The 57,671-nt window shown below is 52.4% G+C and carries 31 protein-coding genes (1 of these 31 running past the window's edge); 13 read left to right on the forward strand and 18 right to left on the reverse strand.

The window, feature by feature from the left end:
* Positions 1-411 (reverse strand): glycosyltransferase family 2 protein (locus KK062_RS16490; protein WP_254085427.1); only part of this gene is annotated, 411 nt, incomplete at its 3' end.
* A gap of 159 nt (positions 412-570) precedes the next feature.
* Here KK062_RS16490 and KK062_RS16495 point away from each other — a divergent pair.
* Positions 571-4,377, forward strand: a complete 3,807-nt coding sequence (locus KK062_RS16495; RefSeq protein ID WP_254085428.1) for a PKD domain-containing protein — start codon at positions 571-573, stop codon at positions 4,375-4,377.
* A gap of 575 nt (positions 4,378-4,952) precedes the next feature.
* On the opposite strand, the gene KK062_RS16500 is transcribed toward KK062_RS16495, so the two are convergent.
* The 3 genes from KK062_RS16500 to KK062_RS16510 all read right to left on the reverse strand — a co-directional run bounded on the left by KK062_RS16500 (position 4,953) and on the right by KK062_RS16510 (position 21,190).
* Positions 4,953-14,210 carry an RHS repeat domain-containing protein gene (locus KK062_RS16500; RefSeq protein WP_254085429.1) on the reverse strand — a complete coding sequence of 3,086 codons (9,258 nt, stop codon included), beginning with the start codon at positions 14,208-14,210 and terminating at the stop codon, positions 4,953-4,955.
* A 55-nt stretch (positions 14,211-14,265) separates the two neighbouring features.
* A complete protein-coding gene (locus tag KK062_RS16505) occupies positions 14,266-15,837 on the reverse strand; it encodes a hypothetical protein (RefSeq protein ID WP_254085430.1) in 1,572 nt (523 codons plus the stop codon).
* 475 nt (positions 15,838-16,312) lie between these two features.
* The gene (locus KK062_RS16510) at positions 16,313-21,190 is read right to left on the reverse strand and encodes a hypothetical protein (RefSeq protein ID WP_254085431.1); all 4,878 of its coding nucleotides are present in this window, start codon (positions 21,188-21,190) and stop codon (positions 16,313-16,315) included.
* Positions 21,191-21,978: 788 nt separating this feature from the next.
* On the opposite strand from KK062_RS16510, the gene KK062_RS16515 reads away from it, so the two are divergent.
* Both KK062_RS16515 and KK062_RS16520 read left to right on the forward strand, forming a co-directional pair.
* Complete coding sequence (locus KK062_RS16515; protein WP_254085432.1) at positions 21,979-24,393, forward strand: TonB-dependent receptor; 2,415 nt, start codon at positions 21,979-21,981, stop codon at positions 24,391-24,393.
* Positions 24,394-24,403: 10 nt separating this feature from the next.
* On the forward strand, positions 24,404-25,648 hold the full coding sequence (locus KK062_RS16520; RefSeq protein ID WP_254085433.1) for a PepSY-associated TM helix domain-containing protein: 1,245 nt from the start codon (positions 24,404-24,406) through the stop codon (positions 25,646-25,648).
* Between the two features lie 82 nt (positions 25,649-25,730).
* On the opposite strand, the gene KK062_RS16525 is transcribed toward KK062_RS16520, so the two are convergent.
* The 6 genes from KK062_RS16525 to KK062_RS16550 form a co-directional block, all read right to left on the reverse strand.
* Positions 25,731-28,067 (reverse strand): TonB-dependent receptor, encoded by a 2,337-nt coding sequence (locus KK062_RS16525; RefSeq protein ID WP_254085434.1) that lies wholly within the window; start codon positions 28,065-28,067, stop codon positions 25,731-25,733.
* Between the two features lie 1,421 nt (positions 28,068-29,488).
* The gene (locus KK062_RS31065; protein ID WP_369075174.1) at positions 29,489-29,872 is read right to left on the reverse strand and encodes a nuclear transport factor 2 family protein; all 384 of its coding nucleotides are present in this window, start codon (positions 29,870-29,872) and stop codon (positions 29,489-29,491) included.
* Between the two features lie 3 nt (positions 29,873-29,875).
* A complete protein-coding gene (locus KK062_RS16535; protein ID WP_254085436.1) occupies positions 29,876-30,466 on the reverse strand; it encodes an FMN-dependent NADH-azoreductase in 591 nt (196 codons plus the stop codon).
* A gap of 58 nt (positions 30,467-30,524) precedes the next feature.
* On the reverse strand, positions 30,525-31,346 hold the full coding sequence (locus tag KK062_RS16540) for a sigma-70 family RNA polymerase sigma factor (protein WP_254085437.1): 822 nt from the start codon (positions 31,344-31,346) through the stop codon (positions 30,525-30,527).
* 138 nt (positions 31,347-31,484) lie between these two features.
* The gene (locus tag KK062_RS16545) at positions 31,485-33,095 is read right to left on the reverse strand and encodes a SusD/RagB family nutrient-binding outer membrane lipoprotein (RefSeq protein ID WP_254085438.1); all 1,611 of its coding nucleotides are present in this window, start codon (positions 33,093-33,095) and stop codon (positions 31,485-31,487) included.
* 33 nt (positions 33,096-33,128) lie between these two features.
* The gene (locus KK062_RS16550; protein ID WP_254085439.1) at positions 33,129-36,182 is read right to left on the reverse strand and encodes a SusC/RagA family TonB-linked outer membrane protein; all 3,054 of its coding nucleotides are present in this window, start codon (positions 36,180-36,182) and stop codon (positions 33,129-33,131) included.
* A 216-nt stretch (positions 36,183-36,398) separates the two neighbouring features.
* Between KK062_RS16550 and KK062_RS16555 the strand changes: the two genes are divergently transcribed.
* The 6 genes from KK062_RS16555 to KK062_RS16580 all read left to right on the forward strand — a co-directional run bounded on the left by KK062_RS16555 (position 36,399) and on the right by KK062_RS16580 (position 43,176).
* Positions 36,399-37,463, forward strand: coding sequence for a LacI family DNA-binding transcriptional regulator (locus KK062_RS16555; protein ID WP_254085440.1), 1,065 nt, complete (start codon positions 36,399-36,401; stop codon positions 37,461-37,463).
* Between the two features lie 64 nt (positions 37,464-37,527).
* Entirely contained in the window at positions 37,528-38,658 is a 1,131-nt protein-coding gene (gene tgt / locus KK062_RS16560; protein WP_254085441.1) for a tRNA guanosine(34) transglycosylase Tgt, read from the forward strand.
* A gap of 4 nt (positions 38,659-38,662) precedes the next feature.
* Complete coding sequence (locus KK062_RS16565) at positions 38,663-39,775, forward strand: LptF/LptG family permease (RefSeq protein ID WP_254085442.1); 1,113 nt, start codon at positions 38,663-38,665, stop codon at positions 39,773-39,775.
* Positions 39,776-39,781: 6 nt separating this feature from the next.
* Positions 39,782-40,690 carry a DMT family transporter gene (locus tag KK062_RS16570; RefSeq protein WP_254085443.1) on the forward strand — a complete coding sequence of 303 codons (909 nt, stop codon included), beginning with the start codon at positions 39,782-39,784 and terminating at the stop codon, positions 40,688-40,690.
* Positions 40,691-40,811: 121 nt separating this feature from the next.
* Positions 40,812-41,201 carry a BlaI/MecI/CopY family transcriptional regulator gene (locus KK062_RS16575; protein ID WP_254085444.1) on the forward strand — a complete coding sequence of 130 codons (390 nt, stop codon included), beginning with the start codon at positions 40,812-40,814 and terminating at the stop codon, positions 41,199-41,201.
* Complete coding sequence (locus KK062_RS16580) at positions 41,194-43,176, forward strand: M56 family metallopeptidase (protein WP_254085445.1); 1,983 nt, start codon at positions 41,194-41,196, stop codon at positions 43,174-43,176. The genes KK062_RS16575 and KK062_RS16580 overlap by 8 nt, the downstream gene beginning before the upstream one ends.
* Before the next feature lie 67 nt (positions 43,177-43,243).
* Here KK062_RS16580 and KK062_RS16585 read toward each other — a convergent pair whose 3' ends face one another.
* From KK062_RS16585 to KK062_RS16600, 4 genes are all read right to left on the reverse strand, one after another.
* Entirely contained in the window at positions 43,244-44,020 is a 777-nt protein-coding gene (locus tag KK062_RS16585) for a DUF2490 domain-containing protein (RefSeq protein WP_254085446.1), read from the reverse strand.
* Positions 44,021-44,141: 121 nt separating this feature from the next.
* Positions 44,142-45,269: an efflux RND transporter periplasmic adaptor subunit gene (locus KK062_RS16590; RefSeq protein ID WP_254085447.1), complete on the reverse strand. Its 1,128-nt coding sequence runs from the start codon at positions 45,267-45,269 to the stop codon at positions 44,142-44,144.
* A gap of 7 nt (positions 45,270-45,276) precedes the next feature.
* Positions 45,277-48,492, reverse strand: coding sequence for an efflux RND transporter permease subunit (locus KK062_RS16595; protein WP_254085448.1), 3,216 nt, complete (start codon positions 48,490-48,492; stop codon positions 45,277-45,279).
* A 14-nt stretch (positions 48,493-48,506) separates the two neighbouring features.
* Entirely contained in the window at positions 48,507-49,907 is a 1,401-nt protein-coding gene (locus tag KK062_RS16600; protein WP_254085449.1) for a TolC family protein, read from the reverse strand.
* A gap of 113 nt (positions 49,908-50,020) precedes the next feature.
* Here KK062_RS16600 and KK062_RS16605 point away from each other — a divergent pair, with 113 nt between their 5' ends.
* Together KK062_RS16605 and KK062_RS16610 are read left to right on the forward strand one after the other, a co-directional pair.
* Positions 50,021-50,698 carry a response regulator transcription factor gene (locus KK062_RS16605; RefSeq protein ID WP_254085450.1) on the forward strand — a complete coding sequence of 226 codons (678 nt, stop codon included), beginning with the start codon at positions 50,021-50,023 and terminating at the stop codon, positions 50,696-50,698.
* Entirely contained in the window at positions 50,695-51,960 is a 1,266-nt protein-coding gene (locus tag KK062_RS16610; RefSeq protein ID WP_254085451.1) for a sensor histidine kinase, read from the forward strand. Before KK062_RS16605 ends, KK062_RS16610 begins: the two co-directional genes overlap by 4 nt.
* 69 nt (positions 51,961-52,029) lie before the next feature.
* On the opposite strand, the gene KK062_RS16615 is transcribed toward KK062_RS16610, so the two are convergent.
* From KK062_RS16615 to KK062_RS16625, 3 genes are all read right to left on the reverse strand, one after another.
* Positions 52,030-53,100 carry a mandelate racemase/muconate lactonizing enzyme family protein gene (locus KK062_RS16615; RefSeq protein WP_254085452.1) on the reverse strand — a complete coding sequence of 357 codons (1,071 nt, stop codon included), beginning with the start codon at positions 53,098-53,100 and terminating at the stop codon, positions 52,030-52,032.
* A gap of 42 nt (positions 53,101-53,142) precedes the next feature.
* Positions 53,143-54,219: an N-acetyltransferase DgcN family protein gene (locus KK062_RS16620; protein WP_254085453.1), complete on the reverse strand. Its 1,077-nt coding sequence runs from the start codon at positions 54,217-54,219 to the stop codon at positions 53,143-53,145.
* A 75-nt stretch (positions 54,220-54,294) separates the two neighbouring features.
* Positions 54,295-55,557: a serine hydrolase gene (locus tag KK062_RS16625; RefSeq protein ID WP_254085454.1), complete on the reverse strand. Its 1,263-nt coding sequence runs from the start codon at positions 55,555-55,557 to the stop codon at positions 54,295-54,297.
* A gap of 182 nt (positions 55,558-55,739) precedes the next feature.
* Here KK062_RS16625 and KK062_RS16630 point away from each other — a divergent pair, with 182 nt between their 5' ends.
* Together KK062_RS16630 and rlmN are read left to right on the forward strand one after the other, a co-directional pair.
* Positions 55,740-56,186 (forward strand): hypothetical protein, encoded by a 447-nt coding sequence (locus KK062_RS16630; RefSeq protein ID WP_254085455.1) that lies wholly within the window; start codon positions 55,740-55,742, stop codon positions 56,184-56,186.
* Between the two features lie 245 nt (positions 56,187-56,431).
* The gene (rlmN, locus tag KK062_RS16635; protein WP_254085456.1) at positions 56,432-57,478 is read left to right on the forward strand and encodes a dual-specificity RNA methyltransferase RlmN; all 1,047 of its coding nucleotides are present in this window, start codon (positions 56,432-56,434) and stop codon (positions 57,476-57,478) included.
* Positions 57,479-57,487: 9 nt separating this feature from the next.
* On the opposite strand, the gene KK062_RS16640 is transcribed toward rlmN, so the two are convergent.
* Positions 57,488-57,671, reverse strand: the 3' portion of a protein-coding gene (locus tag KK062_RS16640) for a rhomboid family protein (protein WP_254085457.1). The gene runs 710 nt beyond the window's last position; 184 of the gene's 894 nt are visible here — the last part of the coding sequence; its start codon lies off the right edge, out of view; the stop codon is at positions 57,488-57,490.

Here is a 57,671-nt window from a genome sequence, read left to right on the forward strand (position 1 = left end):
ACCCCCCCTTCCTCTACGTGTCGGGGGCGCGGTGATGGGTATAAGAGACAGTACGTGCACCATGCGCAGGCGGTGGTCTTTGCGTGTTTCTTCCAGCAGCCAGTCAAAGGTGGCGTCGTTGGAGCGATCGTCGACCACGACGATCTCAAACTCGGGATAGTCCTGCGCCATCAGGGCCGGAACGAGCTCTTTGAGGTTAGCCTCTTCGTCGTGTGCACAGATCACAACGGACACGGGGAGCTGGCGGCCGGTAGCCGGCGCGGGCTGCTTTTTCGAAAAGGCTGCCAGAAAAACGATCCAATAGATGATCTGTACGGCAGCGAGCGCGAAAAAAATGGCGAGTAGAATTTGCAAGGTGTCTTTTCGATTAGCGCTACAAAGATAAACGGCCGTCTGTAGGATAAAAGCCATGCCAAAGAGGTTTTTTACCGTCTACCGGAATACTGCAATTATGATCAAAAACTAACGTCGCGCGCGCAGATTGCTAAAATGTAACTATACTCGTGGTATAGATTGCCACGGAGACACTAATCATCAGTTTACCGACATCCTCTAATCCGACATTCCTACATGATACCCCCCCTTGTGCCCTTCATGGGCGCGCAAAAGCGAATACTCTTTACCCTGGCGGCTGTGTGGCTGACCGGTCATTGCTTCGCCCAAACCGCGGCTTTTACGTCGGATAAGACTTCGGGCTGTCTCCCGGTAACGATAAATTTCAAGGATCTGTCCACCGGATCGCCCACGACGTGGGATTGGGATCTGGGCAATGGCAACACTTCCAAGCTGCAAAATCCCAGCGCGGTCTATGCTATCGCGGGAACGTACACGATCACGCTACGGGTATCCGGCGGGTCAATTGCTGAACGTAAGGCGTATATACACGTGTACGATTTTCCCAAGCCCAGCTTTACCAGCGTAGCACCACCGACAGGCTGCACTCCGTTGAAGGTGGAGTTCCGCGACACCAGCACACCGGGCTCGGGCGCGAATACCAATTGGCTGTGGGCGTTTGGCGATGGCGGTTCCAGCACCGAACGCAACCCTACCTATACCTACACGACACCCGGCACGCGCCCCGTGTCGGTGCGCGTGACGAACCAATACGGTTGTTCGAAGACCAGCCTGCAGAGTTTCTTCGCCGAGGCGCAAGGGCCGAATGTAGTGTTCGAGCAAGATGGTGACGTTTTTTGCCAGGCACCTGCTACCGTAAAATTCACCAACAAAACGACCGGGGCCGCGCCCTTCGCCTACTCGTGGGATTTTAACGATGGCACGAGCAGTACCGATCCCGGCCCGTCACACCCTTTTACCAAGGAAGGTACCTACACTGTTACATTACGCGCCGTTGACGCCAAGGGCTGCCAGGGCTCCTCGACCGCTGGCATCAACGTCGGTAGTGAAGGAGGCCTGAGCGTTACGCCTTCGGCTACAAAAGTATGTGTGGGCCAGCCGGTGACCTTTGATGCGAACGTTACGTCACCGGCCATCTCATGGGTTTGGCGCTTTGGCAACGGCGCCGTCTCCCACGAGCAAGACCCCGGCACAATAGTCTATAAGACGGCAGATACCTATACCGTGCGCCTGGAAGCGCTGCTGGTGGGCAAGTCGTGTGCTTCCGTCGTGACGAAAACCATCGAAGTGGTTCCCGACCCGGTTCCGAATTTTACTACTTCCGCCGACTGTAATTATAAAGTGACCTTTACGAACAGATCTACCAAGGCTACGCGCGTGGAGTGGTTCCTGGATGGTGTGTTGTACTCAACGGCTTCGTCGTTTGTATATCCCTATGCCGGGCCTGGAAATTATACGGTGAAGCTGGTGGCTTACAACAGTCTTAACTGCAGCAAGGAGCTGGAAATGCCGGTGACGGTGCCCGCTAAGCCCCAGGCGTACTTCGAGCCTAATAAGACGCAATCGTGTACCGAGCCGTCGCTGGCCGGGTGTGCACCTTTTACTGTGGACTTTGTCAACAAATCAACGGCTGCGTCTTCGTTTACCTCGCGGTGGTCTTTTGGTGATAATACTATTTCCACGAGCAAAAATCCGACGCACACCTATGGTAAAGGCTCGTATGCCGTGACGCTTACGATTCGTACGCCCGAAGGTTGTACGAGCACGATGAGTGCTGCTGTGACGGTGTCGGATGTGACGCCGGAGGCTGCGTTTACATTTGACAAAAATAAGGTCTGTCCGCACGAGGATGTAAATTTTACCAGTACATCCAAGAATGCCGTCTTTATATGCTGGAATTTTGGCGATGGCAATACGGGCAATGGCACGAACGTGAGCCATTACTATGAGAAGCCGGGTACCTATACCATTACGATGATCGCCAAGAATGCCGGCTGCTCCGACACGGAGACCAAAGTAGACGTGATTACGGTGGGCGATCCGTTTGTGGATTTTAAAATTACAAAGGATTGCCAGGATCCTTATAAGGTTACGATAGAGGATCTTACCAGTAAATGTGATACCAAGACGTGGGATTTTGGCGACGGCACCATCAAAACGGGCAACGTGTCAAGTTACCGGTATGCTGCTACCGGCGAGTATACCATCAAGCTTACCGGTACGAACAACACATCGCACTGTACGGTGGAAAAGCCCGTGCCGGTGGCTATCCACGATGTTAAAGCGAGCTTTACAATTGATAATCCCAAGCCATGTAAAAATGCGCCGGTACAATTTGAAAGTACGTCCGAAGGTGCCGCGAGCCTGACCTGGGATTTTGGCAATGGCGCTCCTGCACAGTCGGGCATTCAGGCCTCCACCAGTTATGATCATTCCCGCGAGTTCAACGTGACACTGACGGCCAAAGACCCCGACGGCTGCCCCGATGTAGCGACGCTAAAAGTGAATGTTCTCAGCCTGGAAGGCAATTTTAATTTTATTGCCAATGGCATATCGTGTGACGCGCTGGACGTACAATTTTATGACACGTCTGTTGCCAATCCGGAAGTAACAGCATGGCTGTGGGAGTTTGGCGACGGCAATACATCGATAGAACAGCACCCTGCGTACACATACACCCAGGAGAAGCACTATCCGGTTAAGCTCACGATAACGAACAACGAAGGAGAATGCTCGTATATACGTTACGATGCCGTAGTCTTTATGAATCCCGTTGCGGACTTTACGACCGTTACCGAAGAGTTTGCTTTCTGCATGAACGAAGATATCCAGCTTCGCAACGACTCGAGGAATGCCACATCGCAACGCTGGGAATTTTCTAATGGTACTTCTTCAACCACCATGCACCCCGTTGTTTCCTATCCCAACACGGGCTCCTACACGGTCACGCTGGACGTCGAGAACAGCTATGGCTGTAAGAAGTCCTTTAGCCGAGAGATCACGATCACCAAGCCTGTCGCGAGCTTCACAGCGGTCAACACCGAAATCGACTGCCCGCCGTTGGACACGACGTTCAAAGGCAACAAAGACGGCATTGTACTGTGGGAGTGGGATTTTGGCGACCAGAACAGGATCGAACCCCGTACCGATTCCATCTCCCTCTATCGCTACACGCGCCCTGGCATCTATGACGTTACGCTCTATGCCACCGATGCTAATGGCTGCCGCGACACGGTCACCCAAATGTCCAAAATACGCGTAGGCGGTCCGGATGCGACATTTGTGGATGATAGCTTCGGGCGTACCTGTGTGAACGACTCGATCGGCTTTACCGCCACGCCGCTGAATAACAACGTAAAAACCTACCACTGGGACCTGGCCGACGGCACCGTAGTGGACCGCGAGGTACCCACCATCGGCCATCGGTATGCCGGCACAGGCGAACGTTTCGTGTCGCTGACGGTGTTCGATGAAAAGGGTTGTCCGGTGGTTTCCGCCAGCTCCGTCACGGTGACGGTAAGCGATTCTTCGCTTATCAAATTTGACTACGGTCCCCGGTGTATTTTTGAAGGTGAGAGCTTTACGGTGCGGGCCGGGTCGGACGAGCAGGACCTGACGTGGTCGTGGGATGTAGGCGATAGCCCTGTCGGTACGGATGCCGTGGCCACCATCACCACCGAAAAGCACGGCAACTATCCGGTGAAACTACACGCGTTGAACGCGGCCGGCTGTTACTCTACCGTTACGCAGGAGGTGCCCGTACGGGCCAGGCTGACCATGATCCCTAACATCTTTACACCCAACGGCGACGGCACCAACGAAACGTTCGAACTGCAGGGGCTGGAGCTCAGCGCCTGGGACTTGCTGGTGTATAATCGCTGGGGTGGTACGGTTTATAAAAAGAATAACTATCAGAATAACTGGACGGGTGGCGGTCTGTCCAGCGGAGTTTATTTCTATACGGTGACGAATTCGTTCTGTCCTGATCGGAATTATAAGGGGACGGTTACTATATCGAAGTAGGGCGAAGTAGGGTGCATCTCGGGCGGTCACAGACCGCCACTATACGCGGCACAGGTGCGCACCGGCGCTTCGCTGGGCGCTAACACCTTCGGCAGATTTCAAGAGTAAATGAATTCTCATTCAGTTCTTTCTCCATACAACAGAATCGGGAAGCCCCATTTTCTTGGCTCTTTTCAAAACATCCCCTATTACTGCTAATTCAAATCTACGCTCGAGACTATCCAATTGAACCGCCGTAAGCCCGGATTCTCGTGTGAGCCACCGTTCAGCCCTTACATCGTAGATCATACGAATTGTCAATACGTCATCAAACGTCACCATGTATACGTAGGGTGGATCTTCTAGATAATAATTTCTATAATCCAAAAAATCGTAGTCCTGGATATCGAGCGATTTCCTTAACTCCGTCGGGACCAAAAACCGGCCTTCATCAAACAAAGTATCAGAAATCTGCTTGATCGTTCTCAACCTCACGTTGGTCTCTAAGTCGGCAAGAGCGCCAACATTCCCCGCGCCGTATCGCGACGTACAGGACGCACACAACCCAACAATACAGATAAAAATCCAAGACTTACTCATTTTACAATTGGCACATAAATATCGCGATCTTTTTTCCACATACCCTCCTTTCTTATCATCCCTTCATCAGTCTTCTCCATGTACATCTTGATAAATTGCTGATAATTATACTCCCGACTCTTCCAATTCGTTCCAAATGGGAGAGCAGCCTGCGCCTCCCAAAAATCATTAACCGCATGTGGATTTCGTGATACCTTGGGATAATGTTTATACATCCACTCAGATATCGCACTTTTTTTGCCGGTTACGGAAATACCGAACACATAAATGCCTCCAGAAGCTGCATCCACCTCATCCTTCGTAATAGGTTGTTTCGTAACCGGATCAATACCACCAACACCTAGCTCCACGACTTTACTCCAAGTCTCCATAGCTGTAATATCAGCAGGTATAGTACCCCAGTCCGCCTTAAACGACGCCGGCCCAACCGCCTTAATCAAATCATACTGTTGATCATGCGTCCTCGCGCCATAGTCAACCGCATCTACCGCTGGTATCGAATAATCATACACGGACGTAAATTTACCGTCCTTATTTAACTTAAAGAAACCGGTCTCCCCATAATAATTCCCATACTCCGTCGGAAATGTACCCACCAACGTCTTATTTCGTGGATACCACGTTTCTTTACCATTAATATTATATACGATCCCTCTGCCCTTTGGCCCGTGAGCGTTCAGTTGCTGCGCGTTATAGGGGATATATTCACTTTCCACGATTATATTCATCTCGCGGTTTAGAACAATCCTGTATGTACCATATTCCAATCCATCAATATCTATTCCATCGATCGGTCTATTGCTCGCAAATTGATAAGGCGTCAATTCAGCATAGGCACCCGTCAAAGGATCCACGGAAAGGAACCTTCCCAGACCAGGATTGTAGATTCTGAATCCATAGTCGTAATGTGTATTCCCGAATTCGCCATCACTGTCTTTCTCTTTGCCATTAAACCCATAACGATATTTCGTACCTGCGTTCCAGCTTCTTCCGGGGACCTCCATCCCGAAGGGATAGTAGTTCTGGACAGATACAACCTCGGGCGTAAAATTGTCGGCTACCGTCGCCGTAATAGTACTTAGTTTGGTATCGGTCACCAGCGCTCGGATATTTCCTAAATGATCGGTCAACTCATACTTTCTACTGGAGAGCCTGCGCGTGTAGACATTGCTTTCTGCCGCCACGGCCTCGCCACCAGCTCCTGTTCTGACTCCAAATTTCACATCTTCCCCGGTAGATGCATATGCAAAACCGGGACCTAGCGTGAGCTCTACTTCCGGGTTAAGCAGGTAAGAAAGGGATTCATACCGATCCTTTGTAGTACTCTCCAAAATCCTCAACTCATTGAGTTCTGTTGGCGTACCCGCGCCTCCAGATGCTCCCAGCGAAACAGGGCGAATGTAACTTCCCAGCTTCCCGGCACCATATAGCGGAACCTCGCTTCTCAGGATATCTCCGGTAGTTCCCAATTCCTCCGTTTTTTCATATATCGTCAAGACGTTTCCTTGACCATCCCGCACATAATAGTTGGTAGCGCTCAACCCTTCTTTATTGACGCGTTGCTTGAGCACCCGGTTACCACTGGCATCATACGAAAATCGTGTGACCCCGCGGACTGTTTCTACCCGATCTACCTTACTTTGAATGTTCCAATAGGTTTTAACATCTTGTTGCACGTCGCGCACCAGATTTCCGTCGGCGTCGTATTGATAGTTGCTTGTTCCCTGTCCTTTTTCGATATCGCCGTCAAAACTGGTGGGCTGCTCTGCTCCTTCCGTCACACGGTCCAGACGGTTTGTACCTGGAACGTAGCTGTACGCCAACCGGTCAAGAATGGGATTGGTCGTGTTGCCGCTATTATGGTTAGCCGTCGTCAAATTGCCATTCCCGTCGTACCCGTACGCCGTTACAAAGTATGAGCTCGGCATATCGGTAAAGACCCCGGAATTATAATACTGATCTCGACTTCCGATTAAACGGTTCAGTACGTCATACGAATAGTAACTTCCGGTCAATCCGCCATACTGTACACCCGAGGCCGAGGGGTAAAGCATATTCATACTCCAGCTGGAGATATTACCATTGTATAGATTCTTTCCGGCAAGCGGCACCTGGTTACCGGAACCTGAAGCGGTACCTACAAAGGGTGACCCCTGATAGAAATAATCATCGGCATGAAAGCCCAGCGCCATGCCAAAAGCATCTCGTGCGACATTCGAAGCGCCACCGGTCGCACCGTCTTTGCCCGGATCGCTCGAAATGTTCAATAGACCATGATTGATACCCTTCAGCCAGCCGGCGATGGTGTACGTGTAATCAACACCCTGCACCAAATCCTCTCCGAGGGCCATTCGTTTCACAGGGCCGTGCAGGTAGTAGGTGTACCAGGCATCTGTTTCCCACAACTGACCATCACGGGAGGTTAGCACTTTTTCCAGGCGATCGTTGGCATCGTATGCATACCGGTGAAAAAACTGATCACGTTTACCCGGGTTATACTGCATCTCCGTAACCTTGTTGCTTAACAAATCATATGTATAGCGTACGCCCACAGCGGGGAGACCAGGAATAATTTGAACAAACCAGTCAACATTTCCGTGGGCATCATAGTTGTACACGGTATATACCCGGTCTATCGGTTGTCCATCTTCGCTCGTACGCTCCTGATATGTATAGCTCACCCGGTTCCGGAGGTTATTTTCCACCTGGACATATCCGCACGGAAGCACGTTATCCGGATATGAGGTTGTGCCACAGGGTAAGGCCTTTAACGGGAACGGTTCGTTATACACGGTGCGATTGGCTGATTTTCCTCCCGTATACGGAAACGACGTTTCCAATCCCGTCTCATTGCGTGTTGCGTGAGCTTTCTTATCGTCGAAGTTTTCTCCCTCTCCTACCTCGAGAACCCGTCCCAGGGCATCGTACTTTGTATACGAATATTTACCTTCTACCTTTTGCTGCGCACTTTGCGAAAAGCGAATCTGACCTTTATCCGTGTAAATGGAGCTGCTGTAATAACGCGATGCGTTCAGCGACTGCTCGTCCTGTGCTACCGGTTTGGTAAAGCCAGGCAGCATTGTTCCGGCGGCGTAGTCGTATCCATAGTGACCATCGGGCGTATGCTCGCGGATAGGCTGGCCCAGTGAATTATACTGATATTCCGTTACCATCTCATGCTCCGTATCTTTCAACCGGGCCGCGTCCAGCAGCGGTATGGTTGAAACATCCAACAACCTAACCCCTTCCGGCGGCACTGTTTTAATCAGGTTGCCGGCACGGTCATAGTAGTACAGGGTAAAATGATATAATCCTTCTGTTTTGGTAATGGTCAGATTGTCATTGATCAATGCGGGATTACCGCACGTATTGTAATACTGCTCCCGGAAGAACTCACGCCTGACGGCAATGCTTTGTTCCACCTGACGGCCAACGGCTTCGCGGATGTTCGCCATGGTTGCCTTCTCGCACGATAATATTTCGGGATTGTATATAATGGACTTGTCGGGGTCAAATCCATCCATGCCACGGTTTGTAAACGCGAAACAAATCGTCCTTGGCGTAACACAGGTTGTACCCGGCAACTGCCTGGACACCCCAAGAGATGAGCTTATAGAACCGGTCTTAGAAGCAACAGCTCCGATCCTCTGTCCAGGCGCAACATTCTGACTTGAAAACGTCCATGCGCCATTTGAGGTCACCGAAACCGTGCCCAGATACTTCAACACATTTGGATCCGAAAAGCCTCCCGTCGACTCGACCAGGAACAATTCCAAAGTACTTCCTGGAACCGCGGTACCACTTGCTACGGCGGACCCCGCCATGCTACCGAAGCTTGTCACTTGTGGCTTTGCCAACAACGTTTGTCCCCCTGGCGTTACTACAATATGACGTACCAACTCGACCGGTCCTGCCGAATACTGGTAGTTTGTTAGATTTTTCGAAACGAGTACATCTGCCGACACGCTACCAAGTGTACCAACAATAACAGGCTGATTCGCTGCAAAAAAATTATTAGACACGATCGCAGTAGGCGTTGAAGTATCGGCCTGATCAAATGTTATCGACACTCCTATCGAGGCTGTAAAGGCATTTCCGTCGCCCTGATTCGGACCTCCTACGATTACTCCGCCAGAAACGCTCAACGCCGCCCCATCCAGGTATGTTACCGGTCTCAGACTGATATCAGTTCCGAAGATATTGCCGCGCACGACTGCCATCTCCGATTTACGGTTTACATATACAAGGTCATCTCCAAACTGAGTATCAACTTTTGTAAAGATGTTACCGATTAGCTTGCCTCCCGAGCATTCCACTCTAAAGGACGACGGATCTTGTGCATGAAAGTGAATTCCCCGAACTTCGTTATAATTTCCGGCTACTCTAATTGCATCAGTCCCGGGACTGCTATACTTCGGATATATTTTTATAGCGGGGCCATTTGCGGCATCAAACCCGGACTGCGTCGTACCATCTATTGTTATCCGCGATCCCTGTACCCACAAATACGACTTCAGCTCAATCCGAATCGGCAGTGGCTGACCCGAAATTGAAAATTTGATCAAACTATAATGCGTGGGATTTTGTGCACTATAGGTTGTGGCCATCGTGATCGCTTCTCGAAGAGACCCTGCTCCGGAGTCTTTATTGGTCGTAACGACAAAGACCTTATCGTATGTTGATCGAGCGGGGTTACCGGCAAACACATCACCATAATGAAATGAGCTAAACGAATTCGTACTGACACCGGCAGGTTTACTGGGATCAATTCTATCCCACCCGGCGTTGCACGATTGACCGGTCGCGTTGATTTTCAGATCAAAATTATACAGCAAGGCCTTCTCGATTTTCGCGTAGTCAGCTGCGGTTCCATATACTAAAAGATCGTCCGTAGTGTTAGGGTTCTGTACAGTGCGGGGCTTCAAGACAGGACAATAGTTATTCTTGCAGTTGTCGACCAGTGCCTTTGTCATGGCGTCCAGGTCGCAAATGCTAACGTTATAGTCAGTGGCATTAACGCTAATGTCAAATATCCCCATATACGTGCGCATCTTCTGTGGGTTGAAGAATGGGGCCTGGTAGACGCGATAGTGCTCAATGCGGGTATTTGCATCGTTACTAAGCAATGCGTTTATAACGGCTTGCCGGAATTCTTCCGATCGTTTTTCACAATTATGCTCGCAAATGTCACGGATCTCAGAAACATTGCCGTTAATCACCTCGCCGTCGGTAGGTATGTCAAAAACTTCTTCTCCTGCACTGGTCACCCGGCTGAAATAATAGCGATCACAATCTCCCATCGCATTACTGAGGAAATGCGTTACCAGGGGTTGAACCGCTTTGTCGCGAATGCCTGCGTAGAACTGGAACACCGTTTTCATCTTTTCCACGTCACTGTTGTAATACACCAGCCGGTATGCGATTGTCATATTCGGATTCAGGGCATTGGTAGTGGAACGATCGGAAGCCTCTGTCGTTTCGACGCCAGCTACTTTACCATACAATGTCTCGCGCCGGATGAATAGCGGCCGTCCGACACCCGTACACAAGTCTGCACTGCCTTGTTCTTCTACCAATACCGATTGCATTTGTGCTTCCACGTTCGTCAGGAAACTCTGTAGAATATTTACGCGGCTATCAAATGCAGGATATACAGACCCGACTGGTGCAACGGGGCGAGGAGCCTTGAGTTTTGCTTCATACGCCGCGGTCTCCATCTTCCAGGCTTCCCATACGATCTCACACGCGCGATTGCCCAACTGGGGGTTGTCGGCAATCATATTGGCAACCATTGTATTAAACTCGCCTGGTAAAAAATACTTCTCCTTTACAGTCGCTAACGGATACTGATTGGCAAACCATAGGTAGCGCAGGGAATCGCCTGAATTTGTACGCAGACGGATGTCTGTTCGACCCGCGTAGTAGTCTTCAAAATACCGTTCAAAGCTTTTGGCCACGCCGTTTTGCTCAAGTTTGCAAGTACTGCTGTTGACCGTCCCTTCGTCCGGGCACGGCTCCCGCCACGGAATCATAATCAGCTGCTGGCAGCCGTTCACGCTTTCGGCCTGGAGTGACACGATATACTGTTTGGCCTCTTCATCCAGCGTACCGATCGTTGCCAGGTAAGCGTACAACTCCTGTACATTGCCGGCATCCATTAGCCGGTTAATTTCCGTTAGCCGCGCATCCATACGTGCGCGGTAGTTTTGCTCAATCACCGCCAGGGCCGAGTCCAGGTACGTCTGTGTGGGGGTAAACTTTGTCTTGTTATCCAGCGCCAGGTATTTTTCCAGTACGTAATTTTTGCCCCCTTCCAATGACAAATTGAACTCGGCCGGGTCATAGACACGGTTCGCCAACTCCGAGCATAAACCTGCCCTGATCTTCACCGGCGCCAACGGCTCGGTTGATGTGTTTGTACCGGTCTCTACCAGGCGAAACTTTACGGTATAATCACACGTCATACAAAACGTCCCGAGCTGCTGAATCTCTTGGCAAAGTTCCTGCACCATACCCGGGGCGAGCTTGTAATCGACCTTTACTGTACTGTTTCCGGGAACAAACATGAGCGTGCTGCTGACGAGCGTAGATTTGTCGAGCCGCTTATTGTTCTGCACGTTCTCCACAAACGTGATGTTTTTCGGTGCGGGGTTCAGCTGCGCAAACGGGCCCGTGGTACCAGTCAGGGTCAGGGCCGTGGCAACCACCTTGCCATCTTTGGTTTGAAAGGTTACGTTAGCAATATCGTTATTGTCATATGTAATGACCTTTACGACGCCGGAAACTTCCGGCGCCTCAATGCCAAACATGGCTACCAACTCCGCCTCAGTCGGTCGGTCATAGTTAATACGCCTTGTCTTTTTACCGGCTTTCGAGTTCGCGGCACCCACACCTGCTTCTTCGGCCACTCGCCCCGTGCCATCCGGCACATATACTACTTGCGAAAAAGGATAGCCGCCCGCCGACGCCACACGGTCATTGTCAACCGCAGCAGCAGGTTCACCACTGTAGTAACCGCTAACATCCTTCGCCGGCGCGGGGGTAGCAAGTCCATCAAAATCAGACGCCTGATAAAGGGCGCCACCCGTATTTTTTTGCAACAGCTTCGGCACATATCCCAGTTGCCCCTCGCCCGCCAACGGCACCGGTAGGGTGGTGATGACGGTTCGGCCACTGTAGTCAGCGATCGTCTGTAAGGCGACAACTTTGTTGATGCCCTGGATCCTTGTTTGCTGCTGTGCCCCCTGGTTCAGTCCGTTCGCATAGGCAATCTGCTCGGTCACCTTATTGCCTTCGGTGAACGTACGGCTGTAGATCCAGTTTTTCTGTTCCTCGGGGTGATGATAATCCAGGGTGGCGGTGGCGTACGGCGGCGCCGGCCAGTTCGCCGGATTTGCAATTCCTCCCGGCTTATTGCCCAGGGGAATTACCCGCCAGTGATACAGGCCTGTGCCCTCTGCCATCGATAACGTCAGCGACGGATCGGAATCTTCCGTCTCGATCTGCAATGCGTCCGTCCAGGTGTCCTCCAGGTCCAAGTTCGGAGTTTCTCCATATTGCTTAAACATCTGGAAGACATAGTTCAACACGTCTGTGCAGGGTGTTTCCCAGGTGAATGTTTGCTCCCACCGACGTATACCAGCTTCCTGCGCCGCCTGCAGATTTAGCAGCTTGATGTTCTGCACATCGACAATATCCTGTTCTTCGTAGAATGCCCGGAGCCTGATCTGACTGGCTGCTACAACCCCGGGATCAGTATATCCCGTAACCTCAATCTTAATGTAACGCACAAGACCACTGTTGACGCTGATCTTCCTTTTAAAGAGCTGCTCGGGCGCTTCCTGTGTGACCTTCAACGGGAACTCCCAGGTTTCGTGCTCGCCGGGAATGTCCGCATATGCCGTTATCCGCAATTTAACCTCGCCGGTAAAAACATGTTTGCCCAGGTTATAATACCTGCCCAGGTCGAGGTTGACGTACACTGTTACCGGACCATATTCCGACAGACATCCATTATGGTCCGGGGAGTGTTTCGGCAGATAAAGATATCCCGTGGACCTGGCGACGAGATCGGAATGACGCATGAACACCGTGTCCTGCTTCATCACTGCCTGGCTAAGGGCCGTAAAACTAAATGGTTCTGGCGTTCCTTCGCAGGTATTTATTACTGGCGTGACGTTAAGCTCGTAAGCACCTGCAGTGGGAGGCGTAAATAAAACATTCCGAAAGGCACCGCCTGCATCTCTAAAATCCTCAGTCACATTCGGCGTTACTATCTTCCAGGTAAATGCAGTGGCATCTTCAGCACCGACAACTTTAAGTCGGGTAGGCCCGCCGCTGAAATTGGCATCCAGCCCATGAACGGCCGTGATCGGAGACGCCGGCGCTGCGCTGGCAACAATTGTCTTTGATGCTCTGGCGACGCACACGCTGCTGAATCTAGCCGTGACGGCATATATACCTGGTAACGTGACCTTAAGTTGCTGCGTGGTGACATTGTCGATCGGCATACCATCCTTTGTCCAACTGTAGGATTGGGCAGGTCCACTGCTCTGTGCCGTTAACATGATCTCCTCGCCGGGGCAGATATACATCGGGGCGTCTATTTTCACCGACGTGCAGACGTCAACAACACGGTCGAATGTCCTGGACGACTGGCCGCACATATTCAATGGAGCGCAGGTCAGCGTGTGAGAACCGGGTGTGAGAAAGGTGATGGCAACCGATCTGGATGTCGTCTCGGTTACAGAAATCCCATCCACAAGCCATCGGTAAGAAGCAATACTTCCCGACTGGTTTATATCTGCCATGTACGGCGTGGGAACACCCGTTCCTACCCACGACGGCCCTGTTATGGAACTGTTAAAATTTACGAATGGTGGGGGAACAATGGGAATACTAAAATCATAGGAGTTACTTACCCAGTAAGCATTTACTCTCCGTTCGTAATTCACCCGAACCTTTAATTGCGCAGGTGGATTTGCTTGCGTAACGCTAACGCGCGCGCGGTATCGGCCTAGCGATTCATCAATGGTGATCGTGCCAATGGCAGTATTCGAGCTCACGGGTTCCCAAGTAACGTTTTGCGTTAAACCACCGCCCCCTGCAAAGAGCTCCAGATAAAAATCAGGATCGTTTGTACACATTTGCGGTGTGCTGCTGCTAAAATTCTGTGCTTGAGCGTTGTCCCAGAGCAGCATGCTGCTAAACGATGTCAATATGATTGTGCACCAGAAGATAAACCTACTTTTCATATGACGATGTAATCTCTTACTGCTGAAGTTTGTTTCTTTCATCAACCATCCGACATTAGTTGGGCTGAACTGATTTCGTGGGCAGATTATACTGCGTCTCCTGCACGGTTTTCTTACCGCGTTCTGTCTCGATACTCTTCCGGACAAGCTTACCTTCTGCATTATACTGATAGTACAGGCCGAAGTGCTGATCGTCCAGCGAGGTCATGAGCCGCATGGTGCTGACATCATACACGTAGCAGGTCATTTCCGCACCGCGTGGCTGTATACGCACGTCATCTATCCAGAGCGCAGCGCCTCCGGCATTCTCGAAACCGACGCGGAAGGTCTGCGTTCCATCGGCCGGAAGCTTCTGAGGCGGTATAACAGCCTCCAGCAATGCCCATTCGCCAGAACGCGCTACCTGAACGACGGTGGCATCATACGCGGCTGCCAGGCCGGTAACATGCACACGTACATTGTCGGCCGGCGATTCTCCCCGGGCCCACCACCGTATCAACAGTCCCTCCCGCGCCAGTTGGGCGCCGGGATTAAAATCGCGTGTTGTAAACGTACTCTGAAGCTTCAGCGATTGTTTGCCCGCATGCCGCACGCTTTCGTCGCGTGTGCCACCGGTCAGTAGTACGCGGTCTTCCAGATAATTTCCCGTGTATAGATTTTCGAAGCTTTCGAACAGCACGGAATTGTAGTCGCCGTTCTGCACTATGAGATAGGGCAATGCCTGACCGTAGCCGAACTTTGTCGCACTGGGGATATTCAACGCATTCCTTTCTTCCAGTGCTTCGCCATGCGGCGAATATTTTGTTACCTCCGACACACGCATCCAGCCTACCCGTGTGTTTTGCTCGGGAAACTGCCAGTTAAAGTGTGACATGGTGTATCGACCGGCCTGATAATTTCGGCCGGTTTCGACACTGCTCTTGCTATACATGTAGGATGCTTTCTCCCGCCACTTTCCGACGTTCGCACGTTCCACGGCGTCGTTACCGGCCAGCGTCGGATCGTTCAGGTAAGCATAGTCCCAGTTGTCGGAATAGACGACCGCGGCCGCCTTCACCACGTTTGTCAACTGCGGATGTACCACGGCGCCTTGTAAACATCCCAAGGGAAGGTCGGGTGCGCAGTCTTTATCGCGTTGAACAACGTAGTTACCAGAATACTTATCCAGTGTAATCGCGCCGGTAATTCCCGCGGGAATAAATATTTCACACAGGGGTGGCGTGGAACCGATGTTTATAGTCAATATTTTAGTATAACATAAATACTTTTGGTACGCAGCAACTCCTGGTTGTTTGGTTAAGATGTTATACATTCCCGCCGGCAGGTTTTCACGAACGGCACCCGTGGGAGTATTGGGACCGCTCCACTGGAATTCGTACGGCATTCCAGGGAAACCGCCGGTGGCTGTCAATGTCACGTCATTTATGTCCGTGACAGTAGCAACCGTTATTATTTCCGGTGACGTATCCTCTAATATCTCGATCTGGTCAATATAGAAGGTGGCTGCCGGTAACGGTGGTCCTGATCCTGATGGCGAGAAATACGCCATGTAAAAATAGAAGTTGGAACCTCCATAGGGTGGAGAATAACCACGATATAACTCCACCCACTTACCTTTTTCTTCCATCCCTACGTTAAACCGGATCAAAGGGGTACACGGTATGCCCTCTTTTCCAACGCCTGGGGTTTGCGAGGATAGCCCTAACATAAACGTGGAGCCATCAGGAACGTTCGAATTAAGGGGAAGGAAAAAGCGAACCTTCACAGTATACTTAGCTTGCGGATTGAACCCCGGAATCGCCGTCGAAAGGAATGCGGTCCCTCCAGTCCCTCCTACCTGTTCGCTTGGTGAGGTACATTTTAAAGACCATTGCCCGGCATAAGCAGGGATATCCTGAGATCGTTCAACCTTCCAACTCGAGCTATTCACGTTACCGGTAAAGTCACCGGCACTTCCCTCGGTCTCAAATCCACCATTTCCGCCCGGTGCAATTATATTTTGTGGCTGCGTGTACGCATTGCCCAACGACAGCACGAAACCAATGATGATCAGAATATAGCGACACATAAAAATTCTGGATATTATTCTCTCGTAAATCATTTTATTCCCAGCCTGGCGCTGTTATTGTCTCCGATTCTCCCGTTGCCTGGTTACACAACACCGTAAAAGATATCAGCTTGAGCGAAACTCCCGTTCCGGTGACTGTATAGGCAAACTTTAATTGACTGGCCCGCACATCTTGCAGGTCTACCGTACACATAGTCAACATGCTTTGAAAGGAAGACAAGTCCATATGCTCATACGGCCCGGCCAACACAAACCGCCCCTGACCGCTCAGGCCTTTTACCCGTTGGCTCAGGTCCGCGCCATAGCGATTCTGTCCGTGTTCCACATACCTATCCGCATTGCTTACGGTCGGCGGCACGGCTTGCGCCGGCTCTTCATAGTGAAATACGATGGACCCCGCCTGCTTCTGCAGCTCGTTGGTGCGACCCGTATGCAGAATGGTAAAGGATGTTATCGAACCGGAGACAGCCGACGCACCCCGCGCCAATGCAACCTTCAGGCGATTACCCTGATAGTCACGATCGACTACATTGTAGACGGCGCTTGACGCGTCACCAAGCTGGATCTGGTCGCCGCGGGTAAAAAGTTCCATCAAACAATAATTGCTACCCAGCGACAAATACTCGCCTGTGAGCGTAAAATTACCCGGGAACTTGTATCCTTCACGTTGCCACTTGCCGGCCATGCCGGGATATTCCCAGTTAGCGGGAATACCCTGTGCCAAATACGCGCCGCCGAACTCGTCCGAGGTGCGCACGGACACGGGCTGTCCGGTGCTCTCGTCAAATGCTATGTATTCTTCTGAATGTTCAATGCCTTCGGCCAGGGACGTTATTTTTCGCAGAATGGCCGGGTAGCGTACTACCTTCGTGGTCATGTGCGTATTCAGCTCGCCGTCAATGTTACTAAAGGCTGGGATCCCTGTAAAAAACGGAATGACACCAAAGATCCACGGCGTGATATCAAAATCCAGCTCCGTGTTTACGTCGTTTGATTCTTCTTTTACATGCCGCTGGGCAAATGTCAAATCTACTTCCCGCCCGGGGTGTTTGTATTTCAGTTCCTCGGTGAGCGATGACATCATAGGCACGGCTTCGCCTGGTTCAAAATAGGTATAGTCCCGCCGGCTGACCTTCACGGCGCTGGCCAGGGTGGCAATATTGGTATACGGGCCGCGGTATTGCTCCTCGTATTGGGGTGTGCCGTGCATGTCGTTCAATAAAAACGCAAATCCCTGCGTAGCGTCCGTACGCGTTTTTATTCTGGTATAAAAAGGCGCGACGATTTGTTTGGGTGAATCATCCATCCGATAGATTGGTGTCATCGTTTTGTCATCCATCGGGTTGCCCAGTTTGATGGGATATTTCCGGGCCGTATTGTATCCACTCACGGAGAAGCCGTCGGCCGAGGCGCCACCGTTGATTGGCCTGGTAATAACCTGTGCATAGCCTATTGAAGGCGACGGCAAAATACTCTCTCCCAACGGCCCCTCTGACTGCTTCAGATCTTCTCCTGCCACCAGCTTGCTGGTCTTACCCTGATCCCCGCGGGCAATATAGTCTACGAGTATATTTTCTTCCCGCATCGCCCGGGGTTCGTTCGTTGCCACGCCGCTGCTGATCTCCCTTCCGTTTTCAAGCATGCGGTAGAGATATTCATTTCCATATAGCACAGCATTTTCTTCCAGCCCTTTGTCGAACATCATGAGCCGCCGCACGCGCACTCCGCCACCCTTCTTCGCCAGCGGCGTGGGAATACGGAAATACGAATGCGCGTAGTTCATGCCATTGCATAGGTCCCCGGGCACAAAAATGCCTTCCATCATACCTTTGAGCTGGTTCACGATCTCTTCGGCGTCGTCCGGCGGGTTAATCCCCGTGGGATTACAGGATCCATCGGTATCCAGTTTTCCGAGACGATATGCTTTTACAAAGTCACGGCACACCTCCACGGGCGGACGCTGTCCACCGTCTATATCGATATATAAAAGACCTCCTTCCACGCCGCTATCCTTGACAGCGACGTACCCGGAAATATATTCTGCATTGCAACTCTCCAGCGAGGGTGCGCCTTCCCCGAGTAGCTTATACAAGAAACGGAAGTGAATTTTTTTCTTGCCTGTAACGTACCGATCCCGAATCATCCGGGCGGCCTCGGTGAGGTTGTCGCCGGGAGATAAGCCCACGGAAGCAGCATCGATAAAATACCGACCACCCGGTGACCCCGCCTGCGGTTCCAGCAAGGTGGCCATTACGTGCGCCTCCTGATCCTGTACAAAATTATAGTCGTCCTGTTCATACTGAACATGAATCTGCCCGCCGGAGGGTAATGTAATCACCTTCAAATGCCACGCCGCGGGATCGAAACCGGGCGAGCTCTTCTGGTTTAACCAGGGACGCATGGCCTCGAATTGTGCTTCACCATTTGCCTGACACATGCCCCAGGCGTCGTTCAGAAAAGGCGAGTACTCTGGGTTTTCCGCATTGGTAGCGAATGTGCGGTAGTCGCGCGTAACGTCATAGTCACCATTGGTTGTATAAATAGCCGGAAATGCATCGTATTCCGTAGCTGACGGATAACTATACTGAAACTCATACGGACTAATGCTCACGCGCTTGATACCCTGATATTCGGTGTATACACGTTTTAGCTTGAGCTTCCCCTGACCGGTGTCACCGTTAGGAACGCCTGTTGAGAGGGAATAGTCGTATTCCAAAAACACTGTCTGGATAACCTTTGCGTTTTCGAGAAGTTTAGGCGATCCGTTGGCTGTCCGCACCAGTTTTCGGTTCGCATCGCGCTCACAGTCCGAAAGCTGATACAGGCGAATCTGCTTCAGTCGCTTCAGTCGCCCCGAACCTGGGAGTCCACCCTTTTTAAAAGCATCCTCTCCGGCACCTTTACCATCCACACGGTCTTCCGTATCGAAGAAAGCGACGTGGGTTTTCGTTTCGATGGTATGGAGATAGCGCAGTTCCTTTTCTCCCTCGGCATAGCTCACCATGTCGTCGAGCGGATCGGAATGCGAGTTTTTGTTATAGATCATCCCTTCGAAGGGTGCACGCCATCGGTATGTGCCAAAGACCTGTTGATAGTTGAACCGCGTGTAGCCGCCCAGATCGTCCGGCGATGGTCCGCGTTCGCCCTCTGTAACCGCGCCACGATCGACATAATCCGGCAGGGTGATTTCGGTGAGCAAAAATGCTGTCGCATACGGAGACTGTTGTATGGTTCCTACCTGGATCTCTCGATCGGGCGCGTTGGCATATGCCCGGTAATTCTTCTCGATGCTGGTCAGGTTCCGGACGCCATGGCTCAGCTCTACCTGGCTGCGGTTATATACGGGAAGTGCATAGATATAGCGCACACCGGCTGGATTAAACACCGCCAACTCTCCGATCTGATCCGGTAGAGCTTCGCGGCGATTTAAGGCCGTATTGATGTACTCGTTTTTCGAGTATGCTGAGAAAGTAGGCACTCCGTTGCCGTCGACCATCTCGCTATTGGTATGGTAGCCGATGTAGGAAGAGCGCCCGGTGCGGCCCGATTCCTTATTGTATCTTGAAAAATCACTTCGCGGCGTACGAGGGCCTAACGTCACCGTGCCCGCTTTCAGCTGGGCGCTTAAGGGTAGGTCCGTATGATTGGTACCCCACTCACCCGCCAGGTCCGTGTTGAACCGAAAGAAAACCGGCTCGCCTGAACGATCACCGGCCGCGGGTTGAAACTCCGACATATCGCGCTTCCATTCGCCGACCTCCAGGGTATGCTCGCCCGTGCCCACGTCGACGCCGGGGCCAAAATTCCAGCCTGCCGAAACTTCTCCGCCGGCATTCCTGATTACTGTTCGGTTAGCGGTATAACTCGGCGCAAACTGGCCTGCTGTTTGGTTATATAATCGGAATCCGCCACCAATACCCTCTCCGGTAACAATAAAATTATCTGCATCGTTAAATGGAACGCCCAGAAAAACGTCTCGCTTGTTGAAGTCGCCTTCCTGCTCTACGTGGTAATCCATTTGATCGACGGTGCTGGCCTCCCGGGAATAAAGGAATCCGTACGTGTCTACTGAATACGACGGTACATTTTCCTGAAAAGAATAGCTCCCCAGAATGTTACCATTGCCGCCGACCGGTATCGGGCCGGGATTGATCCGAAAAGCAATGGAAACATTATACGACATGCCCAGGTACGGGGTTACTGCGTTGGGATGGGTGGTTTCCGTATAGGTGTAAACACCGTAGGACTTACCGAACAGATTCCATCCTTTTCCGGTACTCGTCCTGGCCCGCTCGATTGTTTTGGCCGCATACTGCGAAATTTCCCGTCCCATGGGCTGGCCGTTCTGATCGGTCTTTCCTTTCACCCAATTTAAAGTGGCATAGGGGTTCAAATCCAGCGACCAGGAGCCGCTGCCGTCCGAAACGCCATAGCCAAGCGACACGATTCCACGCCCCAACGATAGGCCTACGCCTGCGTTGTAACCAAAGCCGCGGTAATTATTATAGCGAAGTGTCGCACTTCCGGAAAGCTCTACCCCCAGCGTCTTATAGAAATCAAAGCCAAACGCTTCGCCAAATCCGGCGGTTAACCCTACAGTAGCCGTCCAGTTGCGTGGCATTTTGTTATGATATTCGATTTCGTCACCGCGGTAATCATCCGGCAGGCCCCGCACGCTTCGATTGATAGCGCCCGGATTCAGCGTCCAGCCATACCCTACCCATGAAGCTTCCTCTTCCGGCCCAACACCGCTATGGTACGATAGTGACACCGGATAACCGCTGCCCTGCGGGCCGGGCACTTCCAGCAACGGCAGATTATAGGTAAAGTCGCCTGTGAACTCGTCCACCATATTGGTAGTCGCCACCGGCTCAAAACTCGAAAACTCCGGTTGCGAGGGCCCTGACGTCAAAGCATAAGTTACCGACGGACACACGATCGAGCATGTGAATTGAAGGAGACAGTACAGGGAAATTGCCCGTACAATCCGAGGATTACGTATCATAAGAAAATGTAACTACACGACAAACGGAAGAGACTTCCGTAAAGGGGTTCTATTAAACGCTCAATACAACAATACTATACTAACTATACTTTCAATAGCTACAGCATTATTACATACACACCAGCTATCGATCTTATTGACCATTGAACGCTCAAAAGTATCAGTAGATTTTAAGTTCCCCAACGGTTTGTAAGGTTTTATTATTTTATAGACAATTCTTTACGGAAGTCTATTCAAAAAACATAGCCGGTGCGTTAGCAATCGTTGGCACCCCCCAACGGCACCAGTATCTGCCACGCCTGGAAAGGCAGGCACCGATGCCATCACGCAGACGGCAAAGAATACCTGCTCAGGCTTCGAGAAGAACGTGACGGCGGCTGCCAAATAAGACGCTGCCTGCGAACGTGCTCAACCCGGTCGTGAAAAGAAAAACTACCAGAATAACTGGACCGGCGGCGGTCTGTCCAGCAGAGTTTATTTCTATACAGTGACCAACGCTTTCTGTCCTGACAGAAATTACAAAGGCACTGTTACCATATCCAAGTAGCTTCACCTACCCTTCATAGGGTAGGTGAATTCCCGGATGGTCCCTTCCAAAAGGTGTTTATCAGCAACTGCGTCACTTATAGTGCGAGTGCCTTGCTATCGATAATGAGTCTAAATTAGTTTTGCGGCTCATTCGTATACGATCATCTATGCACCATCTTTCCACGAACCTTTTTAGAATCATCTTATTTGTTTTGCTGCTGGGCGCCACGACGGCATTTGCCCAGTCGGGCAAAGTAGCCGGCACCATTAAAAATGCTGCAGGCGAGTCACTTCCCGGAGCGTCGGTCATGGCCGAAGGCACTACCGGCGGAACCGTGTCGGACGCCGACGGCCACTATGAGCTGAGCCTGGCACCAGGCCAGTACCGGCTTTCTACCTCTATGGTGGGCTATACGCCGCAGGTAAAAAATGTTACTGTCACCGACGGCTCGTCGCAGACCTTTGACTTCGAGCTGGCGGAAAACGACAACGTTTTACAGCAGGTCGAGATTATCGGCCGTAAGGAACAGTCGTATAAAAACTCCCAGACCTTTATTGGTTCGAAGACCGAGCTGGCCGCGAAAGATCTGCCGCAGTCGGCCGCCTTCGTTACAAAGGAGCTGATTGCCGACCAGGGCCTGATGCGTGTAGGCGAGACGGTAAAGAACATGAGCGGTGTGAGCCAGTTTACGACATACGACGATATTACGATCCGTGGCTACCGCATCAATGGCCAGAGCAATACACAACTTCTCAACGGCATGCGCACCTCTTCGGGGTTCTGGAAACAGCCGCTGGCCAACTACCTGGAACGGGTTGAAGTACTGAAAGGTCCTTCTTCCGCGCTGTTTGGCAACGCTACACCTGGCGGCGTAGTAAACCGGGTGACGAAGAAGCCGTTGGATTATCAACGCAATTCCCTGGACTTCTCGTTCGGCAGCTTCAATACTTTCCGGGCGCTGGGCGACTTCACCGGCCCGGTGAACGACGGCGGTAAGCTGCTTTACCGCATCAACCTGGGTTATGAGGACGCCAATTCATTCCGCGACCTGCAATTCGACAAAAACATTGTCATTGCGCCCTCGCTTTCATTTTTGGCCTCGGAGAAGACCCGGCTGAACCTGGATATTATTTACAACCAATCGGACAGCCGGCTGGACCGCGGACAGGCCACCATGCAAAACGACCTGTACTCGACGCCCACGTCCCTGGCACTGAGCTCGGCCAACGACTTCCTGAAAGAAAACACCTATAACATTTCGGTATCGCTCAATCATCAGTTTACGGAGCGGCTATCATTCAATGTAGCGTATCTGAAGACGGGCTACAACGAAGACCTGCTCGAGCACCGGAGTGCCAATGCCTATGCGCGCGACGAGCAAGGCCAGGCGATGACCGACCATATCGCGATGCAGGTGTTCCAGCGCAAGCGCAGACGCTACAGCGACAACCTGTCGGCCTTCCTAAACTATACGGCGCACACAGGCGCCATCGAGCACAAAATCCTGCTGGGCCATGACTATGCACAAGACGAGTTGCCGCCCGGCGCCTCGCAGATTACAGCGGGCGGATACCTCAACAGGGTCGATGCCGAGGGTAACGCCATCCTCGTACCGAACGTGCCGCACTTCGACCTGCAAAACCCGTTGGCCTCGCAAGGACTGAAAGACATGACGAAATATACTTATGTAACGGCTGCCCAAGCCCCGACGTTCTACAACCTGCACGGTACCTATGCACAGGACCTTATCAAGTATGGTAAATTCCAGGCACTGCTCGGTGTTCGTTACGAGCGTTATATAGACAAAGTAGGCTATCGTACAAGTGACGAAAAGAACGTACGTCAAAATGCCTTCCTGCCCCGCGTGGGCCTGGTATACGCATTGCTGCCACAGATCAATCTGTATGGCACGTATGTGGAAGGTTATAATCCACAAACGGCATCTTCCATCTCGAACCCCAATGCCGGCGGGCCGTTCGACCCGCTGACAAGCAAGATGTATGAAGTTGGCGCTAAAAGCGAGTGGTTCGAGAAACAATTGTCGATGACCGTTGCCGTATACCAGATCGAGCAACAGGGTACCCTGCTGAACGCCAACGACCCTGGCAATCCGGAGTTGTTGCGCCAGATCGGCGAAGACCGGTCGCGGGGTATCGAGTTAGATATATTGGGACACATCCTGCCGCACTGGAGCATTCTTACCACGTATTCGTACAACGATGCCTCTATTACAGAAAGCTTCAACGAAGCAGAGGTAGGCCGGCAAATGCCCAATGCGCCACATCACCAGGGAAGCTTCTGGACGCGCTACTCGATTCCGCGTGGAGACTTCACGGGCCTGGGCTTCGGCATCGGCACCAACTATGTGGGCCGCCGTGTTCTGAGCATCAACGCCCAACAGTCTATCCCGGACTACGTGCTGGTGGATGCCGCCCTGTACTACACGGTGAACAAAGTCAAGATCCAATGTAACTTCAACAACATCTTCGACAAAACATACTGGGTGGGCGGCTATGACTACATACGCCTCTTCCCCGGAAAGCCGCATAACTTCCTGGTGACTTTAGGGTATACTTTCTGATATACGGATCATGATTAAACAAGCTCTTCTTTTTTTACATCGCTGGCTCGGCATTGTCTCCGGCATTGTTGTTGTCGTGGTCAGCATTACCGGCGCCATCTTTGTATTTGAAGAAGAGCTTTTTCAGGTCTTCCACCCTGCCCTCACGCACGTCGAGCCGGGCGAGACCCTGGTCGACATCAATACGCTGAAAGCCTCTGCGCAAGCTGCCCTCGGCCAGGAGAAGACCATTAACTTTGTTTCCATTTACGGAGACCCAAGTCGCGCCTATTATTTCTCTGCCAACAAGCGAAATGCAGAAAGCACGTCGTGGTGGGAGAAGGATGAGATCCTTTATTACAACCAGGTTTTTGTAAATCCCTACACCGGCCAGGTGCTGGGCACCATCGATAAAAGCACCGAGTTCTTTTATTTCATGCGCCGCATTCACCAAAACCTGCTGCTGCGCCGCGACATTGGCAATATGATCGTGGGGTGGTCTGTCACCATCTTTGTCTTTATTCTCATTACCGGCATTGTGCTGTGGTGGCCGCAACGTGTGGCCCAGATCAAACAGAGCATCGCCATCAAGTGGAACGCCAAATGGAAGCGCGTAAACTACGACCTCCACAACGTCCTGGGGTTCTATGCCTTTATCTTCGCACTGATTATTGCCCTGACCGGCCTCACCTGGTCGTTTGTGTGGTGGGAAGAGAGTGTGTTTAATGCGATGGGCTCAACGAAAAAGGATGTTGCTTATCTGAACGTACGTGACACCACCGATACCGCCACGGCAGAAGGTGTTACCCGCGCATGGCAAGACGTACGGCAACGCTACAACGCCGACAAGCTCCTGCGTGTAACCTTTAACTTTCCCACCAAAAAGAACGCCCGTGTCGGCGGTTTGGTGCACTATCATGGTGATTCGTGGTGGAAGAACGCAGACTATGTCTATTACAATGGCGCCACCGGCGATCTCTCGTTGTTGGTAGACCACGAAGCGAAAGGGCTTGGAATGAAGTGGCGCAATTCCAACTACGACATCCACACCGGCAAGATTTACGGCTGGCCCACGCAAGTGCTGGCTGTATTTGTATCGCTAATCTGTGCGTCACTTCCGATCACGGGCTTTATTATGTATCTGCATCGGCTGAAGAAAGAGAAGAAGCGGACGAAAAAAGCAAGGAAGAAGGATGCTGCGGCCACGCCTGCCATCGCCAACATCCCCTATAAGCCGCGCATGCCGGCTAAGCGGGTGGAGGTAAAATTGAAGTAAACGCTGTTAGCAATAAAAATAGGCCGCTCGATCGAGCGGCCTATTTTTATATTGCTTCGGCTGTAAAGCGGATAGAAGATTCTCAGAATTTGTACCCGATCGTCACACGGTAGTTACGCATAGGCTCGGTCTGCCAGTAGTACATTCCATAGTACGGAGCGCCAGACTGCAGTTTGGTATCGAAGATATTGTTCACGTTGACCGACACCGACATTTTTGTAAATTGGTAAGAGACCGCACCATCGAAACGGGTGATGTCAGGCATGTCCGGATCGTTCGCTCTTGTCCACTGTCCATACCAGTTTGAGCGTTTCGACGCATGCTGCACCCCTGCGGCAATGCCGAGGCCACGTACAGGGCCTGCCGGGAAACGGTAGTTCAACCATACGTTCGCAATATTCTTGTCAGTACCCGGCACCTGCTGATCGACCAGATCATCGCTGACGTCCTCTGTTATTACTGCATCGGTATATGCATAGTTGGCGGTAATGTCCAGGCCTTCGAAGAGCTGCCCACGGATATCAAATTCGAAGCCGCGTGTACGGCTTTCACCCAACTGAACGGAAAAAAACTGGGTAGGTAGCTGATCTGGATCCGGCACCAGGACTTTATCCTTCAGAATTTCATATACTGACACCGTTGCTGTCCAGCGTCCACCCAGCCATTCACGCTTTATGCCAATTTCCTTGTTGCTGGCTTCGACAGGTACGTACGCTTCCCCGACACGGTTATTACCGGTTTGTGGTAGATACGATTCATCGTATACAGCATATACGCTGGTCAGGCTGTTAATGGAATAGCTCAAACCGATACGCGGAGTAACTTTATCGTCGGCGTCCTGGTCCATGTTTTTAGCACTCGTATACCGGGCAGCCAACGTTACACGCAATTTTTCTTCAAGGAATCGTAGTTCGTCCTGAACATACAATGCCGAGTACTGACTGGTCGACTGTAACCCACGCTTGCGGATGTCCAGGCTTCGATCGTATACCGGGTACGCTGAGGCCGGCACAAATCCATATTGGGGATCATATACATTAAGCTTCCCAAAGACACCACTCGTTGAATAGTCGTTATACACATCTTTCGAACCCATGTCGATACCGGCAAGAATGCGATGTTTAACAGCACCCGTCTGCACGTCGCCGTTCAAAAAGAACTGTCCTACCTTTACCGTGCCCAGCACGTCCCAGATGCCGACGCCGCGTATCAACGTGTCGCCCGCGAAGCCCGTCGGCCACAGGCTTTCACCTTCCTGGCTAAACCGCAGGTATGCCAGCTGGCTGGTAAATTTCCAGTTCTCGTCAAGGCTATGCGAAAATGTGAGCATAAGCGAATGGTCGCGGATTGTCGTCGGCGACATATTGGCTTCCATCGTCGTGAAGTCATCGGCAACCCGCTCGTCATAGACCTTGGTCGGCGACCAGGCGTAGCTTGACCCTAACGGAGACATCTGCGCATACTGCAGGTTATACTCGGCCGTAAGGGATGTTGTCGGATTAAATTGGAATTTCACAACCGGTGCTACTGAAACGCGGTTGTTGTATTCAAACTTACGTTGCGTACCTTTCTCCTGCCCCATCAGGTTCAGGCGATATAATACCTTACCGTCCTTGCTCAGTTTGCCATCAAAGTCGAGCGTGCCGCGGTACGTACCGAAGCTACCAATGGTCATGCCCATTTCGCCCTTCGTGATACCGGTAGGCTTCTTTGTTACTACGTTATAAAACCCGCTCGGCTCGCCGGCCGCCAGCATAAAACCTGCCGGGCCTTTTACGAACTCGATACGCTCTACCATACTCATGTCTTCGGTCATGGGGCCCCATGATGTGGTAACGTCCATACCGTTGCGGAAAGACGCTACACGCGAACCTCTCATCACAATGCGGGCATAGTTCTCCCAGTGGTCCGAACGGCTGGCGCCGCTGACGTTACGGGTTACGCCTTCCTGCATGTCGAAGATCGCTTGCTCGCGCAGCACCTGGCCGCTTACCACCTGGATGTTCTGTGGCGTTTCGATCAGCGGGGTTTTGAGGCGCAACGAAACAGAAGGATAGTCCGTCACGTGCTGACTGGGGTTTGCCGTGACGACAATTTCCTGGAGCTCTTCGTCGTCTTCGGCCATGGCAATGGCCACGGACGCCGACTGGCCACCGGTAACGTCGACAGACTGGGTAATGGTCTGCAAACCCACGCTGCTGGCAACAACGGTGTAGGTACCGTCTTTTACGCCGGTAATTTCGAAATTACCATTGGCATCGGTCATTACGCCTTTGCTCGTACCTTTCAGATAGACGTTTACAAACGGCACAGGTTGTCCATCATTTGATTTTACGGTACCGGTCACTTTCCCGGTCTGCGCATGGAGCGCTCCTGCCGTGAGCAGCAGGAATAAAAACATGTAGAGTATGCGATTCATGTGTGTAGAATTGATCTATAGTTCTGAGTTTGAGTTTCAAACCACGCACCCATAGATTTTTATCACCTGGGGTGCGGTTGGAGAGGGCGCGCAAATATGCGGAGAAGTGTTTTGTCAGACACAAACCTATTTGGAATTGTTCTAAATATACCCTATGCAGGGTATACAGCACCCAATAAAGGGTAGCCTGAGATATAGTAAAAATCACTACCAACGGTGATTTTGCAGATTGACCGGCTCACAAACCAGGCCAGTGGTTCTGAACACCACAAACGTTTTCACTGATAGAGAATTGGATGACCTTACGTTAAAAAGAGGTTATGTATCACCCGTGTCAAAGCCCTGGCATCGTTATCCATCAATTATACCCGACATATAGCATTCCCGAGCGCAGGGATGTTATTGTCATGCTTTACATATGCTTTTAGTATGAGATAGGTAGGAAGTTGATACGGGTAAAACCTGTTTTGCTATCAGATATCCATAGGACATTATGGGAAATTATGGGAATAACTGGGACATTATAGGACATTATGTGTCATTATGATCCATTTGGGACACCCGGCCTTGTCCATCCATAATCTTTTGCCGTATCTAGCATTGATATGGCAAAACAAACGGGTATTCTCAAATTCACGGGTAAGCTAGGTAACAGGGTATACTACTACCATCGCTACTTCGGCTATTTAGTCCGGAAGATTACGTCTGTGGATGCCCACCGTATCCGCACCGATCCGGCGTTTGCGCGCGTGCATAAGCATAACGTCGAATTTGGTGTCTGTGCGCATGCCGTCAAATTGTTGCGCGCAGCCTTCCATCCGCTTTTCGCAACGCTCGCGGATAGCCGCATGACCAGCCGGCTAACCAGCGCGATGCTCGCGGTGCTGCATGCCGACAACCAGCACCTCCTGGGCCGACGTGTATTGACCGTTGAAAACATGTCATCGCTAAAAGGTTTTGAATTCAATAACAATACCCGCTTACACAGCGTGCTAATGGGCACTCACACCGCCGCTATAGATCGCAAAACAAAAACCTGCACCGTATCGCTACAAGCATGCCCCACCGGCCAATTCGTGAAGGCGCCTAAGGCTGCCACGCATTTTCAACTAACGATGGGGATAGCCGCAATCAACCATCGTAGCGGGCAATATGTCCTGCACACTCAAACAGGACCGCCGCAAGCCGTCAGCACGCGCTCGCATAACTCTATTACATTGATCAACCCGTTACCCCCTGTAGAAGGCGGCACGGTGCTGATGACATTGGGAGTAGAGTTCTTCCAATACGTAAACGGCATCTTATGTCCCTTGCGCGACCGCCAGCAGCAAGCGCTGGCGATCGTGCTTGTGGCAACCGGCGTGCGCCGGCCCGCAAGGCATTATCGGGTGCATGCCCCTAATCGCTCACGACGACCGATGTCACGCCGCCTTCGGCACAATGCTCGGAAAGTTGTTTCGGATCAACCAACGGCCGCCTTCCTGCACCACTACGATATACGAGGTAAACCGCAGCACAGCGCTTTCGAGGTAGACTTTGGCCGTGGCCAGATTGCCAAACACTTCCACCGACGCGAAGTCGACGGTACGGGGTGAGCCTCCAAAGCGTTTGGTTTCTACGAGATGTTTGTATTCTGCTTTGGAGAATGTAAAGATGCCTGTATCACCGAAGAAGCCGTCTTGTACGTTTTGGTAGTCGGCGTGTAGTACTTTTTCGAGGAGCGCTGGGTCGTTTGTGTCGCCACCTTTCAGAAATTCACGGATGGTGTTCTTTACAGCTTCGATTGTTTGTTCTTGCGTATTCATAGTTTAATTGTTTAGCAGTTGAGTGATGGATTGTTGGTAAGTGGTTTGCCAGTCGTCGGTAAAGCTGCGCATGGCGGTGCCCCCTACGGTAATGATACGTACGTCATGTATGCCCATGAATGCGAGCATGTCTGTGAGGTAATACTCAAAGTTCTCGGTCGTGCGCAGGCCCGGGCGCCCGTCGCCCATGGCCATGATGACGTACCCTGTCTTGTTGTGTAGTAGTCCTTCGTATTGGCTGCCGTTGCGCCGAAAAGTTTCGTTTGCACGGACCACCAGGTCGAACCATGCCTTCAGCGTAGACGGGATGCCGAAATTATACATCGGGCAGGTAATGAGTACTTCGGGCGCTTGTTTGAGCTCATCGCATAGGTGGTTGCTGAGCGTGAGCGCCTGCAGGTCTCGCCGGCCCGTAAAAAATGCATTGGCTACTTCGTCTGATAAATGCGGCAGCGGCTCGTGGCCAATGTCGCGGCGTAGAACGTCGCCTTGCGGATAACGATGTTTCCACGCTTCCACAAAAGCGTCGCCTAATGTCCGGCTGAACGATCCGCGCCGGCGTATGCTGGCATCGATGCGCAATAGTGTCTTCATGTTTGTTGCAATATTTGTGTAGAAGACAACCCGTCGCGATAGAACGTGACAAGAAATGTTACGAAATCATACGAAGTTTTTCGGGGGCTACAATGGAGAAGATATTGCCAACCTGGCCGTCGGCGGTGATCTCCAGTACGTGGCAGTTATACAATGCGCCGTTCTTATAGAAACATATTGCTGGCTGGTGATTGATTGTCGTAAAGGTATGCTCGGTGTCGCGCAGGAATAACGTGTATATATGCTGCAGTAGTCGCGCGGCGGCTTCTCTGCCTACGGCTACATCTTTCACAACCTTCACGCTGCGGCCACCGTCGGCCATTAGCCGGATGTCCTCTACCAGCAAGTGCTCGAGTGTATCGAGGTCCGCGTCCAGGATCGATTGAATGTATTTTTCCAGCACGCCCTGTGTGGGCATATCGGCGCGGACCGGCGTTTGATCCAGGGACTTACGGGCCCGGGTGAGCAACTGCCGGGAGTTCTCTACCGTGGTGTCCAGCACGTCTGCTATCTCTTCGTGGCTGTAGCCGAACGCTTCTTTTAAGATGAACACTGCCCGCTCTTTGGCATTGAGCTTTTCCATTAACACCAGCAGGGAATAGCTGGCGGTCTGCTCTTTGATCAGGTTGAGATCGGGACTTTCGGTGGCCATCGGTTCCGGCAGCCACACGCCGTAGCCTTTTTGTTTTTCCGCTCGGTTCTTAAAATTGATGGAGGCGTTGATAACGGTCTTGATGAGGTAGTTCACCTCGTGCTCGATATGACGCTTGTCGAGTGTGATGTATTTTTCCATTGTGCTCTGTACGAGATCCTTAGCGTCTTCGTATGAGCCGACGATGTTGTAGGAATAGGTCAATAACTTGCGGTACGTGGCGTCCATGGCTTTGCTTTGGGGTCAAGACAAAGATAGACGGGGAAACGTGACAGGTTTCGAACGTCGTAGGCATAAAAAAAGGAGGCTTTCCGTAACCAGCGGAAAGCCTCCAACCAAACTAACTCCCTATGAAAGAGTTAAACCTTAATCGACATCCCACCACAACGGGGTGCCGCCAGTGTCAGGACCACCCATCGTTGAGATGATACGGTCCAGTGCAAATTTGTTAGTCGAGTATTCGCTTTGTGCAAAGCCCAGACGTTTTATGAATCCCGTGATCTTGCCACCGCTGTTGTTGACAATGACGGGGTAAAGTCTCGGATAGCCTGTGCGCCGGAATTCACTCCAGGCTTCCTGACCTTCGGGGTACATGGCAATCCATTTTTGCGTAATGATTCGCTCCAGCTTGACCTCCGCTGACGCACCTTCTTCCCATTTGATGGTAACGGTACTCAGGTTGGGGTCGCCGGCTTTAATATCATTCTGATCTTCAGTAACAGCTTTCGGATCGATGTATTCGCTGGAGGAATGTTCGTCATCGGCCAGATAGGTGGCTAACGAGCCTGTAACGCCATACTGTTCAAACGATCGCTGAATGGCCTTTTCGTAATTGTCACCGGCTATGCCAGCACCCGCCCAGCTTTTCAATGCTGCTTCAGCTTTCAGGAACCATGCTTCCGCCGCTACCATCAATTGAATCTTATTCCCGAAGGTCACCAGCTTCGAGTAATCAGCGTACCGCGCCTTCTCATCGATATTGATACCCTGGCGGATACCAATGTACTGGCCTTCTACGACGTCATCGCTTGCCGGCAAGGCATAGTAAGGTAAACGTGGGTCGTTGTATCCAGTCATTATAGCACCCAGTGGTGCGCCAATACGAAGATCACCCCAATCGTTGTTGATGACGTTCAGCGGATGCACGGCTGTTTCGATATCCACCAGGAAATTATCGGCATTGCTGTCCAGCAGTCCACCACTGTTTGCCAGTGCGGCTTCGCCCTCGGCCTTCGCCTTTTCGGGTGCTACGTTAGAAATGCGAATTGCCAGGCGCAGGCGCAGTGTATTCGCGAACTTCAACCACTTGGAGTAGTCCCCGCCGTACACCAGGTCGGCCGATGCGAACGCGGTGGAAGGCTGCTGGCCAGAAAGGTCTGTCAGGATTTCGATGGCCGTCTTGAGATCTTCAAAGAATGCGGTGTACGCTGTTTCCTGTGTATCGTAGTCAACAGAGCCATCCGGATTAGGCTTCATATACTTGGTATAGATGATTGGCCCGTAGATGTCGCTTATCCGGTGCATAGCTTCCACTTTCAGGATTTTGGCCATGGCGTGTGTGTCCCGTCTGTCAGCTTTGTTTCGCGTACTGTCTTCGACAACCGTCAGCGGTTTCATCGCGTTGTCGTAGCCTACGTTGAACGCAGTCTCATTCCAGCCTGCTACCAGCGCATAGGTCATGTTGTTGGTGTTGCCCTGGTACGGGTTAGGCGACATCATATAGCCGCTGTATATATCCGCATTCAGGTTTTGCTGCACCTGGTACTGCCACGACGGGTTAAAAACATAGATGTTGCGCTGCCCTGATTTCAGGTTAGTCAGGATGAGATCGTTTACGTCGACCGTGGCGTTTACTTCGCGATCGGTAATGCCGTTCGGATTTGAGTTCAGCTCGTCGAAATTATCGGTACAGCTGGTCAGCGCCGCGGAGACCGCCAATGCGCCAACGAATTTATATATAGAGTTCTGGGTAATCATACTTTCAGTTTTTTTGATTCGCTTGTACTTGCATTAGAATGTACATTTAAGACCAAAGCCGATGCTACGCGTCGAGGGAATTCCAAACGCGTCCACACCCTGCACGCCGTTGCCGGAGCTCATGGAAAGTTCAGGATCGAACGGCGCATCTTTCTGGAAGAAGAACAGGTTGCGTCCTACCACCGATACGCGTATGTCTTTTACAAACTTCAGCGTCACCGGCACGCGGTAGCTGAGGGAAAGCTCACGCAAGCGGAAGTTCGTTGCGCTATACATATAGTATTCTGAAATGCCGTTCCGGCCGCCAACGGTTTGGTAGAATGTTGCAGCAGGCAGGGGTCCTTCGAAATCACCGATTGTGGTGGCACCACCGTCCTGGCTCTCCAGGGCCGGAATATTCACGCCGCCACTATTGCGGGCGTCAGCAGTTTCCTGTGATACGCCGTGCTCATCCAGGATCGCTTGTGTAAGGCTCATTACCTTTCCGCCCACTCTTCCGTCGATGAGAAGGTTCAGCGTGAAGTTCTGATAGGCCACGGTGTTGTTCCAACCTAATGAATATTTCGGCATCGGGTTACCCAACAGTTGGAAGCCAGCAGGATCCATGAGGGGTTTGCCTGTATTGTCAACCACAATCTTACCATCCTCACGCAGGAACTTCTTGCCGTAGATATCGCCAAAGCTGCCACCTTCTGTCAGGTATAAGCCATATGAGTTATTGCCCGGCTCTGTCAACGGATATTTACCATCGCCCAGCGGGATGCCGGTAACAGTGTTCTCATTCCTGGAATAGTTCAGCGAGGTGTTCCACTTCACAGCATCGCCGTTCAATACTTCATACCCTATGGCGAGCTCGATACCTTTATTTTCCACGCTTCCGACGTTCACACCGAGCTTCGGTACTCCTGAACCACGGGTGGCGGGGATGTTGAAGAACTGGTTCTTATTCTCAATCTTATACCATGTAAAGTCGAACGTCAGGCGATCGTTGATGAATCGCAGCTCCGTTCCAATCTCCACTGTATTTTGTTCTTCAGGTTGCAGCTCACCCAGCGGCCGGAAGGCCGACTGCACCGACTGACCTGCGTTATAGGTGAGCGTCTCTGAAGTAGAATAGGCCGGTAGCCCGTTACCAATTTTGGCATACGATCCACGTACTTTTGCAAAACTGATCGCTTCCGGGAGCGTTGCCAGCTCGGTCACGATAAAGTTCAATCCGCCGGAGTAGTAGAAGAAGCCTGAGCTCTTGTTGGAGGTATAGGCAAAGGAAGAGGACCAGTCGTTACGAGCCGTCAGGTCGAGGAAGATCGACTTCTTATAGTCAAATGATGTAGAGCCAAAAAGACCTTGCGTTTCGATCTCGTGTCCTGTACGGTTAAGTGCTTGCAACGCGATGCTTGGCTTCACGGCACCGAGGGTAAATACGTTGGCAAAGGCCAGGTCCGATCCTTTTGAGTCGACGTTGTCTTGTACGAACTTCTCGCGGCGAATAGAAGCACCTGCACTAAAGGTCAAGCCGAAGTCTTCTGACAGCGCACGATTGCCTGTCAGGATCGCATCTGCATAACGCACGGTGCTATGACCATCCTGCAATACGTAGCGGCCATTGGGATCGGCCAGTGTAGCTTGCGTCGACGCATGCACTTTTTGCTCATATTCATCTACGACGTCGCTGACGTTGCCACGTACCTGCAGTTTCAACCAATCCGTGAAATCGTACGTCAGACCGACTGATACAAATACATTCTGACGCGTCAGTTCATTTTGATTCCGGTTCAGGATCCAGTAAGGATTTTGCTGGTTATCCAGACCTGTTTTGCCTTCATCTTCATTTATGTTCCACCAGTTTTGTGAATAGATGTGGCGTGTAGACGAATAGTATTCAGATTTATCCTTGTAGTAGTCAAAATCCTGTCCGCGCGGGAACAGGTAAAGACCCGTGAGCGGGTTGAAGTACATGCCACCCGCCATGCGGTTATGTGTCTTCTGGTATCCCAGAATCGCATTGCCATCAACGCTGAACTTGTCGCTTACGTGCGCTGTCTGGCGCAAGTTTACAGTATGCTGATCGAAGGTAGACGTGGGCAGGATGCCGTTGTTGCTGGTATTAGAATAAGAAAGATAGGTCTGTGCCTTTTCATTACCCCCCGTAACCGACAGGCTATTGATCCAGGTTGTGCCGGTATTGTAAAATGACTTTGCGTGATCTTTGCTGCTGCCTTTCGCACCCCAGCTATAGGGGCTGTCTTCATCCGTCTGCAGGTATTCATACTGCAGGTCCGGGCGGTACATGGGGGTATCAAACGTGATGTTTGAAGAGAAGTCCACCTTTGCGGCGCCATTTTTACCTTTTTTGGTTGTAATGAGAATAACGCCGTTTTGGCCAAGGCTACCGTAGAGGGTAGACGCCGATGCACCTTTCAATACCGACATACTTTCAATGTCTTCCGGGTTGATCATGCTAAGGATATCGCCTCCGTCGCGTGAGCTCCAGATGTCGGCCGTCTGCGCACTGTTTGTAGAAGTGATAGGAACACCGTCAATTACTATCAATGGCTGGTTGTCACGGGTCGACTTCTGACCACGCAACAAAATGCGGGCCGAGCCGCCGGCACCCGCCGAGCTGCGGTTGATTGTCAGGCCGGGCACCTTGCCTGCAAGAGAGTTGACGAAGTTTACGTCTTTCGCCGTGGTGAGCTGGCTACCTCCTACCTGCTGTACCGAATAGGTCAGCGTTTTGGCATCCTTTTCAATACCCAGGGCGGTAACGACTACTTCCGATAACTGGGTAGCATCTTCCTGAAGCGAGACGTTTACTGTTGTTTGATTTGACACCGGCACTTCCTGAGTCAGGAAGCCGATGAAAGAGATTACGAAGACGCTGTTGGGAGAGCCTGTGACGTCCAGGGTGAAATTACCGCCGGTGTCTGTAGCGGTGCCGATACTAGTTCCTTTAATAAGTACGGAGGCGCCGGGAATCGGAGCACCGTCTGCCGCCGAAGTGACCTTTCCGGTCACAGTCTGGGCGAATGCCGAGACGCTGGCCAATAGCAATAACGTGACCAGTCCGAGTAGACTTTTCTTCATTTGGATTGGGTTTGGGTTAAAATTTTATTCTTCGTGAATCGCCGCAAGCCGAATATTCTAGCGGCAAATCCACGATCGAAAGTAGATTATGAAAGAAATAAAAGCAAGAAAATTTTTAAAATGTGTACGCACACATTTACTTTGTGTGCGAGAACATTGAAACTCACCGTTTTGGCAACATTTTCTTATCACTCACGAAAATTGTTTTTTTGAAGTATGGTCGAGAAAAACATCAGGATCAAAGACATCGCCCGCCTGGCGGGTGTATCAGTCGGAACCGTGGACCGTGTACTGCACAACCGCGGTCGCGTTTCACCGGAGGCGCTTCAAAAAGTCACTGCCGTGATGGAGCAGATCGACTACAAGCCCAACCTCCTGGCACGTACACTGGGCTCTAATAAAAACTACCGCATTGCCGCGATCCTGCCCGATCCCAACCAGGACCCCTACTGGGCACAAGCCAACCTGGGCATTACGCAGGCCCAACTGGAGTGGGCACAGTACGGTATCCAGGTAGAGCTGTTTTTGTTCGACCTGCTCGACCGCGACTCGTTTCAAAAGACCGCGCATCGCGTGCACCTCGCACGGCCCGACGGCATTCTGATCGCCCCGACCTTCTACCATGAAGCGCTGCCCATCTTCGAGCTCTTCCGTGAAACCGATACTCCTTTCGTTCTTTTTAACACCAACATTCCCGAAGCCAAGTCGCTCAGCTTTATTGGTCAGAATCTGCACCAAAGCGGACGCGTCGGCGCCGAGCTCATGAACCTGGGCCAACATGAGAAAGGCACGCTCGCCGTGCTGCACATCGACGAAGACATTCAGGACTCTGTTCACTTGTTGGAAAAAGAACGTGGCTTCCGCGAATACTTTAAAGAGAAAAGCAAAGTCGCGTTTGATATCGTCGACTTTAATATGAACCCGAAAGACCCATCGTTTGAAGATCAGTTCAAAACGTTGCTGGACGACAAGAGCCTGCGCGGTTTGTTTGTGAGTACTTCCAAGGGCACAGCAGTAGCGGCTTCGATCGTGGAGAAATATGGCCGCCAGGACATTCGCCTGGTGGGCTACGACTTGCTCGAAGAAAACCTGCGCTATTTAAGAGCGGGCGTCATTGACTTCCTGATCAATCAGAACCCGAAGCGGCAGGCGTCGCTGGGCATCAGCCACCTGGTTAACCACCTCATGTTTAAAAAAGGCACGCCGGCGACTGATCTCTTCCCGCTGGAGGTCATCACGCAGCAGAACGTCGAGTCCTACCTCGGCTCGGGCATTCACTAGTCCGGCATATACCGGTTTTCCGGCTGATTATTCTATTTTTGCAGCGCCATTGGCGATGCCCTGTATGAAATTTGACCTTCTTGCCACGGACGCTGGTTCGTCTGCCCGCGCCGGCGTGTTGCACACCGCCCACGGTGTGATTGAAACCCCCATTTTTATGCCTGTCGGCACGGCAGGATCGGTTAAAGCTGTGCACCAGCGCGAGCTGGAACAGGACATTCAGGCCCAGATCATCCTGGGCAACACATACCACCTCTACCTGCGCCCCGGACTGGGCGTGCTGGAAAAGGCCGGCGGCCTGCATCGTTTCAATGGCTGGAGCAAACCCATCCTGACCGACAGCGGTGGCTACCAGGTGTACTCGTTGGCCGCCAATCGTAAGATCACCGCCGACGGGGCGACCTTCAAATCGCACATTGACGGCTCACGCCACCACTTCACCCCCGAAAACGTGATGGACATTCAGCGCACCATCGGCGCCGACATCATCATGGCCTTTGACGAGTGTACCCCGTACCCCTGCGAATATGCCTATGCCAAAAAATCGCTGGACATAACACATCAGTGGCTTAAGCGCTGTGTCGACCGCATGCAGACGACGGAACCCAGGTATGGGTACGACCAGGCTTTGTTCCCGATCGTGCAAGGCAGCGTCTACAAAGACCTGCGCGAGCGCTCTGCGGAGTTTATTGCTGCGCAGAACCAACCCGGCAACGCCATTGGTGGCCTGTCTGTAGGTGAGCCGCATGAAGATATGTATGCCATGACCAGCCTGGTGTGCGCTATTCTGCCGGCCGACAAGCCGCGGTACCTGATGGGCGTCGGCACACCGGAGAACATTCTCGAGTGTATTGCTTTGGGAGTGGACATGTTCGATTGTGTCATGCCCACACGCAATGCCCGCAATGGCATGCTTTTTACAGCTGATGGCATTATCAACATCAAGAACGAACGGTGGAAGGAAGACCTCTCGCCGATCGACGCAACGTTGGGCGGCTATGTCAGCAGCTTCTATTCGAAGGCCTACCTGCGGCACCTGATGATCAACAAAGAAATACTCGGCTCGCAAATTGCTACGATCCATAACCTTACATTCTACCTGTGGCTGGTAAAAGAAGCCCGCAAAAAGATCCAGGAAGGCACCTTTGCTGCCTGGAAAAACGACATGGTGAAGCGAGTACGCGAAAGACGCTAAGACTATGAAGCTACTGGACAAGTATATTCTGAAAAACTTCCTCAGCACGTTCTTTTTCGTGGTGCTGATCCTGCTGGCCATCATTACCGTGATCGACATGACGGATAAGATGGACAAGTTTGCCAAGGCCCAGTTGAGCTCCGGGCAGATTGCGCTCTATTACCTGGACTTTGTTCCCTGGATCGGCAGCCTCGTAGCACCCATCACCATCTTTATCGCCACGGTATACATCTGCGCACGCATGGCCGGGCACACCGAGATCATCGCCATGCTCAGCTCCGGCATGAGCTTCAAGCGTATCGTGGTGCCGTTCTTTATCGGTGCGGCGATCGTCGCGGCGCTCATGTTTGTGCTGAATGGTTGGGTTATTCCTAACTCTAACAAACGGCGCGTAGCCTTTGAGGTACAGTACCTGAAAAACAAATACTACTTCGACAAACAGAACATTCACATACAGGTGGCGACCAACACCTACCTGTATCTAAAGAGCTATAACAACACCAACCAGACGGGCTATCAGTTCAGCATGGAAACGTTCCAGGACAACAAGCTGATGGAAAAGCTGACCGCCAGCCGCATCGAGTGGGACACGGCAAAATTAAAGTGGACGCTCCGCGACTGGCGTCTGAAGCGGGTGGAAAAGATCTTTCGCACGGTGGGCACAAATACGGCCGGCGATACCACACTGGTCAGGACCGGCACCGAGCTCGACACCACCCTGGTAATCCACCCGAAAGAATTTGAAAGCGACTACCGCAAGTACGACGGCATGACCATGAACGAGCTGAACGAGCACATTCATACGTTACGCTCGCGCGGCTCTACCGGAATCGAGACGTATGAGGTAGAATTGTATACGCGCTATACGGCTCCGTTTACAATTTTCATTCTTGTCTTTATGGGCGTGATCGTATCGTCGCGTAAAAGCCGCGGGGGCACGGGCGTACAGATCGCACTGGGCTTTGCGCTTTCGTTCATCTTTATTCTGTTTTTTACGCTTTTCAGAACGTATGCCGAAAACGGGTCGGAGTCGCTTACACCGCAGATCTCCGTCTGGATTCCCAATATCATCTTTGGCGCGGTAGCACTTTGGATGTATAAATACGTGCCTCGCTAACCAACCATGGCTTCTCGCAACGACTACGTCAAACTTCATTTCATTGTTTTCCTGTGGGGCTTCTCCGCGATCCTCGGTAAGCTTGTTTCCATTCCCGCCGTCGAGATGATTGTGTGGCGTGCGCTGTTCTCCTTCGCGGGCATGGCGCTCGTTATCCTGGCTACCCGCGGTAGCTTTGTCGTGAGCACACGCGACCTGATCCGGCTGTTGCTGATCGGCGCCATTGTCGCCTTTCACTGGATCGCCTTCTTCGGTGCTGCCCGCGTCTCCAACGTATCGGTGAGCCTGATCGGCTTTGCCACCAACTCGCTCTGGGCGGCCGTACTCGAACCCTGGTTCAACCGTACCCGCATCAAGAAATTTGAGATTGCCCTGGGCCTGGTAGTGATCTTTGGTCTGTACGTTATATTCTCCTTCGACTTTCAATATAAGCTCGGTTTGCTGATGGGTATCGCGGCTGGTTTTACCTCGGCCTTGTTCTCGATCTTCAACTCCCGCGCGGTTAAACACCTGCAGCCGTTTACGATCACGTTCTATGAAATGATCGGGGTTTTCCTGGCTACGTTACTTTTCCTGCCTGTATATCAATATTTCTGGGCGACTGATCAAGCGCTTCGCCTCATTCCTACCGGTATGGATTTGATATATATTGCCATTCTCGCCGGTGTTTGCTCGGTCTATGCTTACTCCGTGGCGGTGGAGCTTATGAAACGTATTTCTGTTTTTGTTATTCAGCTGAGCCTTAATCTGGAGCCTGTCTATGGCATCATCATGGCTACGATCATCTTCGGCTCCGCCGAAAAAATGGGATGGAACTTTTACGCCGGTACGTGCATCATTATGCTGGCGGTTGGGGCGTATCCTGTCTTGAAGAAGCGCGTGGCGGCCGCCCGCGAGCGCGCTGGCACCAAGTAATACTCTACGCCAGTCTGGATACTGGCTGCAGCCCCCTTAAAACCATCTACGAATTTTTTCGTAAATAGTATTGCATATCTCCCAGCCGCCGATTAACATTGTACTACGAAAACATTCGTATATGAGTGACAAGCCTCTGAAACCCACCGAAAAAGAGCTCGAGATCCTTCAAATTTTGTGGGAATACGACGCTGTATCCGTCAAAGACGTACACGAAAGCCTCGGCGGCGAAGCCATGAACGGCTACACCACCATTCTGAAGCTGATGCAGATCATGACCGAAAAAGGCCTTGTATCGCGGGAGCGCAGTGGCAAGCTCCACCTTTACAAAGCCGAATTGTCGCAGGAAAGCACCCGGCAGCAGATGGTCGATAAAATGATCGACACTGTCTTTCAGGGCTCTGCCGCGCAGCTGGTGCTGAGCGCGCTGGGCAACAACCGCTCTTCGAAAGAAGAGCTGCTGGAGATCCGCAAATATCTCGAAAAACTGGAAGGAGGTAGTCATGAGTAGCCTGTTGACCGAAGCCCTGGGCTGGACCCTCATTCATTCGCTCTGGCAAGCACTGCTGGTATACGGCACGGTGACGATCGTGCTGCGTATCATTCCGTCGCATCGCTCTTCGCTGCGGTATGTCGTCGCGTTGAGTAGCCTGGCCGTGGTGCTGGCGGCGAGTGCGGCAACGTTCTGGTGGTATAGCCAGGTCTCCGCGCACCCCACCGGTGCCGTGGGCATGACCTATACCTACATTGCTCCTGACATTGCTGCGCCGGCGCCGGCCAGCGTGTGGGAGCAGATGCTGACGCACGTGGCGGCACACATGGACCTGATCCTGGTGGTTTGGTTTGCCGGTGCGCTGCTGTTCTCGTTACGTGTGGCCGGTGGGGTGTGGTATGTCACGTCGCTCCGTCGTGCATCGTCACCCGTGGGCCACGCCTGGCAACAACGGCTGAATGCGCTGGTTCAACAACTGGACATCCACCGGGTCGTAACCCTGGCCACTTCTGTGCGTCTGCAGGCGCCGGTCGTGCTGGGGTATATCAAGCCGGTCATCCTGGTGCCGGCCGGCATGCTGGCGGGGCTGTCGATGGAGCAGGTAGAGACAATCCTGCTGCACGAGCTCGCCCACATACGCCGGCACGACTACCTGGCCAACCTGGCACAAATGCTGGTCGAAGCGCTATATTTCTTCAACCCGTGCATCTGGGCACTCTCCGCGCAGGTGCGTACCGAACGTGAGCACTGCTGCGACGATGCCGTGGTGCACTATGGCGGTAACGCCCGGGCCTATGCCACAGCCCTGGTACAGTTGGAGGAAGTACGTTTGCGTCAGACCGGTGTGGCGTTGTCACTCGCCGAAAACAAACATCAACTTCTAACGCGTATCAAACGAATTATGGAAAAATCTGTCCAACAAAATACCGGTCGCGAACGGCTGATACCAGCTTTCTTGTTAGTGATCGGTCTGGTATGCGCCTCCTGGGTCGCTTTCGCGCAAAACACCGCCGAAGGGGAACAGCAGCAGGCACTGCGGGAAACGGTAATTCTCAACGCCGATACCATTTTCATAGAAGGCCCGAATCCGAAAGAAAACAGTCGCGCCTACTACGAACGTCGTACAACGGTGACCATAGGCAAAGATGGTAAACCGCACGAGACCACCTCGGAGGTATACGAAGGCGACGAGGCCATGCGCGCAAGCATCATGGCATCTGTCTCCAGTCCCGACGTGCCGGACTTCCCGGCCCCTCCCGGACATGTCTTCGCCTTTGCGCCGATGGAACCCCTTGAGCCGATCGAGGTGCTCATTCCCAACGTAGACATTGTCTTCGAGGCAATCCCTCCCATTCCTCCCCTGGATTTTGTTTTTAGCGACTCACTGCCACGCGTACAACGATTTAGCCGCGAGGGTGCCGACATCGAAGCCATGCAGGAGGCCATCCTCGAAAAGATGAAAGAACAATTCGGTGATTTCTACGGCGCGCACCAGGCAGAATTAGAAAAGATCATTAAAGAAGCGGAAGCCGAAATGGCAAGGGCAGAAGTCTCGTTCCGCGCAGCCGATTTCGAGGCACGACGTGACATGTTTGAAGCCCACAGGCGTGAAGAAGACATGTACCGCAAAGAGGCCCGTCAGTATGCAGAAGACAGCAGGCGGAGAGCGGACCTGCAAAAGCACGAAGAGACACTGCGTGAAGAACAAGATAACGTGCGCGTAGTAGAAGGAAAACCCCGGCCCACGGGAATGGTACGCAAGCAACAAGATGTCGTGCGGGTAGTAGAGGGAAAGCCCCGGCCAACAAATGAAGCGCTGGACCGCTACCATGATGCCTTGCGGGAAGAATTGATCAAAGACGGTTATCTAAAAAAAGGTGAGCATCTTGATTTGTATGAAAACGATTCTAAAATGATCGTAAACGGCAAAGAGCTAAAAGAAAAAGACGCCGCCAAATACCGCAAGCTGCGCAAGAAATACGTAAAAGAATAACGCTACTGCGATCGGCATAAAAAAAGCTCCGGCAGACAATGTTCTACCGGAGCTTTTCATGTATACCTTATTTCCGCGTCAGGTCGATGTTGTAGACTACCTGAACCTGCACGCCAACATTATTTTCCTGCTGTGCACCGTTTGCTTTGATGAGCATCTGGTATAAAACGCCTGCCTGAACCGACAGTGGCTTGGCAAACTGGTAGCCAGCACCAGCGTATAGACGATTCTGATCAGGCTCGTGAAAGGTCACATTCTCTCCCCCACTGAGAAACGCCTCATTATAGACGCTGGCAAACCATGTTTTTGGATCGAGACTTGCGCGCGTCAATGGCAGCATCACCATCAAACGGTAGCGCAGGCGATTTTGAAAAACCGCATATCCCTCGTCCACGACCTCGCCAGCCCCCTTGTCTACATGCGTCTGCAAGAAACGCTGCTCCAATCTCACCCGGTGGCTCACATTCAGCCGGCGAACGGAGTGCTTATAGGTCACTTGTTCCCACAACCGATGCTCGTTGTTCTTAAACTTTGCCGGCTGCTCACCATACCGATGGTTCCACGTATATACATACCCAACGGGCACAAACGAGAAATGTTTGTTCAGCGTAATTTCCGCGCCCGTACGAAGCTGGTATTGCATCGGCTGAAAGGATTCTGCCTGCCGAAACTGCCCCTCCACCATGAGCGACGTCCGGGAGCTTACTTTCCAGTCGGTGGTCACCGAAACCCATTCAATCGATTGGTTTACGATTTCCCGGTCAATACCCTGCGCCACGCTTGCCAGCGAGCCCAGGGTTAATAAAATTAGAATTGTGCAAAACCATAGTAAACGGAACATCATCACCTCGCTAGTTTTGTTTTTTCACACAGTAAGCGGGTGTAAAGTTATCGTAGTTTTAATTTATTAACATTGAATTAACATTAGAGTAATATTAGTATTCCCTTTTTAACCCCTTCCAGGGCTACCGGAACCGAACAGGCTGCCCGTTCCGAAGCTCCTCGTAGGCTTCCGCCACGACCCGTTCACCGGGCTGCAATGCTCCAAACACTTCGACAAGTGAATCAACGGCATGCCCTTTATGCACCGGCAGCCACTCCGCAATGTTCTCATTCAGGCGAATCACAAACATTCCCTCCGTAGACTGGATCAACGCCGTGCGCGGCACAAACAAGGTCGACTTGTTACGCGCCACCGGCAGCTTCACTTCTGCATACATACCCGCCTTCAACTCGCCCTGGCGGTTATCCATATCAAACTCCGCCACCATTGTGCGGTTGCTTTCTTGTACGCTCCCGGCGCTACGCGCAAACTGCGCAGTATATTCTTTAGTAGGGTCGGCTTGTACCGTAAAGGAAACCGTGCCATTTTTCTGTATCGCATTCGACAGGTTCTCTGGCACCGACACAGTCAGGCGCAGGCGGGCGTGATCTTCCACCACAAACAGCGGCTTTGTGTTGCCTTCTGGCCCGACAAGCTCGCCCGGGCTAATATTCCGCTCGATGACTGTGCCATCAAAGGGCGCCGTTACAGTGAGGTAACTCACCAGCTGTGACTGTGCCGCCAGTTGTGCACGTGCCGCCGCAAGATTGCTGTTCGCCGCAGTTGCCAGCGCGCTATCGGCCAGCATGCGTGCATACGCCATGTCCAGCTCGTTGGCCGAGACTGCACCTTTTGTGCGACTCGTTGCCACAATACGCCGGTGGGTCAGGCCGCTCGCTTTCATCCTGGCCTTCGCTTCGATCAACGAGGCTTCGGCGGAAGCCTCTTGCGCGCGTGCATGGTTGAGCGATGCTACAAGCTCGGGCGCCTCCAGCACGGCGAGCACCTGGCCTTTGCGTACAACCGTGCCCCGGTCGGCTTTCACCACCCCTATATATCCTTTCACACGCGGAAAGATGTTTGTTTTATTCCACGGCTTCAACTCGCCGGGCAACACCGTTTGCAGCGACGGCTGCAGACTTTGTACAGTCACCGCATGCACCACGGGTACACTACTAGCCGCGGCAGTCTTTTTTTCTTCATGCCCGCAGGCAGTCAGCAACGCCAGGCACACGGCCGGCAATACGATAGGGAGACGGAACAAGTTCATAGACAATTTATGATTTCGAAGTATAGAATTTACTGTTTTGGTCTTCCGGGTCGAGCGACACCGATTCAAGGGATGTGTTCCGCTGCATGCGCGCAAACACGGCCGGCAGGATCAGCAACGACGCCAGCGTCGAGGCAATAAGTCCGCCGATCACCGCTTGCCCGAGGGGCGCCACCTGATCGCCGCCTTCGCCGAGACCCGAGGCCATCGGCACCATGCCGGCGATCATCGCGATGCTCGTCATGAGAATCGGCCGGATCCGGCTACCCGCCGCCAGCAGCCCCGCACGCCGGGCATCTTTTACTTCCAGCCGCAGGTTCTCCGCATTGGTAATCATCAGGATCGCATTCGCGACCGATACGCCTACGGACATGATCATACCCATATACGATTGCAGGTTGAGCGTCGCGCCAAACACCAATAGCATGAGCAGCGAGCCTGCCAACACCGCCGGCACCGACGAAAGTATCGCCAGCGAAAGTTTGAACGACTGAAAGTTTGCGGCCAGCAACAGGAAAATGATCACAATCGCGACCACCAGTCCACCCTGCAAGCTGGAGAGCGTCTCCGCCAGCAACTTTACCTGCCCCTTGAGCTCGATCGCCATTCCACGCGGGGCATCACCCGCACGCGCTACGGCATCTTCCACGGCTTTGCTGGCAGCACCCAGATCTTTCTGATGCAGGTTCGCCGTGATAGTCACCAGACGATTGGGCCCTGAACGATCATATTGTCCCGGACCACTTTCTTCGGAGAAGGTAGCAACGTCCGTCAGTGTTGGATGCAGGTTGCCGCTTTGCAGGGGTATATTGGCAATGTCCTCTACTGTTGTCATTTTATACTCGGGCACTTGTACTTGCACCTGGTATGCCAGGCCTTTGTCGTTATCAAGCCACAGGTTCTTATCGGTAAAGCGGCTGGACGACGTCGCGGCTACCAGCGACCGCGCCACTTGCGTAGGCGTTACACCCAGCTGTCCGGCGCGTTCGCGGTCCATTTCGATGCGCAGGATGGGATAGTCCATCGGCTGGGCTATCTGCACATCGCGCAGAAAGGGAATCTCTTGCATATTGGCCATTACCTTACGGGCAAATTTCTCCGCCTCGCGAATGTTCTTCGCGGCGATGTTTACCTCGATCGGCGTAGCTGCCCCCTGGCTCATGATCTTATCCACGAGCTCGATGGGCTCGAACGACAGCCGCAACCCGGGCACTGCCTTTGTGATGCCGGCGCGCAAGCGCTCTTTCAACGCGTCGATGCGCACGGGGTAGTCTTCGTGCAGCGATACCTGCAACACCGCTTCGTGCGGACCGCTGTTAAACACAAAGATCTGCGAGGTACCATAGCTGCTGGGTACGTTGCCCACGTAGGCCGAAGTAATGGCAATATGCTCCTCGCCTACTTCCTTGCGGATAACATCCAATACCTTTAAGGTGATCTCTTCCGTGCGCTCCACGCGCGTACCATCGGTCGCCCGAAGCCGCAACTGAAACTGGTGACTGTTTGCCTTGGGAAGAATATCGGTACCGATCGCCCAAAATGCTATACCAATCAACACGCCGGCACCCACCAGGTATACCGTTGTCCACAGTCCCCCACGATCCATGATCTTTTCCAGCCAGCCGGTATAGCGAATCTTAAAGCGGTCGAAGGCGGTCTCACGGTGTGGATGTCGTCCTTCTTCTACGACAGCGGCCGTCTCACGATCGTCCAGGGCCAATGCCGGCACTTCGGGGTAATGTTTATGGTCTTTCAACAGCCAGTTGGCCAAGACGGGCACGAAGGTCTGCGATAACAAGAAAGAAGCCGTCATGGCAAATCCCACCGCCAGTGACAGCGGCAGAAACATCGAGCGGGGTATTCCGCTCATCACAAACGCGGGTGCAAACACGGCGAGGATCGAAAGCAGAATGAGCAGCTCGGGAAACGCTATCTCTTTACACGCATCCCAGATCGCCTGCGCCTTGGGCTTATTCATTTCCAAATGCTGGTGTATATTCTCGATCGTTACGGTTGCCTGGTCGACAAGGATCCCTACCGCCAGCGCCAATCCACTCAACGTCATGATATTGATGGTCTGCCCAAACAGGTTGAGTAAAATTACCGCGCTGAGCACGGACACCGGTATCGTCACCACTACGATAATCACACTGCGCCAGTCGCGTAGGAACAACAATACCATCAACCCGGTCAGCAACGCACCCAACGCACCTTCTGTCACTAAACTTTTCAATGCATTCGTTACATACGTCGACTGGTCAAATTCGTATGAGATCGAAACATCTTCCGGCACGGCGTTCTGCAACGTCGGCAACGCCGCACGAATGTTGTTTACAACATCCAGCGTGGAGGCATCGGATTTTTTTACGACGGGGATATATACAGCGCGGCGGCCTTGCACCAGCGCATAGCCTACGGTAATATCCGCTGCGTCTTCTACCGTACCAATGTCGCGTACAAACACCGTTGGTCCGGAGCCTACCCGCAAGGGTATATCCAGGAAGTCGGCGGGTTTGGCAATCAGTGAATTGACCGGCGTCATCAGCGTACGGTTGCCAATGCGGATGTTACCCGCGGGCGAAGGCTGATTATTCACACCGATGGCGCGAATGACTTCTTCCGGCGTGAGCTTGTAGCTTCGCAGACGCTGCGGATCGACCTTGATTACAATAGTACGTTGATTCCCCCCTAGCGGCGGCGGGCTGGATACACCTTCGATCTTCGAGAACATCGGTCGTACCCGCGACGAGGCATAGTCTTGTATTTCGTTCAACGGCCGCGACGGACTCGAAAACACCAGCTGCCCCACGGGCACCGAGCTGGCATCAAAACGAATTACCTGCGGCGGCACAGTACCCTCCGGCATATACGCCTTCGCCCGCGAAATGTTATTGGCCACCTCGGCCGCCGCCTGCGCCATATCCGTACCGGGATAAAATTGCAGCTTGATCAGCGACATCCCCTGAATGGTCTTCACTTCCACGTCGCGGATACCCGATACGTAGAGAAAGTGGTCCTGGTAGCGCGTTGTGATAAAGCCGTCCATCTGGTCGGGCGCCATACCACCGTAGGGCTGCACGACATAGATCGTCGGCAGGTCAAGATCGGGAAAAATATCGACCGGTATGCTGCGCATGGCCAGCACCGAAAAGAACAGGATGGCGAGGATCCCCACCATCACCGAAATAGGCTGCCGCAAGGCAGCGCGAATAAGTTGATACATACTGTAAAACCTTTTTATGGATTGATAGCATTCAGAAATACCTGCAGGTCGCCTTTGGCCGCCGCCACCATCAACAGCGATCGCCACGCATTGCTATAGGCAATGGCCACATCGGCTTCTGCCCGGTTGAGCACAACCATGCTTTGCAACAACGTGGGCAGGTCGGTCAGGCCACTGGCGTAGCGGGCACTGGCTTGTTGATAGGCCTGGCTCGCCGCAGCGAGCTGTACAGGCGCCGTGCGGGCCTGCTCACGCGCTACCTCGTACTGCATCTCTGCTTCCTTTGCCTGTCGTTGTAATCGCAGCGCCTGCTCGTTGTATACTTCGTGGTCGCGGTCGGCGCGATAGCGTTCACTCTTGTAGCGATGGTGTATCTGTGCAAAGTCGGTGAGGGTCCAACGTGTGGAGATGCCCACCAGGTAATTATACACCTGGTAGCGGGTGCCGCTGGAAAAGTCTGTGCGGTACAGATCGTCTGTGTTTGACACGCCGGAGCCACGCGCCCAGGCAGCACCCACCAACGAAATAGAGGGCAGAAAAGAACGGCCAATAGCTTTGCTCCGCGCCTGCGTAGTTTCCCAACGTAACGCCTGCAGCCGCAACGAGGGATGTCGCTGCCATGCCCGGACGGCAGTGTCGGCAGGTTGTGGCAATGCTGTATAAAACCGCATGCTGTCGATTGCCATGGAATCACCCAGGACACCGGTAAGCTCCAGCAGCCGCAGCTGCCGCGCTTGCTCGTTCCGGTGGCTCTCCAATAGCAACAGGTTCGCTTTAGCATATTCAGCTTCGGCTAAGGCACTGTCAACTCCCGGACGCAATCCCGACTGTACACCCGCGGAGACTACTTGCCGGAAGTTTTCCGCACGATCACGATTGGCTTGTTGAATGTCTTCCAGCTTCTCTCCGATCAGCAAAAGCAAATAAGCATCTGCTACCTGCACACGATGCTGAAACAATTCGTTTTCATACGCCGCCTGACTCGCGGCCAATGCTGTACGGGCAGCGCCCACCGCAGTAGACACTTTTCCAAAGTTGACGATGTTCCACTCCAGCAGCGCCGACGTAAAGCTGCCAAAGGTGCCGTCATAAATGTTATCGGCACGAATTCCACCCGACGGCGAAATAACGGTACCGCCATTCGGATAGAAGGAGCCCGTCACGCTGTTGTTTGTAGAGTATGTGTACTGGTGCTGCACCGACAACCGGGGAATATAGTCGCTGGTACTTGTCTTCACATCTTGCTCCGCGCTGTGCACCTCGGCCTGCCGGGCCTTTAACGATGGATAATACTGTACGGCTTGGTCCAGCACGGCAGGCAAGCTCTGCTGTGCATAGGTGGCATACCTACTGGCCAGGAAGACCAGCACAAGCGTTAGCCAGGTTGTTCGACGATCGATCCGCTTTTGTTTCATGGCCACAATAGTACGGGGTCGATTCTGGAAACATTTTGGAAACGGAACTTCCCGAATTCCCATATTTTTCCAGAATTGAGGCCGTATATTCGATCACTTTTCCACAACAGGCTTTGAAAATACTCATCATTGAAGACGAGCGCGACCTGGCCGAAAGCATTACGGCACACCTGACAAAAGACGGTTTTGTCACCGAAACCGTATTCGATTTTCACTCCGCCGAAGAAAAGATCAACCTCTACACCTACGACTGCGTCATCGTCGACATCAACCTGCCCGACGGCGTGGGCTTCGACCTCGTGGAGATTCTAAAAAAAATCAAAGCTTCCTCGGGCATCATTATCATCTCGGCGCGCAACGCGCTGGAAGACAAAATCCGTAGCCTCGAAATTGGCTCCGACGACTATCTCACCAAACCTTTTCACCTCTCGGAGCTGACCGCCCGGGTAAAGTCCATATTGCGCCGCCGCCATTTCGGTGGCAGTAACGAAATACGTTTCCACGAGCTCATGGTGAACTACACCGCGCGTAAAGTTTTTGTCAACCAAACGGAAGTACCCTTGTCAAAAAAGGAATACGACCTGCTGTTATACTTCATGTCCAACATCGATGTGGCCCTTACCAAGCCGGCCATGGCCGAGCACCTCTGGGGCGACAGCATCGACATGGCCGACTCATTCGACATGTTGTACTCGCATATCAAGAACCTGCGCAAGAAGCTCACTGACAAAGGGTGTAAAGACTATATACAATCCATCTACGGCATCGGCTATAAATTCAGCGACACGTGAAACTGTTCGATAGCACTAACCTCTATTACATTCTATTCGCAGTCCTCACCTATATCATCGTAGGACTGGCGTTCTACCTGGTTGTCGAGCACGTCATCTACCAGGAGGTAGAAGATCGCCTCACCGTCGAACGCCGCGACTTCGAAAACTTTATACAGACCCACGGCATGTGGGACGAAAGCTGCTACTTCGTCGAAAACAAGATCGAGCTCGACACGGCCGGCAACCTGCCCGCAACCTATGCCGTATTCAAAGACACCCTATTGTACAATCGCTATAGCAACGAATACGTACCCTTTCGCGAACACAGCTTCATCAGCACCATTGGCAAGACACAGTACAAAGTCAGCATCCGCAAGTCATTGATCGAATCGATCAAATTGCTACAGTCCATCACCGGCACCATGCTGATTGTACTCAGCATTGGCCTGCTGCTCCTGTTTTTATTCCAACGGCGTATCGCCCGCACCATCTGGGAACCCTTCTACGCCACGCTGGCGTCTGCGAAAGCCTTCGACCTGAACGAGGGCCGTGGCCTGGCACTACGCAAAGAAAAGATCTTTGAGTTCAACGAGCTCAATTCGGTCTTGCGTAAAATGACGGATAAGATCGCCCGGGACTACATGAGCTTAAAAGAATTTACCGAAAACGCCGCGCACGAAATTCAAACCCCGCTGGCGCTGATTAACAGCCGCGTCGAAGAGCTCATTCAACAAAGCAACTTTACCGACGAGCAAATGCGCTGGATCCAAAATATCCACGAATCGTCTATACGCTTATCGCGCCTGCACCAGGCATTACTGTTGCTTTCCAAAATCGACAACGGCCAATTCTTCGAACACACCGCCATCGACTTCCACAAGCGTATTACAACCAAGCTCCAGGAACTCGAAGAATTCATCGCCCACAAGTCACTGACCGTAACGGTCACCCCACAGGCATCTTTCGAGGTGGAGATGAACCCAGCCCTCGCCGACATCCTCGTCACCAACCTCCTTACCAACGCCATTCGCCACAACCTACCCAACGGTCGCATCGACATCACTATTACAGCCACCACCGTCGCCGTCGCGAACACCGGTGCGCCTCTCACCACCGACCCCGACCGCCTCTTCGAACGCTTCAAAAAACAACGGCAAAGTTCCGCCTCCCTCGGACTGGGCCTCGCCATCGTCAAAAAGATCTGCGACAACTACCCGCTCGATATCCACTATCACTACGACAACAGTCTCCACACGCTCACCCTACATAAAACAACGTGAGTGTGAGCGCAAAAAAAACCGCCTGGGGTGCGCAGGCGGTTTTTTTCGCTACGTTATAACAAACTAAAATTATATCTTCTCCACGCCCAGTCCCGGCTTTTCCGAGCAATACATATACCCGTCTTTCAAAATAAACCCACCCTTCACCACATCACGCGCCAAATCCAGGCTTCCATCCAGATCAATATACTTCGTATTCGAGCAAGCATAGGCCGCGTGCAGCGCCGCTGTAATGCTTACAATGCTTTCATCGTTACATCCCCAGAACAAATCGACATCTTCATGCAGCGCAATGTCCGCAATCTTCAACGCCTGGCTGATCCCGCCACACTTCATCAACTTGATATTAAAGATCGCCGCCGCCTTCGGAGGCTTGATAAGCTCCAACGCGTCCGCCGGTGTAATCAACGACTCATCGGCCGCAATTACATTCCGCACTTCCTTCGGCAGGCCTTTCATTTCATTGATATCGTGCGCCGGTAGTGGTTGCTCGATCAGCTCGATATTCAAATCATACGCCCGACCATAAAACTCGATCGTCTGCGCCACCGTATACCCCTGGTTCGCATCAATACGAATGACGATACTCGCCCCAAATTTCTCCCGCAGCTTCATCACCCGCTCGACATCCTCATCGAGGTCTTTGCCCAGCTTTACCTTCAGCACTTTAAAGCCGCGCTGAATATAGTCTTCCGCCTCTTTCAGAGTCTCCTCCACATTCTTAATCCCAATCGTATTGGACGTTTGCAACTTCTTGATCTTCTGTCCCAGGAACTTCACCAGGGGAATTTCCAGGTGCTTCGTAAAAGTATCGTACAGCGCAATGTCGAGTGCCGCCCGTGCAGAAGGATTTGCCGGAAACTTCTTCCAGATCTCAAAAGTCAGCTGGTTGATCTCGCGAATGTCGCGGCCGATCAGAAATTCCAGGTTCTTTTCTTCCAACGCTTCCAGGCACTGGTCGAGGGTTTCGCCTACCACGTACTCGCTGGGGTTTCCTGCGCCGATGCCCGTCGTGCCGTTGTCGAGCGTGATCTCTACAAAAGCATTGCGTACTTCGTCAACAGTTTTAAACGCGATGGTGTAGGGCTTGGTGTTGCCCAGGTCGACGCTCCATACGCGAATGTCTTTTATTTTGGCCATGTATATAAATAGGATAGTTAGATTCTATGGGAAATCGCGACGCTATACCTGCGCCACACTGTTTTTGATCATCGCCTCAAATAGCGGCACCAGGCTGTCGACACCGTCTTCCAACGGCAGCACCACCGGTATATTCAACTTACGATTATACTGCTCCGCATAAACGCGTGCTTCGGGCTCGTCCATCTTCGCGGTATTGATGGTCAGCGCCACGGTCGGGGCACCGTACAATTTAATCAGGGCGACCTCATCGGCAGGGTCGGCAATATAGGCGGGATAATACTCCATATCCTTGTATTGTTTTCGCGCCGGATTATGTTGCAACACCACACCGTCGGCTGCGGCCGATACGATCCACTCCGCACCGGCAGGGCCACTGGGGTTGCGCAGCGACGACTGCCCTTCAATAAAAATGATATCGGGCTTCGCCTCGTGGTAACAGGTCACCACGGCATGCTCCATTTCACCTGAGATAAAATCGTTCAGCGTCGAGTCGAATACAAAACCATACCGGGCGCCCTGCATCCAACCGGTTTGCCCCGTATAGATCATCTCTGCCTTGTAGCCGGCCTTGCGCATAGCCTCCACCAGGAACCGGGTAGTGGTGCGCTTCCCCAGCGCACAGTCGGTGCCCAGCACGGCAATCTTCGGGCATTTCACCTCCACGATCTTTCCCGTCCAGAAATGCAGGTCCTTGAATTTCTTAGGCTTGCGTACGTCGATGATCTCCAACCCCTTGTCCTGTGCGAGCGCGGCCAGCTCGGGAATGTCGGCCACGTACTCATGCAACCCGTTCACCAGGTTGTAGCCGTGCTCCAGTGCCTCGCGCAGCAACGCCCGCAGCGTATCGGGTATCACGCCACCCTTCGTGGCGACGCCCACCACGCAGTAGGTTGCCGCCACGGGCGACGTCTTCTGAAAGTCGTCCAGTGTGGCATACACCGGAATGTTGCGCGTGCGACCGTCGAGCACCTCGCCGGCATCAGCACCCGGGTGCTTTTGATCGATGACACCCACAATGTTAAAACGATCCGTGCCACGGATCAATCCATGCGCGGTCTTCGCGCTACCGGTGTCCAGGAAGCCTCCGGTCAGTACAATCGCATTACTTTTAACCATAATATGTGCTATCTGAGGGGTGGGAAGTTCGTTTAATAAAGCGATTTTTCAAAAAGAGGTTAGCTGCCACGCTGCTTATTGTTCTCTGTCGTTGTAATAAAATCTAAACCCTGAAAACTCGGGCATCACATTCTTCTCCCGTTCCTCACTTTCATACCGGTAAAGGGCCTCTCCCAACCGCTTCAGAAAGGGGAAACCTAACGTTTCATAGTCATACTTGCCGTCGTTATAAATGCCGTCGGTATTGGTGTTGATCACCGCGCTCACCATAAACTCCACGCCGGTGTCGAAGTTTACAATGTAGGCGTTGTCGATAAGATAGCCGTAGGCATCGCCCACCTTATTAAAGATCCGAATGCCGCGCGGTATCGGTTCACGTCCGCCACCAAACATCAAAAACTTGCAGTAGGCATCATAGTACGTTGTATCCGTTGCATAGGGCGGGGCGTATGTCTCCGTCGGCAACTGCGACATATACTCCAGCACACGTGCACGGTCCTCTTCTGAAATCGAAAAGCGCCGCGCGGGCGGTACTATTTCCGGAAAAAGAATGGCCCGCAGCATGGCATGCTGTTCCGTTAAGGGGAAAAAATTCTTATAGGTAAAATCAAAGGGTTGCTGAATGAGCGAATCATTCCTTATAAATCCCGTTCCGCGAAACACTTTTTCCGGCACCTCGATCAACGGCTCGTTCACCAACATGGGCTGCTGGTATACCACCCGTCCCTGCTTTTCAAAGCGCACCGCCTCCGTGCGTGCATTCTCATCACGGCTCAACGGCCGCTCCAGTCGATGTAGAATACGCACCTGCCGATACCCCAGCTGATGCAGCCGTTCGTTCATCGCCTTTTGCCCCACGAACTCGTACAACCTGTTATACGCATCGTTGTCGCTGACAACCAGGATCTTCTTTATATAGTGTTCCACCGACGGCAGCCCACTGCGCGCCGTACTGTCGCGCACAACCGGCAGCTGCCCGGCGTAGACACTATCGTGGAACATGGGAGTATACACATCCAGACTGTCGATGTTCAGCGCACGCAACTTTTCCAGGGCCAGCATAACGGCCGGCAACTTGACGGTAGACGCCGGATAGAAATAACGCGTGGAATCTACGTTGTGATAAAATGTGCGGAAGGTAGGGTGGTTCGCCGTGTCGCGGTCGATCATGGTATAGATGATCTGCACCTCCAACGAATCGGCACGTGCAAGCACCGCCGCCAGCGCCGGGTCACGGGCCAAAAGATTTTTCAGAAAGTCAGCATCCTCCCGCAAAGGCTGCTGGCGGCAAGCCCAAAAAACAACCAGCAGGACAAGAGCCATATGCAGTTTTTTCATAACAACCGGGTACTGATCCCCTAAAATACCGCTTGCGGGCAACTTGGCTGGCCTGAAATTTGACTAAATTTGGTTACGCCTCCTTGTAGCGGTACAAACGGCCGGTATACGCTTTATCCGGCCGCCGGACTACAAGAGGATTGCCCAATTTCCACATGGACGCTAAAACCAACATTCGCTCTATGAAGCTTGCGATCGTATTTTGCCTTGCCTGCCTGTGCGGCCTGGCCTCCACCGTTCCCATCCAGGCGCAGTCCCTGATCGGCAAATGGCAACTGGTAAAACAAACCAGCTGCCTGGACGATGACGACGACCTCGCCGTAGACGAGCTGGGCATGCAGGAAGTCGTCGACGACATGAAAAGCCGCGCCGGCTCCTCCGCCCAGGTGCTGCAACTCAAAGACAACAATTCCGGCGAAGAAAACACCCGCATCATCAGCCGCAAAAAGACCTATAACTCGCGCTCATTCCTGTATAAATACGACGGCACCTCCCTGCACTTCCTCGACAAGAAATCCCGCACCATCATCGAAAGCTTCACCGTCGAAAAGCTCGAAGGCGACTCGCTGATTATTTCAAATGTCTCCAGAGCTTGCGAGACTAAGGTTTTTGTGCGGATAAAACCGTAATAAGCGATTTATCAAATCGGCTATAAATTGCCGATTCCCGACTTTTACCCCCTAAATACACAGGAAAATAATCAAACCGGCACTATAATGCCGATTACATTCAGGACGATTGCATTTACATAACAGACGTTTTTGATAGCCGTCAGGATCTCCGGAAATGAAGGGATAACGTTCCAGCCCGCAGATTTTCTTTAAGTTCCCCCTCCCCCCGTGCATCTCTGCAAATATCCCCTTACCTTTGCAAAATGGTTGAAACAGAGTCCCGGCGAGACATTCGAAAACTGAAGGCGGAAGAGCTGAAGGAATTCTTCGTGCAGCACGGCGAAAAGGCTTTCCGTGCCCAGCAGGTCTATGAATGGCTGTGGAACAAGTCTGCCAAAAGCTTTGACCAGATGACCAACCTGTCCGTCCCCCTGCGCGACATGCTCAAATCGCACTTCGTGATCAACCACATCAAGGTAGACCACATGCAGCGCAGCAGCGACGGCACCATCAAAAACGCCGTCACCCTGCACGACGGCATGGTGGTGGAGTCCGTTCTCATCCCCGCCGAAAAGCGCATCACCGCCTGCGTCTCCTCACAGGTAGGCTGCAGCCTGGCCTGTAAGTTCTGCGCCACCGCGCGCCTGAAACGCCAGCGCAACCTCAGCCCCGATGAGATCTACGACCAGGTAGTGGCCATCAAAGAACAATCCGAATTGTTCTACAACCGCCCCCTGACCAACATCGTGTTTATGGGCATGGGCGAGCCCCTGCTCAACTACGCCAACGTCATGTCCGCCATTGAAAAGATTACCTCGCAAAAGGGGCTTAACATGGCGTCTAAACGTATTACCGTATCCACGGTGGGCCTGGCAAAGATGATCGTCAAGATGGCCGACGATGGCGTGAAGTTCAACCTGGCGGTATCGCTCCACGCCGCACTGGACAAAACCCGCTCGTCCATCATGCCCATCAACGACACCAACTCCCTCAGCGAGCTGGCCGAGTCGCTAAAATATTGGTACCACAAAACCAAGCGAAAGGTGACCTACGAGTACGTGGTGTGGAAAGACATAAACGATAGCGAAGAGCACGCCCGTGCCTTGCTTAAGTTTGCACAGATCATTCCATCGAAAGTAAACCTGATCGAATACAACCCCATCGACGACGGCGAATTCCAACAAGCGTCCGAAGAGTCCATTCGCATGTACATGGACCTGCTCGAGCGCCACGGCATTACCACGCGTGTACGCAAAAGCCGCGGCAAGGACATCGATGCTGCCTGTGGCCAGCTGGCCAATAAAAGCTAATGGTATAGATTATTTCTTGCTGGCGTTGAAGAGCTTCTCTTTCTCGTCCTTGGTCAGGCTTTCATACCCACCCGCGGAGATCTTGTCGAGAATAGCATCCAGCTCGGCTTGCGATAACGAAGATGAAGGCTGTGGCGCCGTACGTCCCCGTGCCTCGGACCGGTTCTGCTCATTGCGATAGCTCACCTTCACC

The organism is Dawidia cretensis (genome assembly GCF_018598175.1).
Taxonomy (GTDB): Bacteria; Bacteroidota; Bacteroidia; order Cytophagales; family Cyclobacteriaceae; genus Ohtaekwangia; species Ohtaekwangia cretensis.

What these genes read in the sequence shown, in the direction of transcription:
- KK062_RS31065 (WP_369075174.1), bottom strand. Translation starts at nt 29,872, where the DNA reads ATGAATACGCAAGAACAAACAATCGAAGCTGTAAAGAACACCATCCGT.
- KK062_RS16525 (WP_254085434.1), bottom strand. Translation starts at nt 28,067, where the DNA reads ATGAATCGCATACTCTACATGTTTTTATTCCTGCTGCTCACGGCAGGA.
- KK062_RS16500 (WP_254085429.1), bottom strand. Translation starts at nt 14,210, where the DNA reads ATGAAAAGTAGGTTTATCTTCTGGTGCACAATCATATTGACATCGTTT.
- KK062_RS16580 (WP_254085445.1), top strand. Translation starts at nt 41,194, where the DNA reads ATGAGTAGCCTGTTGACCGAAGCCCTGGGCTGGACCCTCATTCATTCG.
- KK062_RS16535 (WP_254085436.1), bottom strand. Translation starts at nt 30,466, where the DNA reads ATGAAGACACTATTGCGCATCGATGCCAGCATACGCCGGCGCGGATCG.
- KK062_RS16595 (WP_254085448.1), bottom strand. Translation starts at nt 48,492, where the DNA reads ATGTATCAACTTATTCGCGCTGCCTTGCGGCAGCCTATTTCGGTGATG.
- KK062_RS16625 (WP_254085454.1), bottom strand. Translation starts at nt 55,557, where the DNA reads ATGAAAAAACTGCATATGGCTCTTGTCCTGCTGGTTGTTTTTTGGGCT.
- KK062_RS16615 (WP_254085452.1), bottom strand. Translation starts at nt 53,100, where the DNA reads ATGGCCAAAATAAAAGACATTCGCGTATGGAGCGTCGACCTGGGCAAC.
- KK062_RS16630 (WP_254085455.1), top strand. Translation starts at nt 55,740, where the DNA reads ATGAAGCTTGCGATCGTATTTTGCCTTGCCTGCCTGTGCGGCCTGGCC.
- KK062_RS16505 (WP_254085430.1), bottom strand. Translation starts at nt 15,837, where the DNA reads ATGGAAGAAAAAGGTAAGTGGGTGGAGTTATATCGTGGTTATTCTCCA.
- KK062_RS16590 (WP_254085447.1), bottom strand. Translation starts at nt 45,269, where the DNA reads ATGAACTTGTTCCGTCTCCCTATCGTATTGCCGGCCGTGTGCCTGGCG.
- KK062_RS16515 (WP_254085432.1), top strand. Translation starts at nt 21,979, where the DNA reads ATGCACCATCTTTCCACGAACCTTTTTAGAATCATCTTATTTGTTTTG.
- rlmN (WP_254085456.1), top strand. Translation starts at nt 56,432, where the DNA reads ATGGTTGAAACAGAGTCCCGGCGAGACATTCGAAAACTGAAGGCGGAA.
- KK062_RS16540 (WP_254085437.1), bottom strand. Translation starts at nt 31,346, where the DNA reads ATGGACGCCACGTACCGCAAGTTATTGACCTATTCCTACAACATCGTC.
- KK062_RS16570 (WP_254085443.1), top strand. Translation starts at nt 39,782, where the DNA reads ATGGCTTCTCGCAACGACTACGTCAAACTTCATTTCATTGTTTTCCTG.
- KK062_RS16555 (WP_254085440.1), top strand. Translation starts at nt 36,399, where the DNA reads ATGGTCGAGAAAAACATCAGGATCAAAGACATCGCCCGCCTGGCGGGT.
- KK062_RS16585 (WP_254085446.1), bottom strand. Translation starts at nt 44,020, where the DNA reads ATGATGTTCCGTTTACTATGGTTTTGCACAATTCTAATTTTATTAACC.
- KK062_RS16495 (WP_254085428.1), top strand. Translation starts at nt 571, where the DNA reads ATGATACCCCCCCTTGTGCCCTTCATGGGCGCGCAAAAGCGAATACTC.
- KK062_RS16600 (WP_254085449.1), bottom strand. Translation starts at nt 49,907, where the DNA reads ATGAAACAAAAGCGGATCGATCGTCGAACAACCTGGCTAACGCTTGTG.
- KK062_RS16575 (WP_254085444.1), top strand. Translation starts at nt 40,812, where the DNA reads ATGAGTGACAAGCCTCTGAAACCCACCGAAAAAGAGCTCGAGATCCTT.
- KK062_RS16545 (WP_254085438.1), bottom strand. Translation starts at nt 33,095, where the DNA reads ATGATTACCCAGAACTCTATATATAAATTCGTTGGCGCATTGGCGGTC.
- KK062_RS16565 (WP_254085442.1), top strand. Translation starts at nt 38,663, where the DNA reads ATGAAGCTACTGGACAAGTATATTCTGAAAAACTTCCTCAGCACGTTC.
- KK062_RS16520 (WP_254085433.1), top strand. Translation starts at nt 24,404, where the DNA reads ATGATTAAACAAGCTCTTCTTTTTTTACATCGCTGGCTCGGCATTGTC.
- tgt (WP_254085441.1), top strand. Translation starts at nt 37,528, where the DNA reads ATGAAATTTGACCTTCTTGCCACGGACGCTGGTTCGTCTGCCCGCGCC.
- KK062_RS16550 (WP_254085439.1), bottom strand. Translation starts at nt 36,182, where the DNA reads ATGAAGAAAAGTCTACTCGGACTGGTCACGTTATTGCTATTGGCCAGC.
- KK062_RS16620 (WP_254085453.1), bottom strand. Translation starts at nt 54,219, where the DNA reads ATGGTTAAAAGTAATGCGATTGTACTGACCGGAGGCTTCCTGGACACC.